The 56,503-nt window shown below is 70.3% G+C and carries 49 protein-coding genes, 2 tRNA genes and 1 CRISPR repeat array (1 of these 52 cut by a window edge); of the genes, 31 read left to right on the forward strand and 20 right to left on the reverse strand.

The features are described from left to right. Positions 1-2,043: a CRISPR direct-repeat array (repeat unit 29 nt; unit sequence GTGTTCCCCGCACCCGCGGGGCTGAACCG). A 626-nt stretch (positions 2,044-2,669) separates the two neighbouring features. Beyond that, on the reverse strand, positions 2,670-3,254 hold the full coding sequence (gene istB, locus C516_RS18570) for an IS21-like element helper ATPase IstB (RefSeq protein WP_018717191.1): 585 nt from the start codon (positions 3,252-3,254) through the stop codon (positions 2,670-2,672). Positions 3,255-3,920: 666 nt separating this feature from the next. Between istB and C516_RS0104590 the strand changes: the two genes are divergently transcribed. Then, complete coding sequence (locus C516_RS0104590) at positions 3,921-5,342, forward strand: M20 family metallopeptidase (protein WP_018717192.1); 1,422 nt, start codon at positions 3,921-3,923, stop codon at positions 5,340-5,342. A gap of 675 nt (positions 5,343-6,017) precedes the next feature. On the opposite strand, the gene C516_RS0104595 is transcribed toward C516_RS0104590, so the two are convergent. The 3 genes from C516_RS0104595 to C516_RS0104605 form a co-directional block, all read right to left on the reverse strand. Then, positions 6,018-6,272: a hypothetical protein gene (locus C516_RS0104595; protein ID WP_018717193.1), complete on the reverse strand. Its 255-nt coding sequence runs from the start codon at positions 6,270-6,272 to the stop codon at positions 6,018-6,020. Positions 6,273-6,424: 152 nt separating this feature from the next. Further along, positions 6,425-6,841, reverse strand: coding sequence for a DNA polymerase III subunit chi (locus tag C516_RS0104600; RefSeq protein ID WP_018717194.1), 417 nt, complete (start codon positions 6,839-6,841; stop codon positions 6,425-6,427). Position 6,842: 1 nt separating this feature from the next. Next, positions 6,843-8,333 (reverse strand): leucyl aminopeptidase, encoded by a 1,491-nt coding sequence (locus C516_RS0104605; protein ID WP_018717195.1) that lies wholly within the window; start codon positions 8,331-8,333, stop codon positions 6,843-6,845. A gap of 144 nt (positions 8,334-8,477) precedes the next feature. Here C516_RS0104605 and lptF point away from each other — a divergent pair, with 144 nt between their 5' ends. Then, positions 8,478-9,554 carry an LPS export ABC transporter permease LptF gene (lptF, locus tag C516_RS0104610; protein WP_026320944.1) on the forward strand — a complete coding sequence of 359 codons (1,077 nt, stop codon included), beginning with the start codon at positions 8,478-8,480 and terminating at the stop codon, positions 9,552-9,554. Continuing rightward, the gene (gene lptG / locus C516_RS0104615) at positions 9,551-10,612 is read left to right on the forward strand and encodes an LPS export ABC transporter permease LptG (protein WP_018717197.1); all 1,062 of its coding nucleotides are present in this window, start codon (positions 9,551-9,553) and stop codon (positions 10,610-10,612) included. The genes lptF and lptG overlap by 4 nt, the downstream gene beginning before the upstream one ends. A 13-nt stretch (positions 10,613-10,625) precedes the next feature. On the opposite strand, the gene C516_RS0104620 is transcribed toward lptG, so the two are convergent. Beyond that, positions 10,626-11,057: an RDD family protein gene (locus C516_RS0104620; protein WP_018717198.1), complete on the reverse strand. Its 432-nt coding sequence runs from the start codon at positions 11,055-11,057 to the stop codon at positions 10,626-10,628. 70 nt (positions 11,058-11,127) lie between these two features. Continuing rightward, a tRNA-Glu gene (locus tag C516_RS0104625) sits at positions 11,128-11,202 on the reverse strand. Positions 11,203-11,309: 107 nt separating this feature from the next. On the opposite strand from C516_RS0104625, the gene pcnB reads away from it, so the two are divergent. The 5 genes from pcnB (at position 11,310) to panD (ending at position 15,383) form a co-directional block, all read left to right on the forward strand. Continuing rightward, a complete protein-coding gene (pcnB, locus tag C516_RS0104630; protein ID WP_018717199.1) occupies positions 11,310-12,653 on the forward strand; it encodes a polynucleotide adenylyltransferase PcnB in 1,344 nt (447 codons plus the stop codon). Further along, positions 12,643-13,131, forward strand: a complete 489-nt coding sequence (gene folK, locus C516_RS0104635) for a 2-amino-4-hydroxy-6-hydroxymethyldihydropteridine diphosphokinase (RefSeq protein ID WP_026320945.1) — start codon at positions 12,643-12,645, stop codon at positions 13,129-13,131. Before pcnB ends, folK begins: the two co-directional genes overlap by 11 nt. A gap of 52 nt (positions 13,132-13,183) precedes the next feature. Next, complete coding sequence (gene panB, locus C516_RS0104640; protein ID WP_026320946.1) at positions 13,184-14,005, forward strand: 3-methyl-2-oxobutanoate hydroxymethyltransferase; 822 nt, start codon at positions 13,184-13,186, stop codon at positions 14,003-14,005. Positions 14,006-14,048: 43 nt separating this feature from the next. After that, positions 14,049-14,897, forward strand: coding sequence for a pantoate--beta-alanine ligase (gene panC / locus C516_RS0104645; RefSeq protein WP_018717202.1), 849 nt, complete (start codon positions 14,049-14,051; stop codon positions 14,895-14,897). Between the two features lie 105 nt (positions 14,898-15,002). Further along, a complete protein-coding gene (gene panD / locus C516_RS0104650) occupies positions 15,003-15,383 on the forward strand; it encodes an aspartate 1-decarboxylase (RefSeq protein WP_018717203.1) in 381 nt (126 codons plus the stop codon). Positions 15,384-15,767: 384 nt separating this feature from the next. On the opposite strand, the gene C516_RS0104655 is transcribed toward panD, so the two are convergent. The 4 genes from C516_RS0104655 to C516_RS0104670 are packed head-to-tail and all read right to left on the reverse strand — an operon-like array spanning position 15,768 to position 20,397. Continuing rightward, a complete protein-coding gene (locus tag C516_RS0104655; protein WP_018717204.1) occupies positions 15,768-16,094 on the reverse strand; it encodes an AtuA-related protein in 327 nt (108 codons plus the stop codon). Then, entirely contained in the window at positions 16,091-17,491 is a 1,401-nt protein-coding gene (locus C516_RS0104660; RefSeq protein WP_018717205.1) for an acyclic terpene utilization AtuA family protein, read from the reverse strand. The genes C516_RS0104655 and C516_RS0104660 overlap by 4 nt, the downstream gene beginning before the upstream one ends. Beyond that, positions 17,488-19,404: a TRAP transporter permease gene (locus C516_RS0104665; RefSeq protein WP_018717206.1), complete on the reverse strand. Its 1,917-nt coding sequence runs from the start codon at positions 19,402-19,404 to the stop codon at positions 17,488-17,490. Before C516_RS0104665 ends, C516_RS0104660 begins: the two co-directional genes overlap by 4 nt. 27 nt (positions 19,405-19,431) lie before the next feature. Further along, on the reverse strand, positions 19,432-20,397 hold the full coding sequence (locus C516_RS0104670; RefSeq protein ID WP_018717207.1) for a TAXI family TRAP transporter solute-binding subunit: 966 nt from the start codon (positions 20,395-20,397) through the stop codon (positions 19,432-19,434). A 171-nt stretch (positions 20,398-20,568) separates the two neighbouring features. Here C516_RS0104670 and C516_RS0104675 point away from each other — a divergent pair, with 171 nt between their 5' ends. Then, positions 20,569-21,465: a LysR family transcriptional regulator gene (locus C516_RS0104675; protein ID WP_018717208.1), complete on the forward strand. Its 897-nt coding sequence runs from the start codon at positions 20,569-20,571 to the stop codon at positions 21,463-21,465. A gap of 24 nt (positions 21,466-21,489) precedes the next feature. Here the strand turns inward: C516_RS0104675 and queG are convergent, their stop codons facing one another. After that, positions 21,490-22,569 (reverse strand): tRNA epoxyqueuosine(34) reductase QueG, encoded by a 1,080-nt coding sequence (gene queG, locus C516_RS0104680; protein WP_018717209.1) that lies wholly within the window; start codon positions 22,567-22,569, stop codon positions 21,490-21,492. A gap of 201 nt (positions 22,570-22,770) precedes the next feature. Here queG and C516_RS0104685 point away from each other — a divergent pair, with 201 nt between their 5' ends. From C516_RS0104685 to C516_RS0104740, 12 genes are all read left to right on the forward strand, one after another. Beyond that, complete coding sequence (locus tag C516_RS0104685; RefSeq protein WP_018717210.1) at positions 22,771-24,249, forward strand: bifunctional ADP-dependent NAD(P)H-hydrate dehydratase/NAD(P)H-hydrate epimerase; 1,479 nt, start codon at positions 22,771-22,773, stop codon at positions 24,247-24,249. Next, on the forward strand, positions 24,246-24,719 hold the full coding sequence (gene tsaE / locus C516_RS0104690; RefSeq protein ID WP_018717211.1) for a tRNA (adenosine(37)-N6)-threonylcarbamoyltransferase complex ATPase subunit type 1 TsaE: 474 nt from the start codon (positions 24,246-24,248) through the stop codon (positions 24,717-24,719). The genes C516_RS0104685 and tsaE overlap by 4 nt, the downstream gene beginning before the upstream one ends. A 119-nt stretch (positions 24,720-24,838) precedes the next feature. Continuing rightward, on the forward strand, positions 24,839-26,131 hold the full coding sequence (locus C516_RS0104695; protein WP_018717212.1) for an N-acetylmuramoyl-L-alanine amidase: 1,293 nt from the start codon (positions 24,839-24,841) through the stop codon (positions 26,129-26,131). A 36-nt stretch (positions 26,132-26,167) separates the two neighbouring features. Continuing rightward, entirely contained in the window at positions 26,168-28,081 is a 1,914-nt protein-coding gene (gene mutL / locus C516_RS0104700; RefSeq protein ID WP_018717213.1) for a DNA mismatch repair endonuclease MutL, read from the forward strand. A gap of 2 nt (positions 28,082-28,083) precedes the next feature. Next, positions 28,084-29,040 (forward strand): tRNA (adenosine(37)-N6)-dimethylallyltransferase MiaA, encoded by a 957-nt coding sequence (miaA, locus tag C516_RS0104705; protein ID WP_018717214.1) that lies wholly within the window; start codon positions 28,084-28,086, stop codon positions 29,038-29,040. Positions 29,041-29,147: 107 nt separating this feature from the next. Then, the gene (hfq, locus tag C516_RS0104710; RefSeq protein ID WP_018717215.1) at positions 29,148-29,399 is read left to right on the forward strand and encodes an RNA chaperone Hfq; all 252 of its coding nucleotides are present in this window, start codon (positions 29,148-29,150) and stop codon (positions 29,397-29,399) included. Further along, positions 29,377-30,702: a ribosome rescue GTPase HflX gene (gene hflX, locus C516_RS0104715; protein ID WP_169509124.1), complete on the forward strand. Its 1,326-nt coding sequence runs from the start codon at positions 29,377-29,379 to the stop codon at positions 30,700-30,702. The genes hfq and hflX overlap by 23 nt, the downstream gene beginning before the upstream one ends. 100 nt (positions 30,703-30,802) lie before the next feature. Further along, on the forward strand, positions 30,803-32,071 hold the full coding sequence (hflK, locus tag C516_RS0104720) for an FtsH protease activity modulator HflK (protein ID WP_018717217.1): 1,269 nt from the start codon (positions 30,803-30,805) through the stop codon (positions 32,069-32,071). Continuing rightward, a complete protein-coding gene (gene hflC, locus C516_RS18575; RefSeq protein WP_040409241.1) occupies positions 32,071-32,994 on the forward strand; it encodes a protease modulator HflC in 924 nt (307 codons plus the stop codon). Before hflK ends, hflC begins: the two co-directional genes overlap by 1 nt. Before the next feature lie 46 nt (positions 32,995-33,040). Then, on the forward strand, positions 33,041-33,232 hold the full coding sequence (locus C516_RS0104730) for a DUF2065 domain-containing protein (protein WP_018717219.1): 192 nt from the start codon (positions 33,041-33,043) through the stop codon (positions 33,230-33,232). Between the two features lie 16 nt (positions 33,233-33,248). Continuing rightward, complete coding sequence (locus tag C516_RS0104735) at positions 33,249-34,457, forward strand: ATP phosphoribosyltransferase regulatory subunit (RefSeq protein WP_018717220.1); 1,209 nt, start codon at positions 33,249-33,251, stop codon at positions 34,455-34,457. 14 nt (positions 34,458-34,471) lie between these two features. Beyond that, positions 34,472-35,764: an adenylosuccinate synthase gene (locus tag C516_RS0104740; protein WP_018717221.1), complete on the forward strand. Its 1,293-nt coding sequence runs from the start codon at positions 34,472-34,474 to the stop codon at positions 35,762-35,764. 319 nt (positions 35,765-36,083) lie between these two features. Here C516_RS0104740 and C516_RS0104745 read toward each other — a convergent pair. Beyond that, positions 36,084-36,171 (reverse strand) — tRNA-Leu (locus tag C516_RS0104745). Positions 36,172-36,311: 140 nt separating this feature from the next. Between C516_RS0104745 and rnr the strand changes: the two genes are divergently transcribed. From rnr to radA, 10 genes are all read left to right on the forward strand, one after another. Further along, complete coding sequence (gene rnr, locus C516_RS0104750) at positions 36,312-38,642, forward strand: ribonuclease R (RefSeq protein WP_018717222.1); 2,331 nt, start codon at positions 36,312-36,314, stop codon at positions 38,640-38,642. Further along, the gene (gene rlmB, locus C516_RS0104755; protein ID WP_018717223.1) at positions 38,639-39,382 is read left to right on the forward strand and encodes a 23S rRNA (guanosine(2251)-2'-O)-methyltransferase RlmB; all 744 of its coding nucleotides are present in this window, start codon (positions 38,639-38,641) and stop codon (positions 39,380-39,382) included. The genes rnr and rlmB overlap by 4 nt, the downstream gene beginning before the upstream one ends. A 135-nt stretch (positions 39,383-39,517) precedes the next feature. Continuing rightward, the gene (rpsF, locus tag C516_RS0104760; protein WP_018717224.1) at positions 39,518-39,886 is read left to right on the forward strand and encodes a 30S ribosomal protein S6; all 369 of its coding nucleotides are present in this window, start codon (positions 39,518-39,520) and stop codon (positions 39,884-39,886) included. 10 nt (positions 39,887-39,896) lie between these two features. Beyond that, positions 39,897-40,226 carry a primosomal replication protein N gene (priB, locus tag C516_RS0104765; RefSeq protein ID WP_018717225.1) on the forward strand — a complete coding sequence of 110 codons (330 nt, stop codon included), beginning with the start codon at positions 39,897-39,899 and terminating at the stop codon, positions 40,224-40,226. A gap of 7 nt (positions 40,227-40,233) precedes the next feature. Then, complete coding sequence (gene rpsR, locus C516_RS0104770) at positions 40,234-40,458, forward strand: 30S ribosomal protein S18 (protein WP_018717226.1); 225 nt, start codon at positions 40,234-40,236, stop codon at positions 40,456-40,458. A gap of 1 nt (position 40,459) precedes the next feature. Beyond that, positions 40,460-41,326: a hypothetical protein gene (locus C516_RS0104775; protein WP_018717227.1), complete on the forward strand. Its 867-nt coding sequence runs from the start codon at positions 40,460-40,462 to the stop codon at positions 41,324-41,326. 46 nt (positions 41,327-41,372) lie between these two features. Further along, positions 41,373-41,822: a 50S ribosomal protein L9 gene (gene rplI, locus C516_RS0104780; protein ID WP_018717228.1), complete on the forward strand. Its 450-nt coding sequence runs from the start codon at positions 41,373-41,375 to the stop codon at positions 41,820-41,822. Between the two features lie 145 nt (positions 41,823-41,967). Further along, a complete protein-coding gene (gene dnaB, locus C516_RS0104785) occupies positions 41,968-43,353 on the forward strand; it encodes a replicative DNA helicase (protein WP_018717229.1) in 1,386 nt (461 codons plus the stop codon). Continuing rightward, a complete protein-coding gene (alr, locus tag C516_RS0104790) occupies positions 43,350-44,420 on the forward strand; it encodes an alanine racemase (RefSeq protein WP_018717230.1) in 1,071 nt (356 codons plus the stop codon). The genes dnaB and alr overlap by 4 nt, the downstream gene beginning before the upstream one ends. Positions 44,421-44,423: 3 nt before the next feature. Continuing rightward, positions 44,424-45,800 carry a DNA repair protein RadA gene (gene radA / locus C516_RS0104795; protein WP_018717231.1) on the forward strand — a complete coding sequence of 459 codons (1,377 nt, stop codon included), beginning with the start codon at positions 44,424-44,426 and terminating at the stop codon, positions 45,798-45,800. A 208-nt stretch (positions 45,801-46,008) separates the two neighbouring features. Here radA and C516_RS0104800 read toward each other — a convergent pair whose 3' ends face one another. From C516_RS0104800 to thiC, 8 genes are all read right to left on the reverse strand, one after another. Further along, on the reverse strand, positions 46,009-47,133 hold the full coding sequence (locus tag C516_RS0104800; protein WP_018717232.1) for a T6SS immunity protein Tli4 family protein: 1,125 nt from the start codon (positions 47,131-47,133) through the stop codon (positions 46,009-46,011). A 22-nt stretch (positions 47,134-47,155) separates the two neighbouring features. Then, positions 47,156-48,721 (reverse strand): esterase/lipase family protein, encoded by a 1,566-nt coding sequence (locus tag C516_RS0104805; RefSeq protein WP_018717233.1) that lies wholly within the window; start codon positions 48,719-48,721, stop codon positions 47,156-47,158. Then, the gene (locus tag C516_RS0104810; protein WP_018717234.1) at positions 48,718-51,447 is read right to left on the reverse strand and encodes a type VI secretion system Vgr family protein; all 2,730 of its coding nucleotides are present in this window, start codon (positions 51,445-51,447) and stop codon (positions 48,718-48,720) included. Before C516_RS0104810 ends, C516_RS0104805 begins: the two co-directional genes overlap by 4 nt. Next, a complete protein-coding gene (locus tag C516_RS0104815) occupies positions 51,444-52,583 on the reverse strand; it encodes a hypothetical protein (RefSeq protein ID WP_018717235.1) in 1,140 nt (379 codons plus the stop codon). The genes C516_RS0104810 and C516_RS0104815 overlap by 4 nt, the downstream gene beginning before the upstream one ends. Then, entirely contained in the window at positions 52,583-52,846 is a 264-nt protein-coding gene (locus tag C516_RS0104820) for a PAAR domain-containing protein (protein ID WP_018717236.1), read from the reverse strand. Before C516_RS0104820 ends, C516_RS0104815 begins: the two co-directional genes overlap by 1 nt. A gap of 524 nt (positions 52,847-53,370) precedes the next feature. Further along, positions 53,371-53,748: a PilZ domain-containing protein gene (locus tag C516_RS0104825; protein WP_018717237.1), complete on the reverse strand. Its 378-nt coding sequence runs from the start codon at positions 53,746-53,748 to the stop codon at positions 53,371-53,373. 76 nt (positions 53,749-53,824) lie between these two features. Further along, positions 53,825-54,649 carry an IclR family transcriptional regulator gene (locus C516_RS0104830; protein WP_018717238.1) on the reverse strand — a complete coding sequence of 275 codons (825 nt, stop codon included), beginning with the start codon at positions 54,647-54,649 and terminating at the stop codon, positions 53,825-53,827. A gap of 96 nt (positions 54,650-54,745) precedes the next feature. Further along, positions 54,746-56,503 carry the 3' portion of a phosphomethylpyrimidine synthase ThiC gene (thiC, locus tag C516_RS0104835; RefSeq protein WP_018717239.1) on the reverse strand. The gene runs 123 nt beyond the window's last position, so 1,758 of the gene's 1,881 nt are visible here — the last part of the coding sequence; its start codon lies beyond the right edge, outside the window — the gene reads right to left on this strand; the stop codon is at positions 54,746-54,748.

A 56,503-nucleotide genomic window follows, 5' to 3' on the forward strand; every position in this document is an offset into this window, starting at 1 on the left:
GTGTTCCCCGCACCCGCGGGGCTGAACCGAGATCCTGCCTGGTGTGCCGGAGCAGGATATCGTGTTCCCCGCACCCGCGGGGCTGAACCGGTTTATGATTCCCAGCGCGTGCGAGTGGGGCTGTGTTCCCCGCACCCGCGGGGCTGAACCGGTAAACGTGGTTAACGCATACAGGAGATAGAGGTGTTCCCCGCACCCGCGGGGCTGAACCGCGCACCGTGCCGTCGACGCCCACGCGATACGTGTGTTCCCCGCACCCGCGGGGCTGAACCGCAGACCAACCCCCGCACCGGGCGTCCGTACAGGTGTTCCCCGCACCCGCGGGGCTGAACCGCACGGCGAGGCCGCCGCGGTCACGGTGCTCGCGGTGTTCCCCGCACCCGCGGGGCTGAACCGACATGCTGCCCATGTCCGCAATCGCCCGTTACGTGTTCCCCGCACCCGCGGGGCTGAACCGCGACCTGACCAATGCCGCACGCCAGCAGCAGCGTGTTCCCCGCACCCGCGGGGCTGAACCGCGGGCCAGCACGTCCTGGCGCTGTTCGAGAAAGTGTTCCCCGCACCCGCGGGGCTGAACCGGCGCCGTCGCCGGAATCGTCAAGCTGCACCAGGTGTTCCCCGCACCCGCGGGGCTGAACCGCGTGCGCAATCGTGAATACCGATATCTGTCGCGTGTTCCCCGCACCCGCGGGGCTGAACCGCTGTGCTCGTGGCGCCGGCGTCTTAGTCGGGCGTGTTCCCCGCACCCGCGGGGCTGAACCGTTAACGGCCCCTCACTGAGCTGGCTGAATCGCGTGTTCCCCGCACCCGCGGGGCTGAACCTGGTGGCCCTGGTGGCCGCTGTGGTGGTGGCTGGTGTTCCCCGCACCCGCGGGGCTGAACCGAGCCGAAACGGGATCAACGATTTTCTTGTCACGTGTTCCCCGCACCCGCGGGGCTGAACCGCCACCGGCGACAAACAGCACCACACCGAATGTGTGTTCCCCGCACCCGCGGGGCTGAACCGTGGTGTGCGCCGTCCGGGGTTGGCAACGTGATGTGTTCCCCGCACCCGCGGGGCTGAACCGCGGATCGGTTTCCACAGGCGTCTCCTGCTCAGGTGTTCCCCGCACCCGCGGGGCTGAACCGCGGACGTTCGCCTCCGCCCACTCGCTCGGCTTGTGTTCCCCGCACCCGCGGGGCTGAACCGCCCCAGCGTCAGGGCTACAGCTACCAGCCGATGTGTTCCCCGCACCCGCGGGGCTGAACCAGGTCAGGTCGAAACCGGATCATTTGAGGCTGCGTGTTCCCCGCACCCGCGGGGCTGAACCGCACCGCCGGCGTTTCCTCCAGGGTCCGGGCCTGTGTTCCCCGCACCCGCGGGGCTGAACCGCCGCGACGGTGCGCTACCGGGAATCGCTCGCCGTGTTCCCCGCACCCGCGGGGCTGAACCGTCCGCCAGCACCAGCTCGCGGTCAGCGAGGTAGTGTTCCCCGCACCCGCGGGGCTGAACCGTATCGCAGGGGTGTCCCGTATTTCCAGTGGGAGTGTTCCCCGCACCCGCGGGGCTGAACCGAGTCCGTGCGACAAACGTTGCGCGAGCTGGGCGTGTTCCCCGCACCCGCGGGGCTGAACCGGCCTCGTTCAAAGCGGGACAGGTTCCCGCGGTGTGTTCCCCGCACCCGCGGGGCTGAACCGTCCTCCTGCATCGACTTTGTCCCGTCGACGGCGTGTTCCCCGCACCCGCGGGGCTGAACCGATGGCCTGGCGCGTGATGCTGAACAGCCGCCCGTGTTCCCCGCACCCGCGGGGCTGAACCGGAGACGGCCAGGCGGTCGTGCTGCACGTCCACGTGTTCCCCGCACCCGCGGGGCTGAACCGGTCACGAATCCGCTCGCCATGAGCATCCAGCCGTGTTCCCCGCACCCGCGGGGCTGAACCGTCTATCGCGAACGAAAAACGGCCGCACTCAGGGTGTTCCCCGCACCCGCGGGGCTGAACCGTGCCGGGCATGAACTGCGCGATGCCGCGGGCGGTGTTCCCCGCACCCGCGGGGCTGAACCGGATTGCCAACCCGTCGGCTTTTTTTTACGCTCTAAAACTCGGTGTCGTGGTTAGGGCCGGGCCCCAGCGAGCCACGGCATCCGCCCACCCCGGCCGTGCGGGGTGAGGTCCCATCTACCGATCATTCCCGCCCGGATAAATGAGTATCCCGCGCCTCCGGTGATTGGCGTAGTTCAGGTTGGACGTCGGGATGAACGTTCACGCCCCCAGCATCCCTCCGTGCTCCTGGGCGATGACGAGCATCGCGCGGCCCTTGTCGTCCACGCGGTGTTCCCCACATCCGCGGGGCTGAACCGGCTGGTATGGAGTGACAACCTATCAGGCGGAGGAAGAAGCGCACGTCGAGACGTCCCGGCGTGGTGTGCGCCTTTTCCGGGGAGGCGAGTAATGACCGGGCCACGGCGCCGTCCCACCGTGGCCGCCCTGCGCGTGGGATTGGAGGTCCGGACGGGGACTGCCCGCACAATGAGTAATTTTATTATAAGAAAGGCCTCGTAGTGGATGCCAGCGTTCCCCTAACCCTCGGCGCTGAACCGACCTCGCCTTCAAGTCCGGCGAGGACACTGGCACGTTCCCTGTCAACGCCGGTTGAAAATCGCACACCTCCCTTGCCCCGGTGAGCGCGCTCACCGGGTATTGACCGATCTCGACGAGCGCCTCTGGCGCGTGGTGCTGGGCGCCTCGGCCTCGCTGCGCAGTGCTTGCGAGAGAGCGGTGTGCTCACGCATGCGATAGCTGTTACCGCGGATGTTGACCAGGTGGCGGTGGTGGAGCAGCCGGTCGATGAGCGCGGCGGCCATCACCTCGTCACCGAAGATCTCGCCCCACTCCTCGAAGCCCCTGTTGGAGGTCAGCACGGTGGAGGCGCGCTCGTAGCGCCGGGTCATGAGCTGGAAGAAGAGCACCGCACCGGTGTGGGTGACCGGCAGGTAGCCGATCTCATCGACCACCAGCAGTGAGGGATGGGTGAGCACGGCCAGACGGCGCTTGAGTTGCCCGGCGACCTGGGCTTCCTCCAGCGAGCTGATCAGATCCACGAGGCTGCCGTAGTACACGCGCTGCCCGTGCTTGGCGGCGATGATGGCGAGGCTGATGGCCAGGTGCGTTTTGCCCACCCCGGGCGGGCCGAGGAAGATCACGTTCTCGCGCCGTGCGACAAAGCCGAGCTCGTGCAGGCTCTCGATCTGTTCGCGCTTGATTGAGGGCCGCAAGGCGACCCTGACGGTCAGCTACAACTGGAAGTAGGATCCATCGGCCACGGATGGCCGGCCCCGCCGGGGTAGGCCCGTCGGCGGCACCCGGCGGTAGTCCCGTGCGTCACCCGTCCGTGAAGATGTTGGCTGCCGTAAGCGGTTTCACAAGACCTGCTGGCTCCGGGAGAACCCCTCTCCCCCGGCCCCTCTCCCGCAAGGGGAGAGGGGTGTGGCACGGCCGTAGGTCGTCTGCTCCTGGCAGCCGATATTCCCGGTCTCGGAGCCCGTCCGGGCAGCTATCCGCGGGTATCTGCAAAGCCTGGAACGGGGGCCGCTATCCGGCCGCGCTTTTCGAGCAAGGGCGTGCGGTATATGACGACGGGGCGCTGCGGGCTGGCTTGCTCGATATTGCCAGTGCCGTGAGCGGGGTGGAGGGCGAAGTCCGTGAGTGGTGATGAGGCCTCTCCGTGGTGGGCATCCCGGCGGTGTTCCCTGCGCCCGCGGGGCCGGAACCAGGGGGATTATCCGCCGTCGTCTTCGCCGGTGCTTGATCGCGCATGCCCTCGTGTATCAACGTTTCCGTGGTTGCCGGTGAGCGCCGCACGCCCCGTACACAGGGGCGCAGAGGTGGTTTCACGGCGTTGGTAACGGGACTGGGCCGCACGCAGCGGTGGAGGACAGGCAATGGCGTCCATGCTGGATCAGGCGAGAGCGCAGGCCCTGGTCGACGAGACCTGGGAGGCGTCCATCCTCCCGGCGCTGACGGAGTACATCCGCATTCCGGCGAAGTCGCCGCACTTCGACGGGAAGTGGGCGGCGTCGGGGCATATCGATGCGGCGGTGGCGCTCGCGGAGCGGTGGTGCCGGGAGCAGCCGGTCGAGGGCATGAGCGTGGAGGTGGTGCGCCTGGAGGGGCGCACGCCGGTACTGCTGCTGGATATCCCCGGCACCGCCGAGGGCACGGTGCTGCTCTACGGCCACCTGGACAAGCAGCCGGAAATGACCGGCTGGGACGCGGACAAGGGGCCGTGGCAGCCGGTCATGGAGGGCGACCGGCTCTACGGCCGCGGCGGCGCGGACGATGGCTATGCGGTGTTCGCCTCGCTGACGGCGGTACGCGCGCTGCAGGACCAGGATGTGGCGCATCCACGCTGCGTCGTGTTGATCGAGACCTGCGAGGAGAGCGGCAGCTTCGACCTGCCTCACTACATCGATGCCCTGGCCGGGCGCATCGGCGAGCCGGGGCTGGTGATCTGCCTGGATTCCGGCTGCGGCAACTACGACCAGCTCTGGCTGACCACGTCGCTACGCGGCATGGCGATGGGCGATCTCAGCGTGGAGATCCTCGAGGAGGGCGTGCACTCCGGGGACGCCGGCGGTGTGGTGCCGGACAGTTTCCGCCTGGCCCGGGGCCTGCTGGAGCGCCTGGAGTCGGCGGCGGACGGGGAGATCCTGCCCGAGGCGTTCCGCGCCGAGATCCCGGCGGAGCGCCTGGAGCAGGCCGAGGCCGCGGCGTCGGTGCTGGGCGAGGGCGTCTATCGCAAGTTCCCCTTCGTCGGCGGTGCCGGCCCCGACCGCGACGACCCGATGGAGCTCATCCTGGACCGCACGTGGCGGCCGGCGCTGGCGGTCACCGGCGCCGACGGTCTGCCGCCGCTGGCGAGCGCGGGCAACGTGCTGCGCCCGCGCACGGTGCTGCGGCTGTCCCTGCGCCTGCCGCCGACGGTGGACGGCGAGGCGGCGACCCGTGCTCTCAAGGACCTGCTGGAGCGGGACCCGCCCAACGGCGCGCGGGTGCACTTCGACGCGGCCTGGGCGACCACCGGCTGGCATGCACCGCCGCTGGAGTCCTGGCTGTCGGACGCGGTGAATACCGCCTCGCAGGCGTGGTTCGGCCGGCCGGCGATGGCGATGGGCGAGGGTGGCACGATCCCGTTCATGGGCATGCTCGGCGAGCGCTTTCCGCAGGCGCAGTTCCTCATCACCGGTGTGCTCGGCCCGCAGTCCAACGCCCACGGGCCCAACGAGTTCCTGCACGTGCCCACGGCGCGGCGGCTAACCGGTGCCGTGGCCTCGGTGCTGGCGGCCCACGCCGCGCAGGGCTGAGTGGCTGGCTGTGACCCTCCGGCAGGTTGTTCACCCGGGAGTTACCCGGAAGACTGGCGGTGCAAGCCGGGCCTTCCCGCCAGGAGGGCCGGGTGAGCGACCTTGTCTGTTGACCCTGCTCCTGGGTAGGGGATGGCAGTTCGGGTAGTTCAGGTAGGTCGTGCGCCGCAGGCGTGCGACATTCCGGACCGATCCCGGCCGGAGTCGCAAGCCGAGCCTTCCCGCCAGGAGGGCCGGGTGAGCGACCTTGTCTGTTGATCCCGTTCCCGGGTAGAGGATGGAAGTTCCGGGAGGTCGTGCGCCGCAGGCGTGGGACATTCCGGACCGGTACCGGAGCGTCGCACACGGCCTGCGGCCGTGCCCGACCTACGCGGGCTGAGACCTTCCGGTAGGGTGTTCCCCCGGAAGCCACCCGGACGATTGGAGGTGCGAGCCGGACCACCCCGCCAGGAGGGCCGGGTGCGCAACGTTGTCTGTCGATCCTGGTCCCGGGTAGAGGATAGGCGTTCAGGTAGGTCGTGCGCCGCAGGCGTGCGACATTCCGGACCGGTCCCGGCGGCGTCGCACACGGCCTGCGGCCGTGCACGAACTACCCGGGTGGGTGCCCGGGCGCGACGATATCGTCTGGCGCGTGCGGCCGGCCTTGTATCAGTTCGGGGTTGAGGGGGTGCGCGGCTAGCGGCGCCGTGCCGCGAACGGCGTGCCCGCGTGGTAGCGGCGGCTGGTCGGCACGGCGGTCCGTGTCGGCCGGCGCGTGAGGGCCACGGCCAGCGCGGCGCTGACGTGGCCCGCCAGCCATTCGCGCAGCGCCGGGCTCGGGCGATAGCGCAGTACGGTCGGCGCCGGCGTGCGGTGTCCCCGTTCGACGACGTCATAGAGCACCGGCGGCCGGGGCCGGCGCCCGGGGGCGGTCGCGATTCCGTGCGACATGCTTGTGATCCTTCCCGGTGGTCCCGCCGCGCGCGGCGGCGCGCGGCTTCCATACAGTACAGAGGCCTCATTATGGGTCGCCGCGCCGCGGTGTGTAGGCCTGTGCGACGGTTTCGTGCGGTAGGCCACACTCCGGCCGGGCCGGTGTACCGCTATAACGTGTGGTTGGTGGGCGTGACGCCCGCGTCGCGATAGCTACGGAACCGCGCCCGGGCCGGCCGGCGGGTCTCGTCGTCGGCGGTGACGATCTCCGCGACGCGCTCGAAGCCCTGCCAGTCCGGCGGGATGGCGTCGGTGAGGTTCACCAGCACGTCCCGCCGCGGCACGTCGCTGCCCCAGGCGATGACGACGGCGTCCGTGTCATCCGCCTCGCGGGCGAGGGCGTGGGGCACGAAGCTGCCCTGGCGGAAGCTCCAGAGCATGTCGTCGAGCTGTGCCGCGGCGGCGCTGTCGCCGGCCAGGATGGTGACGCCGAACGCCCCGCGGTAGGCCTTCTCGGCGAGCCGGCAGGCGAAGTGCGCACGCGCCTCCGCGCCGGCCTCGCCGAGAATGTAGAAATCGACCTGCACGTCAGCAGCGGTCGATCAGGTAGCGCGTGAGCAGCGGTACCGGCCGGCCGGTGGCGCCCTTGTTGTCGCCGCTGGTCCATGCGGTGCCGGCGATGTCGAGATGGGCCCAGCGCATCTTGCGGGTGAACCGCGAGAGGAAGCACGCCGCGGTGATGGTGCCCGCCGGGCGGCCGCCGACGTTGGCCATGTCCGCGAAGTTGCTCTTCAGCGCGTCCTGGTACTCCTCCCACAGCGGCAGCTCCCAGGCGCGGTCGCCGGTGTCGCGGCCGGCGGTGAGCAGCTCGTTGACCAGCGGGTGGTGGTTGCCGAGCACTGCGTGGGCCTCGTGGCCGAGGGCGATGATGCAGGCGCCGGTGAGGGTGGCCATGTCCACGACGCTGGTGGGCTCGTGGTAACGCTCGGTGTAGGTGAGCGCGTCGCAGAGCGCGAGCCGTCCCTCCGCGTCGGTGTTGAGGATCTCCACGGTCTGCCCGGACATGGTGGTGACGATGTCGCCGGGCTTGCTGGCGTTGCCGTCGGGGAGGTTCTCGGTGGCGGCGATCACCCCGACGAGGTTGAGCGGCAGCTCCAGCTCCAGCGCGGCGCGCACGGCGCCGAATACGCTCGCCGCCCCGCACATGTCGTACTTCATCTCGTCCATGGCCGCCGCGGGCTTCAGGGAGATGCCGCCGCTGTCGAAGGTCACGCCCTTGCCGACTAGGGCGTGGGGCTTGTCGCCCTTGTTGCCGCCGTCGTAGCGCATCACGATCAGCCGCGGCTCCTGGCGGCTGCCGCGGGCGACGGACAGCAGGGCGCCCATGCCGTGGGTTTCCATCTCCTTCGGCCCCAGTACCTCGACGGACAGCGCCGGGTACTCGGCGGCGAGCTGCTCGGCGCGCTCGGCGAGGTAGGTCGGCGTGCACAGGTTGCCGGGCAGGTTGCCCAGGTCGCGGGTGAGGTCCATGCCGTTGGCGATGGCCTGGCCCTCGCGCGCGGCCGCCTCGCCGGGGGCCAGGTCGCGGCGGCCGGGCACGGTGAGTACGAGCTTGCGCAGCGGCCGGCGCGGGGTATCCTTGCGGCTCTTGAGCTGGTCGAACCGGTACAGCGTGGTTGCCGTGGTCTGCACCGCCGTGCGCACCCGCCAGGGGTTGTCGCGGCCCTTCACGGGCAGGTCGGTGAGGTAGCTCACGGCCTCGACGGCGCCGCTGTCCTGCAGTGCGGAGGCCATGGCGGCGACCGCCTTGTTGTAGGCCTGGTCGCCGAACTCGCGCTCGCGGCCGCAGCCGACCAGCAGCACGCGGTCGCAGAGGGTGTCTGGTACATTGGTGAGCATCAGGGTCTGGCCGAGGCGGCCTTCCATGTCACCGCGGCGCAGCAGCTGCGTGAGAAAGCCGCCGCTCGCCTCGTCGAGCTGGCCCGCCGCGGCGGAGAGCCGGCGCGACTCGAAAACACCGACGACCACACAGGCTGAGCGCTGTTTTTCAGGGATGCCGCTCTTGACCGAGTATTCCATCGATTGCTCCTTTGCTGACTGGCGGCCCGCGCCGGCTGCGGATGGCCCGGGCGAAAACCGGATCGTAACGCAGATTGAGGCGGTTTTCGCGGTCTGGCCCGTGTTTTCCCATGCCGGCCCCCGGCGTGAGCGGTGCTGGCGGGCATGCTGAGGCGGCGGCTCGAACGCTACCTCGTGCGCGAGACCCTGCTCGCCTGGGGCGGTGTGACGCTGGTGCTGGTGGTGGTGCTGCTCACCAACCGGCTGATCAAGTTCATGGCCGCCGCCGCCCGCGGCGAGGTGCCCGCGGAGCTGATCTTCGGGCTGCTCGGGCTCAAGGCCCTGGCGAACCTGGGCATGGTGTTGCCGGCGAGCCTGTTCCTCGCCGTGATCCTGGCCCTGGGGCGGCTTTACCGCGATTCCGAGATGGCGGCGATGACGGCCTGCGGCTTCGGGCCCCGTCATATCCTGAGTGCGCTGATGACCCTGGCGGTGCCGCTGTCGATCTTCGTGGCGGTGTTCTCGATCTCCCTCGGGCCGCAGGCGGAGGCCACGGCACAGCGGCTGGTGATCGAGTCCAGCCAGCGTTCGCAGTTCCAGGGGCTGGAGGGCGGGCGCTTCCTCACCCTGGACGGCGGCGGTGCGGTGTACGCCGGCGCCGTCGCCGACGACGGCACGCTCCGCGATGTCTTCGCCCGCCTGCCCGGCGACGGCGTGGACCGCGTGATCGTCGCCGACAGCGCCTACCGCCGCACCGACCCGGATACCGGCGGGCGCTTCCTCGTGCTCGTGGACGGCTGGCGCTACGACGGCTCGCCGGGCCTGCTCGCCTGGCGGATGCTCTCGTTCAAGGAGCACGGGATCCGCCTGGACGCCCGGGCGCCGACCAAAGGTCATCTCGAGCGCGACGCCCGCAGCGTGCCCCGGCTGCTCGCCGGCGGCAGGCGTGCCGACTACGCCGAGCTGCAGTGGCGGCTCGGCATGGCGGTGAGCGTGTTCACGCTGATGCTCGCGGCGATACCGCTGGCGCGAACCGGCCCGCGGGAAGGGCGCTACGCCAAGCTGGTGGGGGCGGTGCTGCTCTATGTGGTGTACTTCAACGGCCTCAAGGTCGCGCAGGACTGGTACGAGAGCGGCCTGGCACCCCAGTGGCTTGGGCTGTGGTGGGTCCACGCCGCACTTGGCGTGTTCGCCGTGGCGATGCTGGTGCGCGAGTACGGCCTGCCACGGAGGCCGTCATGAACCGGCTGTCGCGCTACATCGGCCGTCAGGTCATCCTCGGTGCGCTCATGGCGCTGCTGGTGATCGTCGCGCTGGACGCGGTGTTCAGCTTCATCAACGAGAGCGGGGACGTGGGCCAGGGCGGCTACACCAGCCTGATGGCGCTGGTGTACGTGCTGCTGCAGGTGCCCCGCAGCGCCTACGAGATGTTCCCGGTGGCGACGCTGGTGGGGGCGCTGGTCGCCCTGGGCGGGCTCGCCGCGCGCAGCGAGCTCACGGCGATGCGCGCCGCGGGCCTGTCCATCGGCGGGATTACCCGTGCCGTGGTGATTACGGGGCTGCTGCTCGCGGTGGGCGCGGTGGCGCTGGGCGAGTGGGCCGCGCCGGCGGCCTCGCGCCTAGGCCAGGACCTGCGTGCGCGCAGCATCGGCGGGGGCAGCGCCGGGATCGGCGATGGCGGCCTGTGGCTGCGGGACGGCTCACGCTATATCCATGTCGCGCGCGTGCGCGAGCAGACCCAGGTCGAGGGTGTGCGCGTCTACCGCATCGCCAATGGCCGGCTGACCCGGATCGTCACCGCCGAGCGCGGACGCTACAAGGATGGTCGGTGGTTGCTCTCCGGTGTGGAGGTGACCCGCATCGGCGCGGACGGTGTGCGCGTAAGCCGTCCGGACGGCCGGGTGCTGGAGGCGGAGCTCAACCCGGAGCTGCTGGGGTTGGTGGCGCTGCCGCCGGAGCTGCTGCCGCTGCCGGAGCTCTACCGCTATATCGACTACCGCACCCGCAACGGCCTGGATACCGTGCGTTACCGTCTGGCCTTCTGGGTGAAGCTCGCCACGCCGCTGGCGACAATGGTGATGTTGCTGCTCGCGGTGCCGCTGGTGCTCTACGTCCGCCCGCGGGCGGGTTCGGGGCAGCAGATCGTGGTGGGCGTGCTGGTGGGTACCGCGTTCATGCTGCTCAACCGCCTGCTCAACCAGGCGGGCGTGATCTACGGGTTCCCGCCGGTGCTGAGCGCGATGGCGCCGTCGCTGATCTTCATGGTCCTCGCGGTGGCGGGGCTGCAGCGGCTGCGCTGACGGCGGCGTGGCCTCAGCGTCGCCGCGGGATGACGACGAGCTGGGTGCCCGAGAGGCGGTCGTGCCAGGCGAGGCGGTCGCGGTCCACCAGCGACCAGAGGAAGCCGAGGCCCAGGCTCGCCCAGGAGAGCAGGGCGGCGAGGTAGCGCAGCAGCGCGAGGCGCAGATCCACCGGGCCGCCGTCGTCGCGGCGCACCAGGCACAGCCGCCACGCCTGCATGCCCAGGGTGCGCCCGGCGCGCCACCAGAACCCGCAGAGGAAGACCGCGCCGATCGCGAGCAGTACGAGCTGGTAGCCGAGGTGGCCGGGCGGGATGGCCTCGCCGTGGTTGAAGGCGACGAGCACGCCGGTGGCGATCATCCACAGTGCAATCAGCAGCAGGCCGTCGTAGACCATCGCCGCGAGGCGCCGGAACAGGCCGCTGGTGCGTGGGGGCTCGCTCACTGTGCGTATTCCGTTGTACCGCCGGTCGGCCGGAACGAAAAAGGCCGCCCTGAGGCGGCCTTTGCGAAGATGGCGCTCCCACGGGGATTTGAACCCCGGTTTCCGCCTTGAGAGGGCGGCGTCCTTACCGCTAGACGATGGGAGCGTGTTGTCGCCGGGGCCCTTGAAGAGCCGCCGTCCGCGGTGCACCGCGTCTTGAGGGCTGCTATTATACGGAATCTTTATTCCCGCACAAGAGGCCGGTTCCAGTCCGTGTTTGAACAGCCAGCCCAACACGTCCAGCCCGTCATCGTCCCGCGGTCCGACCACCGGATCTCCCGATCGCAGATCAGCGATAACGCCCTCAAGGTCCTCTACCGGCTGAAAAACGGCGGCTACGAGGCCTATCTCGTCGGCGGCGGTGTGCGCGATCTCTCGCTGGGTCGTGAACCCAAGGATTTCGATATCGCCACGGACGCCACCCCGGAGCAGGTCAACGAGCTGTTCCGCAACTGCCGGCTGATCGGGCGGCGCTTCCGCCTCGCCCACGTGCACTTCGGTCGCGAGATCATCGAGGTGGCGACCTTCCGCGCCCTCAACAACGGTGGCGAGGAGGACAGCGACGGCGACCACGTCACCGAGGACGGCCTGGTGCTGCGTGACAACGTCTACGGCACCATCGAGGAGGACGCGCTGCGGCGCGACTTCACCGTCAACGCGCTCTACTACAACATCGCCGATTTCTCCATCGTCGACTATGCCGGCGGCATGGCCGACCTGGAGGCCGCGGTGATCCGGCTCATCGGCGACCCGGAGGTGCGCTTCCGCGAGGATCCGGTGCGCATGCTTCGGGCGGTGCGCTTCGCCGTGAAGCTCGGCTTCCGCATCGACCCGGACGTGGCCGAGGCGATGCCCCGGCTGGCGCCGCTGCTCGCCGACATCCCCGCGGCGCGGCTGTTCGAGGAGGTGCTGAAGCTGTTCATGGGCGGCCAGGGCGAGGGGACCTTCGAGCTGCTCCGCCGCTTCGGGCTCTACCGCTATCTCTTCCCCGCCACCGATACCCTCCTGGACGAGGCCGGCGACGACGTGGCCGTGCGCTTCATCGCGCGGGCGCTCGCGAATACCGACCTGCGCATCATGGAGGAGCGCCCGGTCACGCCGGCGTTCCTGTTCGCCGCGATGCTCTGGCCGGTGGTCGTCGAACGCGCCGCCGAGTGGCAGGACGACGTCGACAGCGACGGCCAGGCGCTGCAGCAGGCGTCTGCGGCCGTGGTCCAGGAGCAGGTGGCGGTGGTCACCATCCCCAAGCGCTTCGGCGTGCCCATGCGCGAGATCTGGTCGCTGCAGCCGCGTTTCGAGAAGCGCTCCGGCAAGCGTGCCCAGCGCCTGCTCGGTCACCCGCGCTTCCGTGCCGCCTACGATTTCCTCCTGCTCCGCGCCGAGGTCGGCGATGCCGACCCGGAGCTGGCGAACTGGTGGACGGAGTTCCAGGACGCCGACCCGGAGCGGCGGCGGGCCATGACCGGCGCCTCCGGCGGCGGGGGCAAGCGCGGCCGCCGCGGGCGGCGGGGACGGCGCGGTGACGATGGCGACAACGACGGTGACGATGAGGAGTAGCCTCCCCGCCTGGGTGGCCGTCGGCAGCAACATCGGCGGCCCGGTCACGCAGGTTCGCCAGGCCATGGCGGCGCTGGAGGCGCTGCCGGAGACCCGCCTGGAGGCGTGCTCCTCGCTGTACCGCAACCCGCCGATGGGGCCCCAGGACCAGCCGGATTTCGTCAACGCCGTGGTTCGCCTGCGCACGTCGCTGGAGCCGCTGGCGCTGCTCGATGCGCTGCAGGCTATCGAGCGCGCCCAGGGCCGCGTGCGCCACCGCCGCTGGGGCGAACGTACCCTCGATCTCGACCTCGTGCTCTATGGTGAGCAACGCATCGATCACCCGCGCCTGGTGGTGCCCCATCCGGGCATCGGCGAGCGCGCGTTCGTCCTCCGCCCGCTGCAGGAGATCGATCCCGGCCTGGATGTGCCGGGGCAGGGAGTGGTTGACGCGCTGCTCGCCCGGGTCGATGATGCCGCGCTGCAACGTGTGAACTGAATCGTGCCCCGGCGATGGTCGCCGGCGGTGCGGGCCACACGGGAGTGAGGGTATGTATTCGGGAGAACAAAAACCCCGTTCGCAGCCGGTGACCGTCGCCCGGCTGCACCGCATGAAGCGTGAAGGCACCCCCATCGCCTGCCTGACCGCTTACGACTTCACCCTGGCCAGCGCGGAGGACGCCGCGGGCGTCGACGTCATGCTGGTGGGGGATTCCCTGGGCAATGTCATGCAGGGCCGCAAGACCACCCTGCCGGTGACGGTGGACGAGATCGTCTACCACACCCGGTGCGTGACCGCCGCCTCCCCCGGCGCGCTGGTCATGGCCGACATGCCGTTCATGAGCTATCCCGACGTGCCCACGGCGCTCCACAACGCCGGCCGCCTGATGAAGGAGGGCGGTGCGCAGATGATCAAGCTCGAGGGCGCCGGTGATCAGGCCGGCGTGGTCGCTGCGCTGGCGGGTGCGGGCGTGCCGGTGTGCGGCCACCTCGGGCTGCAGCCCCAGCTGGTGCACAAGATCGGCGGCTACCGCGTGCAGGGCCGCGACAGCGAGACCGCCGAGCGCATGGTGGAGGACGCCCTGGCGCTGGAGCGTGCCGGCGCCGACATGCTGCTCGTGGAGTGTATCCCGGCGGCGCTGGCCGGGCGGCTGACCCGGGAGCTCACCATCCCGCTGATCGGTATCGGCGCGGGCCCGCACTGCGACGGCCAGATGCTCGTCCTCCAGGACATGCTCGGCGTCACCCGGGGCCGGCCGCCGAAGTTCTCCCGCGACTTCATGCCCGAGGCGGGCAGCATCCCCGCGGCGCTGGCGGCCTACGTCGCCGCGGTCCGCGAGCATCGCTTCCCCACGGACGAGCACAGCTTCTAGCGTTCGCCGGCAGGCGGGCGCCCGACGGAACACGGGGCATCCCATGCACATCATCAACAACGTCACCGAGCTTCGCGCCCAGGTCCGTGCCTGGCGGGACGCCCGCGAGGAGGTCGGCCTGGTGCCCACCATGGGCAATCTCCACGGCGGGCACATGACCCTCGTGGACGAGGCCCGCGAGCGCAGCGACCGCGTGGTGGTGAGCATCTTCGTCAATCCGACGCAGTTCGGTCCGGAGGAGGACTTCGACGCCTACCCACGCACCCTGGAGTCGGACTGCGAGCAGCTCGCCGGGGCCGGCGTGGACGTCGTCTTCGCGCCCACCGTGGAGGAGATGTACCCCGGGGGCGGCGGTCTCTCCACCGTGGTGGACGTCCCGGCGCTGTCCGGCATCCTCTGCGGCGCGACCCGGCCGGGGCATTTCCAGGGCGTCGCCACCGTGGTGGCGAAGCTGCTCAATGTGGTCGCCCCGGATATGGCGGTGTTCGGGCGCAAGGACTATCAGCAGCTCATGGTCATCCGCCGCATGGCGCGGGATCTCAACATGCCGGTGCAGATCGTCGGTGCGCCGGTGGCGCGGGAGTCCGACGGCCTCGCCATGAGCTCGCGTAACGTCTACCTAGGTGAGGACGAGCGTGCCCGCGCGCCGGCGCTCAATCGGGCGCTGCGGGATGCGGCGGCACGGCTCGCCGCCGGCGAGCGGGACTTTGCCGCGATCGAGGCCGCCGGCAGCGAGGCCATCGCCGAGGCGGGCTTCCGCCCGGACTACTTCAGGATCCGCCGGCCCGGGGATCTCGGCGACCCCACCGGCTCGGAGGAGGAGCTGATCGTCCTCGGCGCGGGCTGGCTCGGCCGGGCACGGCTCATCGACAATGTCGCCGTCCGGCTCTAGCGTCCTGACGCGGGTGTTCGCTGCGCCCCAGGTCGCCGGTTCCTGTCAGGGCCGGCCGCGGTCATCAGGCCGGATCGCATCACCCCTTACCCCGGAGGGTTTCCCATGTATCTGAGCATGCTCAAGTGCAAGCTCCACCAGGCCCGCGTGACCCATACCGAGCTGGAGTACGAGGGCTCCTGCGCGATCGACGCGGACCTCCTCGACGCCGCGGGGATCCGTGAGAACGAGGAGGTCCACGTCTACAACATCGCCAACGGCGAGCGTTTCTCGACGTACGCTATCCTCGGCGAACGCGGCTCGCGGATCATCTCGCTCAACGGTGCCGCCGCCCACAAGGCGAACGTCGGCGACCGCGTGATCATCTGCGCCTACGCCCTCATGGACGACGCCGAAGCCGCGGAGCACGCGCCCACCCTCGTTTACTGCGACGCGGACAACCGTATCGCCGGCACGCGCAACGCGGTCCCCGCCCAGGTCGCCTGAGCCGCCGGCAGAACGCGCGCGCCGGCGTCATCAGGCCGGCTGCGCCCGGCAGTCGACGTTGCCGGCGCCGCGGGACGGGATGTTGGCTGCCGGGAGCAGCCAACCTACACGGCAGTGCATCCGGCACAGCGATTCCACAAGACCCGCCGTCCCTGGAAGAACCCTCTTCCCCGACCCGTCCACCGCGAGGGGAGAGGGGTATGACGTGGCGGTAGGTCGGCTGCTCGAAGGCAGCCGACGTCCCCGGTGCCACGGTGCGGGATGTTGGCTGCCGGGAGCAGCCAACCTGCAACGCCGGTTCCCGTCACGGGTATGCCGCGGCGCGATCCGACCGCGGTTTATGACCTGCCTGGCGGTCGGGGCTGAACCCGGCGGGGCGACCGTTCAACCGGGCAGTGTCACCGCCAGCGCCAGCAGCCGGAAGGACAGGGACTTGCCGTGGCCGTCGAGGTTGAGCGCGCCGTTGACGCCGCCCTGGAGGACCGCGTCGATGACGAGGTTCATCCCCGCGAGCTGCGGGAGGAGGTGGCGGCGTACCCGCGTGGCGCCGCGATGGGCGAACGTCTCGAGCACGCGCTGCTCGGTGACCTGTGCGACCACGGCGTCGTAGTCCGCGGGGTCGTAGACGAACAGCGCCAGGTTGAGCCGGTTGCCCTTGTCCCCGGCGCGGGCGTGGGCGATCTCGTGGAGCGTGACGCGGCGCGCCGTCATCGGCCTGTCTCCGTATCCGTGGCCGCCTCCCCGGCGGCGTCGAGGGTGTGTACGCGGGTCGGCACCTGGGCACGGGGGACGAGGAATGACACCGTCGCCACCCGCCGGCGGTGATGGCGGCGCACGCCGCCGCCGCCGGCCGGGCCGGTGCAGTAGAGCGCGAGCAGCTCCTGGGTGGCCGTCTCCACCGCGGCGCGCCCGGTGTGGGCGACGGCGAGGCGAAGGCGTACCTCCGCCGGCGCGGTCGGCGGCGCTTCGGACTGCAGGGTGCCGTCGTCGTCGCCGAACACGCTCACGTGGCCGATGTAGTCGAACCGGCAGCGCAGGTCCGCCGGCAGGCGGCGCGCGAAACGCTCGCGCAGGGTCTCTGCCGCGAGCCGTGCGCGGGGGAGGGCGTTGGGCCCGGCGTAGGTGATCCCGGCCTCGCCCTGCCAGCCGGCGTCGTAGCACACCGTGGTCTTGAGGCGTTCCGGGGCGGGGCGGCCGCGCACGCCGGTGACCGCGACCCGGTCCGGTCCCTGCTGGTTTACCTCGACGCCGGAGAGGTCGATCACCACGTCCGGTGTGACGTAGCCGGCGGGGTCATGGATCTCGTAGAGCAGCTGCTCGCGCACGGTCTGCGTCGTCACCAGGCCGCCGCTGTCGCGGGGCTTGGTGACGACGATGCCGCCGTCGCGATCGACCTCGACGATGGGGTAGCCCAGCACCGCCAGGCCCGGGACGTCCTTGTAGCCGGGGTCGGCGAAGTAGCCGCCGGTGACCTGTGCGCCGCACTCCACCAGGTGGCCGGCGAGGGCCCCGGCGGCGAGGCGGTCCCAGTCGTCCCAGGGCCAGCCGAAGTGGTTCACCAGCGGTGCCAGCGCCAGCGCCGGATCCGCGACTCGGCCGGTCACGACCACGTCGCCTCCCCGTGCCAGGGCCTCGGCCAGCGGCGGTGCGCCCAGATAGGCGTTCGCCGCGATGATGGCGTCGCGCGCCGGCAGCGATTCGTGCTCGGCGTCCCAGGGGGCGAGGTCGAGCGTGGCCAGACGCTCGCGGAGGTCGTCACCCTCGACCCGGGCCATGCGGCCCTGCGGGTGGTCCGCGGCGCGCATCAGCGCGGCGATGCGCTCGCATGCCGCGCGGGGGTTGGCGGCGCCGAAGTTGCCGAGCACCGGGATGCCGTGATCGAGGCAACGGTCCAGCACCGGCGACAGGTAATCGGCCAGCAGCGGTTCGTAGCCCGCACCGGGATCGGCGTCCATGGCACGCTGGGCGGCGGCCAGGGTCCGCTCCCCCAGGGTCTCGAATATCAGCGCACAAGGCTCGCCGCGGCGGACGAGCTCGTCCACCACCGCCTCGGCGGCGTCGGTGCGGTCGCCGGAGAAGCCGGCGCCGCAGCCCACGAGAAACGTCATCGGCCGTCTCCTGAGTTGGTGATTTCCGCCATGTCCCCCGGGTGTGCCGGGGTGTTGTCCGGGGTGTCGCGCCGGCGCCGCGCAATTACGAGCAGCGCCGCGAGCAGGGCCAGTGCGGCGAGGGTGCTCGGCCATCCCGGTGCGAGGGCGAGTGCCACGGCGGCGAGCAGCACTGCCGTGCCCGCGGCCCGGCCCAGAGCCGGGCGGATCCCGGAGAGCAGGGTCGCGAAGGCGAGCACGAAGGCCAGGCCCTGGCAGGCGGCCAGGACGACGTCACCGGCGTTGCCGAAGCCGGCCAGCGCCGGGTAGGCAAGCATCACGAACGGGATGACATACGTAGCCGCGCCGAGGCGCACAGCCTGGCCCGCCGCGGGCAGCCAGTTCGTCCCGGCGATGCCGGAGGCGACGAATACCGCCACGCACACCGGCGGCGTGATCACGGAAATCGTGGCGAAGTAGAACACGAACAGATGGGCGACCAGCGGCTGGAACCCGAGCTCGGTGAGCGCCGGGGCGAGCACCGAGGAGACCAGCACGTAGGCCGCTGTCGTGGGGATGCCCATCCCCATGATCAGGCAGATGGCGGCGACGATGGCCGCCACCAGCAGCCCGGAGTGACCGGCCAGGTCGACGATCAGCCCGGCCAGGGTGACGCCGATCCCGGTCATGTTGATCATCGCCACCAGGATCTGGGCGCCGGCGAGCAGCACGCCGATGATCACCATGCCGCGGCCGGCGTCGGCGATGCCGCTGGTCAGCCGTGCGGCGATGGTCCGCACCGGCATGCCCGCGTGCACCGAGAAGCCCACGAAGGTCGCCACCACCGCGACCACGCCGAAGAATGCCGAGGTCTGGATGGAGTGGCCGGTGAGCACGCCGTAGAACAGCCCGCCCAGTGCCGCGGCGATGGGCATGAGTCGCCCGGGGCGCAGGATGGCTGGCCAGGCGGGCATGTCCGCCTCCGGCACCACCGGCAGGCCGCGGCGCAGCGCCAGCAGGTGGACGGTGAGGAATACCGCGACGTAGAACAGCACCGCAGGCAGTATCGAGGCGAGCACGATGCGTACGTAGCTCTCGCCGAGCACCTCCGCCATCACGAATGCCGCCGCCCCGAGGATCGGCGGCGCGATCTGGCCGCCGGTGGAGGCGACGGCCTCGACCGCCGCGGCCAGGGCCGGCGGGTAGCGCAGCCGCTTCATCAGCGGAATGGTGAAATTGCCCGTCGTCGCCACATTGGCCACGGCGCTGCCGCTGACCATCGCGAACAGGCTCGACGCCACCGTCGCGACCTTGGCCGCGCCGCCGGGGCTGCGCCCGCCGAGGCGCACGGAGGCGTCGATGAAGGTCTGGCCGCCGCCGGTATGCAGCAGGAGGCTGCCGAAGAGCACGAACGCGGCGATGGTGGTCGCGGCGACGCCCACGAGCAGCCCCCACACGCCCAGGTCGCCCAGGAACAGCGTCTCGGTGACGAACGCTGGCCCGAAGCCCCGGTGCGCCAGAGCCCCGGGGAGCAGGTTGCCGAAGAACGCGTATGCCAGGCCGACCACCACCAGCGACGGGAACAGCCAGCCGATGGCGCGCCGGGAGACCTCCAGGATCGCGGCGACCAGCCCGGCCGTCATCACCATGTCCGTGGGCGTCGCCCAGGGCAGCTCGGTGAGGATGCGCTCGTGGTTGAGCGCCACGTACCCGCAGCCGGCGACCGCCACCGCGCCCAGCAGCACGTCGACGGCGAGCGTCGCCGGGCGCAGGCGCGGGCCCGCCGGCAGCGGGTAGACGGCCAGGCCGAGCAGGAGGACCAGGGCCAGGAACACCGGCCGCTGCACCAGGCTCGGGAACTGGCCGAACGCCGAGGTGTAGAGGATGAAGCCGCCCAGCACGAGGGCCAGGGCGGTCGTGAGTCGCTCGCGCATGGTCGTGCTCCCGGCGTGCGGCCGCGGTCAGCGGGGCTGGAGCTGGTCGGGGATGTCCATGCCCTGCTCGCGGTAGTAGCGTGCCGCGCCGGGGTGCAGGGGGACGGTGCCGTAGTCCATCGTCATCGCCCCGAGGTCGGCGCCCTCCAGCGACTTGAACGCGTTGGCCTGCGGCCCCTGGTGCTCCATCACGGCCTTGACGATGCGGTAGGCGGCCTCGTCGCTCAGCCCCGGACGGGCGTGCACGGCGACGCCGAAGGCCCAGGTGGCGTAGGCGGGGATGCCTTCCGCGGCCCCGGCGGGGACGTCCACCACGCCGATGTCCGGCATCTCCTCGCGCAGGGTGCGTTTCTGCGCGCCGGTCAGCGAGAGCACGCGGATGGGGGTGAAGGTGGCGATGTCCAGTGACGAGCCGTCGAGGCGGTCACCCACCCCGGACTTGACGTAGCCATTGAGGCGGTTGTCCTTGATCGCGCTGACGATGTCGCTGGTGGAGCCGCGCACGTAGTCCGGCGAGATGCCCAGGGTCCGCATCACCGCCTCGGTGGTCTTCTCGGTGGCCGAGCCGGTGATGCCCGGATTCAGCCGGCGGCCGTCGAGGCCGGCGAGTGTCTCGATGCCGGCGTCCTTGCGCACGACGACATTCTGCGGCGCGACCGTATAGACCCAGAGTAGCCGGCTGTCGACGGCGTGCCCGTCGAAGGCACCGGTGCCCTTGTAGGCGTGATAGCCCACATTGGTGGTGACCAGGCCGAGGTCGACCTGCCCGCGGGAGAGCCGCCGGAGGTTGTCCACCGTGGCGCCGGTCTCCACCACCGAGGCGTTGACGCCCTCGGCGTAGTCGTTGATGACCTGATTGACGGCGACGAAATAGCTGTAGTGGCTGGATGACGTGGACGTCGAGCCGATGAGTATCTCGTCGGCGCCCAGCGCGCCCTGGCTCAGGGTGAGCGCGGCCATTGCGGCCGCCGCGGCAGCGGTCAGCTTGCGCATGATCTCCTCCTCCGCCGGCGCCGTGCGTGTGCGGTGCCGGCCGTTATGGCGTTGGCGGTGTGCCGGTGTGCGGCACGGAGGTATCGTTGCGGCGGGCCGCTATATTTGTCTAATTTATTATTTCTGAATAATGTTTTGTAAAATAAAACAATAAGGCGCGGGGGCGAGGAGATGACACCGACCGTCAAGCAGCTGCGGGCCTTCGTGGTCTCCGCCCAGTCGGACAGCTTCGCCGAGGCGAGCGAACGGCTGCACCTCTCGCAGCCGGCGCTGAGCCTTGCCATCCGCAAGCTGGAGAGCGGCGTGGGCGGTGCGCTGTTCGCGCGCTCGGGGCGTCACATGACGCTGACGCCGGAGGGGCAGGCCTTTCTGCCGGTGGCCGTGCGGCTGCTCAACGACTGGACCGAGGCGTTCGCGGACCTCACCGAGCTGTTCTCCAAGCAACGGGGCAAGGTCACCGTCGCGGCGCTGCCGACGCTTGCGGCGGGCCTGCTGCCGCCGGTGATCTCGACGTTCGGGGAGCGCCACCCACGGGTCAATCTCAGCGTGCACGACGTCCTCGCCGACGAGGTGGGGCAGCGCGTGCGTGAAGGGCGGGCGGACATCGGGGTGTCGGTGCCGCCGCTGGACTCGGACGATCTCGCCTTTGAGCCGCTGCTGCTCGACCGCTACGTGGCCGTTTGCCCGGAAGGCCATCCGCTGCTGGTGGGGGAGACGGTGGCGTGGGCGGCGCTGGCGGGGGTTCCGTTCATCGGCATCAACCGGTTGTCGAGTGCGCGCCAGGCGATCGACCGCGTCATGGCCGAGGTCGGCGGCACGCTGGATATCCGGTGCGAGGTCAACCAGATCGCCACGGTGGGCCGGATGGTCGCCGCCGGCATGGGGATCAGCGTCCTGCCGGCGCTCAGTTTCCGGCAGATCGCCGCCGCCGGCCTTGGTCACCGGCCCCTGGTCGAGCCGGTCATCGAACGCCGGCTCGGTATCATTACCCGGCGGCGCCAGCCCCTGTCCGCCGCGGCATCGGCGCTGCATGCGCTGCTGCGCGAACGCGCCGCCGAGGCCCCATGAGCGGTGGTCCGCGCCGGGGAACGGCTACGTCTGCGCCCCCAGCCGTTCCAGCGCCCACTGCACGTGCTCGCGCACCAGTTCCGAGGGGTGGGCGGTGCGCTCGCGCAGGGCGGCGAGCGCCTCATCCGAGGCCGGACCGTTGCCCAGGGCGACGGCGATGTTGCGCAGCCAGCGCTCGTGGCCGAGGCGGCGGATGGCCGAGCCCTCCGTGCGCTTGAGGAAGGTGGCCTCGTCCCAGCGGAACAGGCTGACCAGCGAGGCGTGGTCCAGCCCGTGGCGGGGGTGGAAGTCGGCCTCGTCGGTGGGCTGCGCGTAGCGGTTCCACGGACAGATGCTCTGGCAGTCGTCGCAGCCGAAGATGCGGTTGCCGATGGCCGGGCGCAGCGCTTCCGGGATGGTGCCGTGGTGCTCGATGGTGAGATACGAGATGCAGCGCCGGGCGTCGAGCTGGTAGGGCGCCGTGATCGCCCCCGTCGGGCATGCCGTCAGACAGGCCCGGCAGCTGCCGCAGTGCGCCGTGGGCGGCTCGTCCGCCGGCAGCGGCAGGTCCGTGAACAGCTCCCCGAGGAAGAAGTACGACCCCGCCTCGCGCGAGAGCACCAGGGTGTTCTTGCCGATCCAGCCGAGCCCGGCGTTGCGCGCGAGCGCCTTCTCCAGCACCGGTGCGGAGTCCACGAAGGCCCGGTAGCCGAACGTGCCGGCGGCGGCCTCGATGCGCCGGGCGAGCTGCTGCAGGCGCCGGCGCATGAGCTTGTGGTAGTCCCGGCCGAGGGCGTAGCGGGCGACGAAGGCGCGCGCGCCGTCGGCGAGCACCCGGGCGTCGTCCTCGACGTCGTCGGGGCGGTAGTCCAGGCGGACGCTGATCACGCGCACCGTCCCCGGGTGGAGCACCGACGGACGGGCGCGCTTGACGCCGTGCCGGCCCATGTAGTGCATCCCGCCCTGGCGGCCCTCCCGGAGCCAGCGCAGCAGGTGCGCTTCGTCCTGGCTGAGGTCCGGGGCGGCGATGCCGGCGTCGCTGAAGCCGAGCTCCCGTGCCCAGCGCCGGATGTCTCCGGCGAGATCGGTCATGGACGGGGCGGTGTCGGTCGCGGCGTCGCTCATACGCCTATTTTACTCGTCTTTCCGGCGGGATTGTCGTGTCTCTGGGCACCGGAACGGCTCGCGGGCAACGCGTCCGCGCGGCGCTACGGCCCGGCCGACCCAGGAGGGTGCCACGTCGGCCGGGCGGTCCCGCGTGAGTGTCCCCGCCCCGGCCCGGTATACTGCGGGGCTGTCCTGTGCGGCTGGAGCGCGGAGCGAGCCATGGAAGCGTTACCGACACGACTCTACACCCCCGAGCAGGTCCGGGAGCTCGACCGCCGGGCCATCGAGGACCACGGCATTCCCGGCGAGCGGCTGATGGAGCAGGCCGGGCGTGCCGCCTACCGGCTGCTGCGCCGCCACTGGCCGGGGGCGCGGCGGGTCACGGTGCTCTGCGGCGGCGGCAACAACGGCGGTGACGGCTACGTGATCGCCCGGCTGGCCGCCGCGGCGGGGCTGGAGGTGCGCGTGGTCGCCGTCTCCGACCCGGCCCGCCTGCGCGGTGCCGCGGCGGAGGCGATGGGCCGCTGCCGCGAACTCGTCGCCCCGGAGCCGTGGGATGCCGGGGCGCTGGACGGCGCGGACGTCGTCGTCGACGCGCTGCTCGGCACCGGCCTGGATCGCGAGGTCGCCGGGGACTATGCCGAGGCCATCGGGGCTGCCAATGTGCGCCCCGTCGGCCGGCTCGCCGTGGACGTGCCCTCGGGCATCAGTGCCGCCACCGGCGCCTGTCTCGGTGTCGCCTTCCGCGCGGACGTCACCCCGACCTTCATAGGCCTCAAGCAGGGGCTGTTCACCGGTGCCGCGCCGGACTATACCGGCACGGTCTGCTACGACGATCTCGACGTGCCCCCCGCGGTGTTCGAGGGCATGCCGCCCGCCGCCCGGCGGGTGGACGCCGGGGCGGTGGCCGGATGGCTGGCGCCGCGTTCGCCCACGAGTCATAAGGGCCATTTCGGCCACGTGCTGGTGATCGGCGGCGACCACGGCTTCGGCGGTGCCGTTCGCCTCGCCGCGGAGGCCGCGGCACGCACGGGGGCCGGGCTCGTGAGCGTGGCGACCCGCAAGCGCCATATCGCGCCGCTCCTCGCCGCGTGCCCCGAGGCCATGGCCCATGCGGTGGACAGCCCCGCCGCCCTGGAGCCGCTGCTCGAGCGCGCGAGTGTGGTGGCCATCGGCCCGGGGCTTGGACAGTCGGACTGGGGCCGCGGGATGCTTGCTGCCGTTGGCGGGTTTGACGGGCCGCTGGTCGCCGACGCCGATGCCCTCAACCTCCTCGCGACGGAGGGGCCGGTGGCGAACCCGCGCCGGGTGATCACCCCGCACCCGGGGGAGGCGGCACGGCTGCTGCGCCGCGACACCGCCGAGGTGCAGCGCGACCGGTTCGCGGCGGTGGACGAGCTGCTTAGCCGTTTTGGCGGGGCCGCGCTGCTCAAGGGCGCCGGCACGCTGGTCGGTGCCGGCGAGGAACGCTGGCTGTGCACCGCCGGCAACCCGGGCATGGCGAGCGGCGGCATGGGGGATGTCCTTACCGGCGTGGTCGCCGGGCTGCTGGCCCAGGGGCTCGGCGTGGGCGAGGCAGCGGCGGTGGCCGCGGCGGTCCACGGCGGCGCCGCCGACCGCGCAGCGGTGCGTACCGGCCCCCGGGCACTGCTCGCCCGGGACGTGATCGAGGCACTGTCCGAGGTCCTGCCGGCATGAGCGGGCTCACCCGTACCCTCCCGGATGCCGCGGCCACCGAGGCGGTGGGCATGGCGCTCGCCGCCTGCCTGCCGGAGGCGCTGACGGTGACCCTCGCCGGCGACCTCGGTGCAGGCAAGACCACCCTCGCGCGCGCCGTGCTCCGTGGGCTCGGGCACACGGGGGCGGTGCGCAGCCCGACCTATACCCTCATCGAGCCCTATGAATGCGGCGGCCGGCGGGTGTTCCACCTGGACCTCTATCGCCTTGCCGATCCGGAGGAGCTGGAATTCCTCGGCCTGCGCGATCTCTTCGAGCGGCCTGCGGTGGTGCTCGTGGAGTGGCCGGAGCGCGGGGCGGGCGTGCTTCCGGCGCCCGACCTGAGGCTTGCCCTCGACGCCGGCGGGACGGGGCGGACACTGACCGTCGAGGCCTGCAGCGAGGCGGGCGAGACAGCGCTCTCCGCGTTGCGGGCGCACCTTCCGGATTGAAGTGATAATCCAGAAACCGCGTCTATCTCTCTGCTCAGTAAGAGAAAAGTGTTGAAATACCCCAGTGTTTGTGCCTAACTGGCACCTACAGCGTCCCGGAGAAGAACAGGAATCCCTTCATGCGCCTTGTGCTCGCGCTAGTGCTCAGCCTGATCGTCGGCGTGGCGCACGCGGCCCGTACGCAGGTCACGGACGTGCGCACGTGGTCGGGTCCGGAGCATACCCGCGTGGTGCTCGATCTCTCCGGCGCTTCGGATTACAAGATGTTCACGCTGGACAATCCCAGGCGCGTGGTCGTCGATCTGCCGGAGGCAGGGATCGCGGATACGGCGGTGCGGAGCGACGAGGTCACCGGCGTGCTCAAGGACATCCGCACCGGTGTGCGCCACGGCCGGGACCTGCGGGTGGTGCTGGATCTGGACGGCGCCGCCAAGGCGAAGGCGTTCACCGTCTCCCCCAACGACACCTACGGCCATCGCCTGGTGGTCGACCTGGAGAGCCCCAGCAAGCAGGCGGCCAACCGCAAGGCGGAGCGCGAGGTGCGGCGGCAGTCCGAGCGCCAGGGCGACCTGGTGATCGCCATCGATGCGGGCCACGGCGGTGAGGACCCGGGTGCCACGGGGGCGCACGGTACCCACGAGAAGGACGTCGTGCTCAAGGTCGCCCGCAAGCTCGCCGCGATCCTCGAGAAGACGCCGGGGTTCCGTCCCGTGCTCACCCGCAAGGGCGACTACTACATCGGCCTGCGTGAGCGGACCCGCAAGGCCCGGGCGGTGGGGGCGGACATGTTCGTCTCCATTCATGCCGACGCCGTGCGCCAGCGCAGCGTGCGCGGCGGCTCCGTCTACATCCTCTCCCGCCGCGGTGCCTCCGGCGAGGTCGCGCGCATGCTCGCGCGCAACGAGAACGCCGCCGACCGTATCGGCGGTGTGTCCCTGGACGACAAGGACGACATGGTCGCCTCCGTGCTCCTCGACCTCTCCCGCGCGGCGACCATCGAGGCCAGCACTGGTTTGGCCAACACGCTGATCGGCGAGATGGACAACGTCGGGCGGATGCACAGCCGGGACGTGGGCAAGGCCGCGTTCGTGGTGCTCAAGTCCCTGGACATGCCCTCGGTGCTGGTGGAGCTGGCGTTCATCTCCAACCCGCAGGAGGAGCGGCTGCTGCGATCCGCCAGTCACCAGCAGGAGCTGGCCTCGGCGCTGGCCGAGGGTATTACCCGGTATGCCAACGCCCACCGGCCGCGGCTGCGCATGGCGGGCTCGACGTCGCAGGAGTACGTGGTCAAACGGGGCGACACCCTGAGCGAGATCGCCTCGAATCATGGCGTGAGCGTCAGCCGCCTGCGCCGCGCCAACGAGATCAACGGTGACACCATCGTCGCCGGGACGCGCCTGCGTATCCCGTGAACCGGGCCATGGCCCTGGCCCGGGTGAGCCCCCATAATGGGCGGTATGGGCACCCCCGAGACCGAACCCCGAATACGTGAGCTGCCGCCCCTGCTGGTCGATCAGATCGCCGCGGGGGAGATCATCGAGCGCCCCGCCTCCGTGGTGAAGGAGCTGCTCGAGAACGCCATCGACGCCGGCGCCCGGCGCATCGACATGGCGGTGGAGGCCGGCGGCAAGGGCCTCATCCGGGTGCGTGACGACGGTCAGGGCATGAGCCCGGCGGACCTCCGCCTGTCCGTCGGCCGCCATGCCACCAGCAAGATCCGTGAGCTCGACGACCTGGAGCACATCGCCAGCCTCGGCTTCCGCGGTGAGGCGCTGCCGAGCATCGCCTCGGTATCGCGGCTGTGCATCACCTCCCGTGCCGACGGCGAGGAGCACGCCTGGCGGCTGGAGGTGCACGACGGCGAGGCCGGTGAGCCGGCGCCCGCGCCGCACCCGGCGGGCACCACCGTCGAGGTCCGCGAGCTCTTCCACCGCACGCCGGCGCGGCGCAAGTTCCTGCGCGCCGAGCGCACCGAGTTCCGCCACGTCCAGGAGCTCGTGCGGCGCATGGCGATGAGCCATCCCGGCGTGGCCGTGAACCTCGAGCACAACGGCCGCACCGCGATGCAGCTCCCGGCGGCGGGCAACCGCGCGGCGTGGAGCCAGCGCCTCGCCGAGCTCACCGGCCGGGCCTTCGTGGACCAGTCGCTGTTCCTGGAGACCGAGGCCGCCGGGATGCGCCTGTGGGGATGGCTGGGCCTGCCCACGGCCTCCCGCGGCCAGGCGGATCTGCAGTACGTCTATCTCAACGGGCGCATGATCCGGGACCGGCTGATCAGCCATGCCCTGCGCCGGGCCTATGCCGACCTCCTGTTCAAGGGCCGGCACCCCGCCTATGTCCTCTACCTGGAGATCGACCCCGGGCAGGTGGACGTCAACGTGCACCCGACCAAGCACGAGGTCCGCTTTCGCGACAGCCGCCTCGTCTACGACTTCCTCCTGCGCCAGGTCCACCATGCCCTGGAGCATTCCGGCGATGCGGATGCCCCCGAGCCGGTGGCGCCCGCCGCGGAGCCGGTCGGGGCGGAAAGCACGGGGCATGCAGCACCCGCCGGCGGCGCGGGCGTACCGCCGCGACCGCCGCAGCAGGCCTCCATGGGCCTGCCGGTGGCGGAGGCCCGGGCACTGTATGGGCCGGAGGAGGGCGGTGCGCCGGCGGCCGGGGCGGAAGAGCGCCCGGTCACGGACAACGGCCCGCCGGACGGGCGTGCCGACCGGCCCGTGCCGCCGTCGGCCCACGCGCCGTCCGCCGTGCAGCCGCGGGAGGTCGCCGGCGAGGTGCCGCCCCTGGGCTTTGCGCTGGCCCAGCTCCACGGCGTGTACGTGCTTGCGCAGGACGACGACGGCCTGATCCTGGTGGACATGCACGCCGCCCACGAGCGCATCGTCTACGAACGCCTCAAGGACCAGGTGGCGGAGCAGGGCGTGGCCTCGCAGCCGTTGCTGGTGCCGGTGCGGGTGTCGGTCACGCCGCGGCAGGCGGACATCGCCGAGGAGTATGCCGAGGTCTTCACCCGCCTGGGCTTCGAGGTGGACCGAGGCGGCCCGGATGTCGTCCATCTCCGCCGCCTGCCGGCGCTGCTGCGCACCGCCGACCCCGAGACGCTGGTCCGCGACGTCCTCGCCGACCTCCAGGCGGAGGGACGCAGCGGCCGGGTGGAGGCCGCGGTGAACCACGTGCTCGCCACCATGGGCTGTCACGGTTCCGTGCGCGCCAACCGCCGTCTGAGCCTGGATGAGATGAACGCCCTGCTCCGGGAAATGGAGCGCACGCGCAATATCGGCCAGTGCAACCACGGCCGGCCGACCTGGACACGGCTGACCATGGCCGACCTGGACCGGCTGTTCCTGCGGGGTCAGTAGCCATGGGCGCGCCGTTGCCGGTGATCCTCCTCATGGGGCCGACGGCCTCGGGCAAGACCGCCGCCGCCATCGACCTGGTGGAGCGCTTCCCGGTGGACATCGTCAGCGTGGACTCGGCCCTGGTCTACCGGGGCATGGATATCGGTACCGCCAAGCCGGGGGGCGACGAGCTGGCCCGTGCCCCCCACCGCCTGATCGATATCCTCGATCCCTCGGAGCGTTACTCGGCGGCGGGCTTCCGCGCGGATGCGCTGGCGGAGATCGCCGCCATCCACCGCGCGGGCCGCATCCCGCTGCTCGTGGGCGGGACCATGCTCTACTACCGGGCCCTCACCGAGGGCCTGGCGGACCTGCCGGAGGCGGACGCCGAGCTGCGCGCCGAGCTCGAGGCGCAGGCGCGGCGCGAGGGCTGGCCGGCGCTGCACCGCCAGCTCGCCGGCGTCGACCCGGCGACCGCGGCGCGGCTGCACCCCAACGACGCCCAGCGCGTGCAGCGGGCGCTGGAGGTCTACCTGCTCAGCGGGCGCACGCTCACGGAGCTGACCCGTGCGGCGCGCTCGGAACCCCTGCCGTTCAGTGTGGTCAAGTGGGCAGTGGCCCCTGCCGAGCGGCGCATCCTCCACGAGCGCATCGCCCGGCGTTTCGACGCCATGCTCGAGCAGGGGTTCATCGACGAGGTCGCCGGCCTGAAGGCCCGGGGGGATCTGCATGCGGAGCTGCCGTCGATGCGTGCGGTGGGCTACCGCCAGGTCTGGGCCTACCTGGACGGTGACTGTGATCGCGAGACCCTGCGCGAGCGGGGTGTCGCTGCGACCCGGCAGTTCGCCAAGCGCCAGCTCACATGGCTGCGCCGCGAGCCGGATCTGAGGCACTTCGAGGCCACCGATCCGGCGCTGCGGCAACGCCTTAGGGAAGCCATGACGGGCGTGTTAGACTCATGCCAAGCGGTTGGGCCCTAGGGCTTTCGGGCGGCGAGGGAGGCCGCCCGACCGTCGATGAGCAGGCGCGGGTATGGAGGCTGCCGGCGCATAACAACAAGGGCCGAAGGCACGAAGGAGCATTTGGAATGGCCAAAGGGCAATCACTTCAGGAACCGTTTCTCAACGCCCTGCGCAAGGAAAAGGTACCGGTCTCCATCTATCTGGTGAATGGCATCAAGCTGCAGGGGCAGATCGAGTCCTTCGACCAGTTCGTGGTGCTGTTGCGCAACAGTGTCAGCCAGATGGTGTACAAGCACGCTATCTCCACGATCGTGCCCTCGCGCGCGGTCAGAGCCCACCAGCTAGAGGGGTCGGGTGCAGAGGAAAGCGACCAGTAAGCCGGTGACGGAGACCGCGCCGGCCCAGCTATTCGATCGTCCCGAGGGCGGCGAACGCGCCGTGCTGGTGCAGCTCGACGACGGTGGGGCCTCGCTGGACGAGACCCTGGAGGAATTCTCCGCGCTGGCGGTCTCCGCCGGCGCGGAGATCGTCGACCGGGTCGTGAACCGGCGGGACCGCCCCGACCCCCGTTACTTCCTCGGTCGCGGCAAGGTCGCCGAACTCGGCGAGCGCATCGCCGCGGCCGGTGCGGATCTGGTGCTGGTGAATCACATGCTGTCGCCGGCCCAGGAGCGCAACCTCGAGCGCGAGCTCGGCTGCCGGGTGCTCGACCGTACCGGGCTGATCCTCGACATCTTCGCCCAGCGTGCCCGGACCCACGAGGGTAAGCTCCAGGTGGAGCTCGCCCAGCTCCGCCACATCGCCAGCCGGCTTGTGCGGGGCTGGAGCCATCTGGAGCGGCAGAAGGGCGGCATCGGCCAGCGCGGCCCGGGCGAGACCCAGCTGGAGATGGACCGGCGGATGCTCGGTCATCGCATCAAGCAGCTGGAGAAGCGCCTGGAGCGGGTGCGCCGCCAGCGCAGCCAGGGCCGGCAGGCGCGGCGCAAGCGCGACCTGCCGGCGGTCTCGCTGGTGGGTTATACCAACGCGGGCAAGTCCACGCTGTTCAACCGGCTCGCCGAGTCCACCGTGTTCACCGCCGATCAGCTGTTCGCGACGCTGGACACGACCCTCCGGCGGGTGCCGCTCCCGGGTGGCGAATCCGCGGTGTTCGCGGATACCGTCGGCTTCATCAGCGATCTCCCCCACCAGCTCGTGGCCGCCTTCCGCTCCACCCTGGAGGAGGTCATCGAGGCCGATCTGCTGCTGCACGTCGTCGACGCGAGCGCCGCGGATCGCGGCGACCAGGTCACCGAGGTCGAGGGCGTGCTCGGTGAGATCGGGGCCGGCGAGGTGCCGGTGCTCACCGTCTACAACAAGATCGACCGGCTCGGCCAGCCCGCGCGGGTGGACCGCGACGAGCACGGCACGCCCGTGGCCCTGTGGGTCTCGGCGAAGACCGGCGAGGGGCTGGACCTGCTGCCCGGGGTGGTGGCCGAGCGCGTCGGCGAGCGCCGTGCCCGCGGGCGGCTGCGCCTGCCGCCCAGCGAGGGGCGGCTGCGGGCACTGGTCTATCAGTCCGGCGAGGTGCTCGAGGAGCGCATGCTCGACAACGGCGACTGCCTGCTGGAGGTGAGCCTGCCCCAGCGGGAGATGGAGCGTCTTCGCCGTCACGAGGGATTGCCGACCTTTATCGACTGAGGCGCGTCCGCCTTGCGGCGGGCGCGCGGGCGTCATTAGAATCCGCCGCTGTGCCTGTGATCGGCCCCGGCGGGCCTGTCCAACTGGGAGTACTTCAATCATGGCCTGGAATGAGCCCGGCGGAGACAACCGGGACCCCTGGAGCGGCGGTGGCGGCAACCAGGGACCACCGGATCTCGACGAGGCGCTGCGCCGCGCGAAGCAGCGGCTGAGTGCCCTGTTCGGCGGCAAGTCCGGCGGTAACGGCGGCGGCTCCGGCCCGGACGGGGGTGGCGGACTGTCCATCGGCCCGACCGGCATCGGTGTAATCATCGTCGTGATCGTGCTCGGGTGGCTGGCGTCCGGCATCTACATCGTCGACGCCGGCTGGCGCGGCGTGGAGCTGCGCTTCGGCCAGCACGTGGCCACCACCGGCCCCGGTCCGCACTGGCACCTGCCCTATCCCGTGGGCGAGGTGGAGAAGGTGCGCACCTCCGAGCGCCGGCGCATCACCGTGGGCTACGAGGCGACCACCGCCAACAACACCCGCACGGTGCCTTCCGAGGCGCTGATGCTCACCAAGGACGAGAACATCGTTAACGTCCACCTCGCGGTGCAGTACGACATCTCGGACCCCGCGAAGTACCTGTTCAATTTCCTCGAGCCGCAGCAGACGCTGAAGTCGGTTACCGAGTCCGCCCTGCGCGAGACCGTGGGCAAGAACGAGCTGGACTTCATCCTCACCGAGGGGCGCGCCGAGGTCGCGATGCAGACCCGCCAGCGCATCGAGGAGACCCTCAAGGCCTACGACTCCGGGATCAACCTCGTCGAGGTCGTGATTCAGGATGTCCAGCCGCCGGAGCAGGTGCAGGACGCCTTCGCCGATGCGATCAAGGCCCGCGAGGACCGCCTGCGCCTGATCAACCAGGCGCAGGCGTACCAGAACGAGATCATCCCGCGGGCCCAGGGTCAGGCCGCCCGTATCAGCGAGGAGGCCGAGGCCTATCGCGAGCAGGTGGTCGCCCAGGCCAATGGCGAGACCGACCGCTTCGCCGCCGTGGCCAAGGAGTACAACATGGCGCCGCAGGTCACGCGGGAGCGGTTGTACATCGAGTCCGTGGAGGACGTGCTCTCGGCCACCGGCAACATCCTGATCGACTCCGGCAAGGGTAACGGCAGCCAGTCTCTGCTCTACCTGCCGGTCGAGAAGCTTATGGAGCAGAGCCAGCGCGCCCGCGCCGGTGCCGATAACGGTGATACCGGCAGCATGTCCGGTGCCGGCGGTGGCAGCTCGTCGAGCAGTGCCGGCAGCTCCGCGAGCTCCGGCAGCCAGAGCAGCTCCGGGGGCAACTGGAGCGAGAGCCGTCTGAGAACCCGGGAGAGCCGCTGATGAAACGAGGATTGCCCATCGTCGCCGTCATCGTCGTCGTGGCGCTGGTGATCGGCTCCATGTCGGTCTACACGGTCCGCGAGACCGAGAAGGCGATCAAGTTCCGTCTCGGTGAGATCGTGGACGCCAAGGTCGCCCCCGGACTGCACTTCAAGACGCCGTTCGTGAACAACGTGCGCTACTTTGATGCGCGCGTGCAGACCCTGGACCAGGACCCCCAGCGGTTCCTGACCCAGGAGAAGAAGAACCTCATCGTCGATGCCTTCGTGAAGTGGCGCATCGGTGATGTGCGTGCCTTCTACACCACCGTGCAGGGCTCGGTGCAGGCGGCGAACACCCGGCTCTCGGAGATCATCCAGGAGGGGCTGCGCAACGAGTTCGGCTCGCGCACCATCCGCGAGATCATTTCCGGCGACCGCGTGCAGATCACCCGCATCCTGCAGAAACGCGCCTCCGAGGCGGCCAAGAGCCTGGGCGTCGACGTCGTGGACGTGCGCCTCAAGCGCGTGGATCTGCCGGACAGCGTGAGCGAGTCCGTTTACCAGCGCATGGCCGCGGAGCGCGAGCGCGTGGCGCGGGAGTTCCGTGCCGAGGGTGCCGAGGCGGCGGAACGTATCCGCGCGTCCGCGGACCGCCAGCGCACCGTCATCCTCGCCAAGGCGCGGCGCGACGCCGACCGCATCCGCGGTGCCGGCGACGCCGAGGCGGCACGGATCTACGCGGGGACGTACTCCGACAATCCGGAGTTCTACGCCTTCTACCGCAGCCTGCAGTCCTACAAGCGCAGCCTTGACGGTCAGGGCGACGTGGTCGTGCTCTCGCCGGATTCCGAGTACTTCCGCTACTTCCGCCAGCCCGGCGGCGGCGTCCAGTCCAGCGGTGATGCACAGTCCGGCGGCGCGGCTGGCGGTGGCGACGGCTGAGCGCCGTCGCCACCCACGCCGCCCGACCCCGGAGGCCTGACATCCCATGATGCTGGAGGACCTGCTGAGCGCGCTCGCGCTGATCCTGGTGATCGAGGGCATCATGCCCTTCCTCAGCCCGCGCACCATGCGCCGCGTGCTCTTCCAGATCGTCCAGCACAATGACCGGACGTTGCGCTGGACCGGTCTGGCGACCATGATCGCCGGCGTCATCCTGCTCTACCTGGTGCGCCATTGACGGTGCGGAGGCACTCATGACCGAGTCTATCCCGACCCGCGGCGAGCGCTGGATGCTCCCCGACGCGGTGGACGAGCTGCTGCCGCCCCGGGCCATGGCCCTGGAGCGGCTGCGCCAGCGCGTGCTCGGCTGCTACGAGCGCTGGGGCTACGAGCTGGTGATGCCCCCGGCGATCGAGTATCTCGACTCCCTGCTCACCGGCGCGGCCCATGACCTGGACCTGCAGACGTTCAAGCTCACCGATCAGCTCTCCGGGCGTATGATGGGTGTACGTGCCGACATCACGCCGCAGGCGGCGCGTATCGATGCCCACCAGCTCCGCCGGGAGTGCCCGGTGCGGCTGTGTTACTCGGGCACGGTGCTGCAGACGCGCCCGGACGGGCTCACCGGTTCGCGCAACCCGTTGCAGGTGGGCGCCGAACTCTATGGTCACGCCGGCGTGGAGAGCGACATCGAGGTCATCGCCCTGATGGTCGAGACCCTGCGCACAGCGGGGGTCGCAAGCGTCCACGTGGACCTCGGGCACGTCGGCATCTTTCGCGGCCTGGCGCGCCAGGCCGGGCTCGACGAGGCGGCCGAGACCGCACTGTGGGACGCCCTCCAGCGCAAGGCCGTGGCGGACGTGGACGCGCTGTTGCGCGAGTACAGCGTCCCGGCGCCGGTTGCGGGCATGCTCGCGGCCCTGCCGGAGCTCACCGGCGGCGTGGAGGTGCTGGATCACGCCAACGAGCGTCTGGCGGAGGCGAGCGAGACGGTCCACGACGCCCTGCGTCGGCTGTGGTCCATTGCCGGCGCGCTGGAGCGCTGGCTGCCGAGCGTGGCGCTGCATTTCGACCTCGGCGAGCTGCGAGGCTATCGCTACCATACCGGCGTGGTCTTCGCGGCGCTGGTGCCCGGTTTCAGCCAGGAGGTCGCCCGCGGTGGACGCTATGACGAGATCGGCGCGGTGTTCGGACGGCCCCGGCCGGCGACCGGTTTCAGCGCCGATCTGCGCAACGTGCTCGCCCTTGCCGACGAGGCGGGCGCCACTGGCGTCGTGCCGGCGGCGATCGGTGCCCCGTGGACCGACTCCACGGCGCTGTTCGAGCGCATCGACGCCCTGCGTGCCGCCGGGGAACGCGTCGTCTGGCTGCTGCCCGGCCACGAGCACGAGGCGGCAGAGATGGGCTGCGACCGGGTGCTCGTGCACAAGGGCGATGGCTGGGTCGTGGAATCGCTTGATTGAACGGAAGGAATTCAATGGGTAAGAGCGTCGTGGTCGTCGGCTCCCAGTGGGGCGACGAGGGCAAGGGCAAGGTGGTGGATCTCCTCACCGAGGGGGTATCCGCCGTGGCACGTTTCCAGGGCGGTCACAACGCCGGTCACACCCTCGTGATCGACGGCGAGAAGACCGTGCTGCACCTCATCCCGTCCGGGATCCTGCGCCAGGACGTGCTCTGCCTGATCGGCAACGGCGTGGTGGTCTCGCCGGCGGCGCTGCTCGAGGAGGTCGAGACGCTGGAGGCGCGGGGCGTGCCCGCCCGCGAGCGCCTGCGCGTGAGTCCGGCCTGCCCGGTGATCCTGCCTTCGCACCAGGCCCTGGACCAGGCGCGCGAGCGCGCCCGCGGCCAGGCCGCCATCGGGACCACCGGTCGCGGCATTGGCCCGGCCTACGAGGACAAGGTCGCCCGGCGCGGGCTGCGGATCGGGGATCTCTTCCACCGTGAGCGCCTTGCGGCGAAGCTCGGTGAGCTGCTGGACTTCCACAATTTCGTGCTCCAGCACTACTTCGGTGAGCAGCCGCTGGACTTCCAGCGCATCCAGGAGGCCTGCCTGGCCCATGCCGAGGCGCTGCGGCCGATGACCGCGGACGTCGCCGCGCTGCTCCATGACCGGCGCGACGCCGGTGAAAACCTGCTCTTCGAGGGCGCCCAGGGCACGCTGCTGGACATCGACCACGGCACCTACCCCTACGTGACGTCCTCGAACACCACCGCCGGCGCCGCCGCCGCCGGCACGGGGGTCGGGCCGCGGCACATCGACCACGTGCTCGGCATCACCAAGGCCTACACCACCCGCGTGGGCGCGGGGCCGTTCCCGACCGAGCTGTTCGACGAGCTCGGCGAGCATCTCGCCCGCCGGGGCGACGAGTTCGGCGCGACTACCGGACGGCCGCGGCGCTGCGGCTGGTTCGATGCCGTGGCCATGCGCCGCTCGGCGCAGATCAACAGCCTCTCCGGGCTGTGCATCACCAAGCTCGACGTCCTCGACGAGCTCGATACCCTGCGTATCTGTGTGGGTTACCGCAGCGACGACCGCGCCAGCGCGGTGCTGCCGGCGGGGGCCGAGGCCGTCGCCGAGTGCGAGCCGGAATACGTGGAGCTGCCGGGCTGGCGGTGCTCGACGGTAGGCGTGCGCCGCTACGAGGACCTGCCGCAGGCGGCGCGGACCTATCTCAGCCGCATCGAGGAGCTGGTGGGTGTGCCCATCGACATGATCTCCACCGGTGCGGACCGGCGCGACACCATCGTGCTCAACAACCCCTTCGATTGAGCAGGCGTGGGCGGGGCGTCATCACCCCGCCCGGCTGACCCCTGACGGATCGCCGGCGCCCGTCCCGGGCCGCCGGTCGTGCTGGCACCGATCACCGACGTTGTCGGTACCCCCCCTGGCCGCCGCGGATAGCACCGAAGGCATTGCGGTATTCGGCGTTGCCTGCTGTCGCCGGTGTCACTTCGGCATCAGTCGCACCGGGGAGGCACCGCGGGTGCCGGGGCGGTCGTGTGACGCGTGGGTGGGGAGCGGCGGTGGCGACCTTCCTGTGGCCGCGCATAAAAAAAGGCGAGCCGTCAGGCCCGCCTTTTCCGTTGTCTGGTGCCGAGGAGAGGACTTGAACCTCCACGGGGATTACCCCCACTAGCACCTGAAGCTAGCGCGTCTACCAATTCCGCCACCTCGGCTTTCCCGTCGACTCGATTGCCTCTCGTCGACAAGCGGCGCAGAGATTAACCGGGGTGCGCGGGCCTGTCAATGCCCGGGTGCGATCGCGTATGCTGATTTGATTGACTACAAGCGCCAAGCAACGAGGACTACCTGCCGAATGGCGAAAAAACGCAGCGTCGATCCGGACACGGATCCGCATCTTGCCCGTGAGAAGGAAAAATACGGTAACCCGGTTCCCAGCCGCGAGTTCATCCTGGAACAGCTGGAGGCCGCGGCCCGGCCGCTCTCCCGCCGGGAGCTCGCCGAGCTCTTCGAGCTCGCGGAGGAGGACGACCTCGAAGGCCTGCGCCGCCGCCTGCGCGCGATGGAGCGCGACGGCCAGCTCGTGCGCAACCGCCGCAACGGGTACGTCGTGGTGGACAACGAGGAGCTCGTCCGCGGCCGGGTACGATCCGGCCCGGAGGGCTGGGGCATGTTGCACCCCGACCTGCCCGGCGATGATGTACTCCTCTCGCCGCGGGAGATGCGCAACCTCCTGCATGGCGATCGCGCGGTGGCACGCATCACCGGCGTCGACCGCCAGGGCCGGACCGAGGGCGAGATCGTGGAGGTGCTCGAGCGCGCCAACCGCTCCATCGCCGGGCGCTATTTCGAAGAGAGCGGCGTGGGCTTCCTGGTGCCGGACAACAAGCGTCTCCATCAGGACGTGATCATCCCCGCGGATAACCGCGGCGAGGCCCAGAACGGCGACCTCGTGGTGGTCGAGGTGCTCAGCCAGCCCACCAAGCGCCGCCAGCCCATCGGCCGGGTCACGGAGGTCGTGGGCCGTCATATCCCCGCCGGCAGCGAGATCGATGTCGCCGCGAGGGTTCACGGCATCCCGGTGGAATGGCCGGCCGAGGTTACCCGCGACGCCGAGGCCTTCGGCGACGAGGTGCCGGGGCCGGCGAAGCAGGGACGCACGGACCTGCGACAGCTGCCGCTGGTGACCATCGACGGCCCGGACGCCCGGGACTACGACGACGCGGTCTACTGTGAGCCCACGGACAGCGGCTGGAAGCTGCTTGTCGCGATCGCGGACGTGGCCCATTACGTCGAGCCCGGCTCAGCCTTGGACCGCGAGGCGGCGGAGCGGGGCAACTCCGTGTACTTCCCGCGCAGCGTCGTGCCGATGCTGCCGGAGGTTCTCTCCAACGGCCTGTGCTCGCTCAACCCGAAGGTGGACCGCCTGTGCATGGTCTGCGAGATGCAGATCAGCCGCGAGGGCAAGCTCCGGCGCTCGCGTTTCTACGAGGGCGTGATGCGCTCCAGCGCCCGGCTGACCTACGACGAGGTCAAGGCCATCCACATCGACCGCGACCCGGATGTGCGCCGGCGTTTCCGCGGCGTGCTCAAGCACGTCGACAACCTCTTCTCCGTCTACCGCGCCCTGCGCAAGGATCGCGATCGCCGCGGGGCGATCGACTTCGAGACCACCGAGACGGAGATGAGCTTCGACGACCAGGGCCAGATCGCGGGTATCCACCCGACCGAGCGCCACGACGCGCACAAGCTCATCGAGGAGTGCATGGTGCGCGCCAACGTGGCCGCGGCGCGCTTTCTGCTGCGCCGCCGGATACCCGCGCTGTACCGTGTCCATGAGCGCCCGGCGGAGGAGCGGCTGACTAACCTGCGCCAGTTCCTCAGCCAGACCGGGTTGCGCCTGGAGGGCGGCGATGCGCCTGAGCCCAAGGATTACGCCCGTCTGATGCAGCGCGTGCGCAGCCGGCCGGACCGTCACCTCATCGAGACGGTGCTGCTGCGCTCGATGATGGCCGCCGAGTACCGTCCGGACAACGTCGGCCATTTCGGCCTGGCGCTGGACGCGTACGCGCACTTCACCTCGCCGATCCGGCGCTACCCGGACCTGGTCGTCCACCGTGCGATCAAGCACGCCATCAACGGCGGCAAGCCGGCGGACTTCGGCTACCGTCACGACTACCTGGTGACTCTCGGCGAGCACTGCTCCATGACCGACCGGCGCGCCGAGGAGGCGAGCCGCGATGCGGAGATGACGCTCAAGTGCCGGTACATGTCCCAGCACGTGGGCACCGAGTTCAACGGCGTGATCAGCGGGGTGACGAGCTTCGGGTTGTTCGTGGAGCTCGACGGCGTCTACGTCGACGGGCTGATCCATATCACCAACCTGGAAAGCGACTTCTTCCACTTCGACCCCATCGGTCACCGGCTGACGGGGCAGCGCACGGGCAAGGAGTACCGTCTCACCGACCGTATCCGGGTGCTCGTCGCCCGCGTAGACATCGACGAGCGCAAAATCGACTTCCAGCCCGTCGCCCATCCCCTCGGGCCGGACGGCGAGCCGCTGGAGGAATCCGCCGTGCGCCGGCGCGGTGGTGGCCAGAAGAAGCAGAAGTCCCGCTCCGGCCGTCGCCGCGGTGGCCGCCGCCGCAGTAGTGGCGGCAGTGGCAGCGGGGGCGGCGGTAGTTGAGCGGCAACCTCCAGGTCCTCTTCGGCCAGCACGCGGTACGGGCCGCGCTGCGCTACGATCCCACCCGCGTGGTCGAGGCCTGGGTGGACGCGCGCCGCGGCGACGCCCGCGGCCGCCGGCTGCGCGAACAGCTCGAGGGGGTGGGGTGCCCCGTCCATACCGCCGACCGCCGGACCCTGGACCGCCTCGCCGAGGGCGGCGCCCACCAGGGCGTGGTGATCCACTACCGCGGCGAGCGCCCCCGGGGCGAGGACGACCTGGCGCAGATGCTGGACGGCCTCGACGAGGCGCCCCTGCTGCTGGTGCTCGACCAGGTCCAGGACCCGCACAACCTCGGTGCCTGTCTGCGTACCGCGGACGCCGCCGGCGTGCACGGCGTGATCGCGCCCCGGGACCGGGCCGCCGGACTCACACCGGTGGTGCACAAGGTCGCTGCCGGTGCCGCGGCACGGGTGCCGTTCTTCCAGGTCACCAATCTCGCGCGCACGCTCCGCGGGCTGCGTGAGCGCGGTGTCTGGCTGGTGGGGGCGGCGGACGGCGCCGACGCCGCGCTCTACGACGCCGACCTCACCGGGCCGCTGGCGCTGGTGCTCGGCGCCGAAGAGTCCGGAATGCGCCGGCTGACGCGCGAGGCCTGCGATACGCTGGTGCGCATCCCCATGGCCGGTGCGGTGGAGAGCCTCAACGTCTCCGTGGCCACCGGCGTGGTGCTCTTCGAGGCCGTTCGTCAGCGGCGCTGACACGCGGTTTTGCGCCCGCCGCGTGTCGGGGTTATCATCCCGCGTTCGCCTGCTTTCGGGCGTCTCCTTGCCGTTCGCATTCGCGGGCGGCTTTCGTGACCCGGCCCATCGGTCAGTCAACCGCAAGGAGTGACAATGCGACACTACGAAATCGTATTCTTGGTCCACCCGGACCAGAGCGATCAGGTACCCGCCATGATCGAGCGTTACCGCAGCCTTATCGAGGGCAACAACGGTGCGATCCACCGCCTCGAGGACTGGGGGCGCCGTCAGCTCGCCTACCCGATCAACAAGCTGATCAAGGCGCACTACGTGCTCATGAACGTCGAGTGCACCTCCGAGGACCTGGACGAGCTCGTCTCGCTGTTCCGGTTCAACGACGCGGTGATCCGCCACATGACGCTGAGCCGTCAGGAGGCCGTCACCGAGCCGTCCCCGCTGGCCAAGAACCAGGAGGAGCGGCGCGAGGAGGAGCGCGGCGAGCGGGAGTCCGCCGACGCCTGAGCCGCGGCCCATGGCCGACAACCGTGTGTGCATCACCGGCCGCCTGGTCGATGCCGTCCAGCTGCGGTATTCGCCCGCCGGCGTCCCCATCGCGCGACTGCTCATCGAGCACGAATCGCGTCAGGTGGAGGCCGGGGTGGAGCGCCCGATCCGATTCCGGGTCGGCGTGCGCGCCGCCGGCGCGGTCCTGGCCCCGGAGGCCGGGGACTGGCCGCCGGGCACCGCGGTCACGGTGGAGGGATTCCTCGCCCGGGCGCGTCAGCGTGATGGCGACAGCCGTTTAATCATCAGCGCCGAGCGGATCAGCATTGCCGCCGGCGACGCAAACCATCGGGAGTGACGACGACATGGCACGTTTTTTCCGCCGCAGGAAGTACTGCCGCTTTACCGCCGAGGGCGTGAAGGAGATCGACTACAAGGATCTCAACACGCTGCGCAACTACATCACCGAGACCGGCAAGATCGTGCCGAGCCGCATCACCGGCACCAGCGCGCGTTACCAGCGCCAGCTCGCGCGGGCGATCAAGCGCGCCCGTTACCTCGCGCTGCTGCCGTACACCGACCGGCACTGACATGCGCTCACTGGCAGCGCTGGTCATGCGCGGCCGCATAGCGGCCATCGCCGTGACGGCGCTGACCGCCGTGGTGCCGCTGCTGCTGTGGATCAGCTCGGCAGTGGTGGCGCTGGTGACCCTGCGCCGCGGTGCCGGTGAGGGTGTTCTCACCGTTGCTGGTGCCACCGCGGTGCTGGCGGTACTCGCTCAGGCGAGTGTGGGCAGCCCGCTGCCGGCCCTGCAGCTGCCGCTGCAGGTCTGGCTGCCGATGGTGGCAGTGGCCGCCTGCCTCCGGGTGACGGTCTCACTGCCGCGGGCGCTGGAGGCGGCCGCGGCCCTGGCGGGCGTCGCGGTGATCCTCTTCCACCTGGTGGTGGGGGACGCCGGCGCCTACTGGCAGGGGATGCTGGAGCAGGCGGCAGGCCTGTTTGCGGACCCGGCCACCCGCGAGGCGCTGAACGCACAGGCGGGCCGGCTCGCGACGATGATGACGTCGCTGTGGTTCGGTAACCTGCTGCTGGTGGGTATTGCCAGCCTGCTGCTGGCGCGCTGGTGGCAGGCGCTGCTGTACAATCCCGGGGGGTTCGGCGCGGAGTTTCACGCCCTGCGTTTCTCCCGCGGGTTCACCTTCGCCTGCCTGGGCGTGCTCGTCGTCGGCTCTGTCGTCGGGGGCGGCGCGCTCTACGACGTGGCGCTGGTGGTGAGCACGGTGTTCGTCTTCCAGGCCCTGGCGGTTGCCCACGCGCTGGTCGGCGCGAAGGGGCTGAGCCGGGCCTGGCTGGTCGTGGTCTATGTGAGCCTCGCCCCGTTCGCGCGCATCTATGCCATCGCCGGCATGATGGACGTGTTCGTGGACGTGCGGCGCCGGGTCACGGAGTCCGCCTGAGACGGCGGGCGTGGATCGATTACTGGACTGGTTCTGGGGATTAGCAATGGAAGTCATTCTGCTTGAGAAGGTCGACAATCTCGGGGGGCTCGGCGACCGCGTTAAGGTGCGCGCGGGCTACGGGCGTAACTACCTGCTGCCGCAGGGCAAGGCGCGCATGGCCACCGAGGAGAACATCCGCTATTTCGAGGAGCGCCGCGCCGAGCTCGAGCGCCAGGCGGCGGAGCAGCTCGCCGCCGCGCAGCGCCGCGCGGAGCAGCTCGCGGGGCTGACGGTGACCATCACCGCCAAGGCCGGCGACGAGGGCAAGCTCTTCGGCTCCGTGGGCACCGCCGATATCGCCGATGCGGTGACCGCCGCCGGTGTCGAGGTGGAGCGCCAGGAGGTGCGTCTGCCCGAGGGGCCGCTGCGTGTGACCGGCGACTACGAGATCGAGCTGCACCTGCACTCGGACGTGGACGCCACCGTGACGGTCTCGGTCACCGCCGAGGAGTGACCGCACCGGCATGCCCGCCGGCCGGCGGGCATGCATCGCGGCCCCGCCCGGGGCCGTGCGGATGGGCAGCGGTGACCGTGGCGCCCTGCGGTGCCGCGGCCACCGGCAGTGAGCCGGCGCCCGGAGGCGGGCGCGGAGGTTGGAGATGGCCGACGCGCGTGCTGCGCTAACCGAGACGGAGGCGCTGAAGGTCCCGCCTCACTCCATCGAGGCCGAGCAGGCGGTGCTCGGCGGGCTGATGGTGGACAACGGTGCCTGGGACCAGGTCGCCGACCGGGTGTCCGAGGCGGATTTCTATCGCCGCGACCACCGGCTGATTTTCCGGGCCATGGAGACCCTGGCCGAGGGCGGCCAGCCCATGGACGCGGTGACCCTGTCCGAGTGGCTGAAGTCCAACGGCCAGCTCGAGGACGCCGGCGGCCTGCCGTATCTCGGTGCTCTCGCCAAGGATACCCCGAGCTCCGCGAACATCCGCGCCTACGCGGACATCGTCCGCGAGAAGTCCGTGCTGCGCCAGCTCATCGAGGCGGGCACGGAGGTCGCGAGTGCCGGCTACACGCCGGACGGCCGTGGCAGCGAGGAGCTGCTCGACTTCGCCGAGCGCACCATCTTCGAGATCGCCGAGCAGTCGCGCCGCGGTGGCCGCGGGTTCATCGGCGTGCGCGACATCCTGCCCAGCGTCGTCGACCGCATCGACACGCTCTTCCACCAGGACGGCGACGTCACCGGTCTGCCCACCGGCTTCAGCGACTTCGATCGAATGACCTCCGGGATGGAGGGCGGCGACATGGTGATCGTCGCGGCCCGCCCGTCCATGGGCAAGACCACCTTCGCCATGAACATCGCCGAGAACGTCGCCATGCACGACGGCACGCCGGTGGCGGTGTTCAGCATGGAGATGCCCGCGGACGCCCTGGCCATGCGCATGCTCTCCTCGCTCGGCCGGGTGGAGCTGCAGAAGATCCGCTCCGGGCGGCTGGAGGAGGACGACTGGCCGCGGCTGACCAGCACCATGAACCTGCTCTCGCAGGCGAAGCTGTTCATCGACGATACCCCCGGGCTCACGCCCACCGAGATGCGTGCCCGCGCACGCCGGCTCAAGCGTGAGCACGGCCTCGGGCTGATCCTCATCGACTACCTCCAGCTCATGCAGCTGCCGGGCTTCAAGGAGAACCGCGCCCAGGAGGTCTCGGAGATCTCGCGTTCGCTCAAGGCCATGGCGAAGGAGCTGGACGTGCCCGTGATCGCGCTCTCCCAGCTTAACCGCAGCCTGGAGCAGCGCCCGAACAAGCGCCCGGTGATGTCGGACCTGCGCGAATCCGGGGCGATCGAGCAGGACGCCGACGTGATCGTGTTCATCTACCGCGACGAGGTCTACAACGACGACAGCCCCGACAAGGGCACCGCGGAGATCATCATCGGCAAGCAGCGTAACGGCCCGGTGGGCACCATGCGCCTGACGTTCCTCGGGCAGTTCACGCGCTTCGAGAACTACATCGACGACGTTTACGGGAGCGAGGGCTGGACGTGAGCCGCGTGGCCCGGGCGACCATCCACACCGATGCGCTCGTGCACAACCTGGGCGTGGTGCGCGAGCGCGCGCCGGGGGCGCGGGCGATCGCCGTGCTCAAGGCGGATGCCTACGGCCACGGCCTGCGCCGCGCCGCCGCCGCGCTGGCAGGAGCGGACGCCTTCGCGGTGAGCTGCCTCGCCGAGGCGCTGCCCCTGCGCGAGGCCGGGCATGACCACCGCATCGTGCTGCTGGAGGGCTTCTTCGACGCCGACGAGATCGAAGACTTCGCCCACCAGCGGCTGGATGCGGTGATTCACGCCCCGTGGCAGGTCGAGTGCCTGGAGCGGGCCGCGCCGTCCCGGCCGCTGGATGTCTGGATCAAGGTGGACAGCGGCATGCACCGCCTGGGCTTCCGACCGGAGGAAACGGCGGCGGTTTACCGTCGCCTGCGCGACTGCCCCGCGGTGGGGGAGATCCGCTGGCTCACCCATCTCGCCTGTGCCGACGACCGCCGCGACGACACCACGCCGCGCCAGCTCGAGGCCTTTGCGCGGGCCCGCGAGGCGGGGCGGGGAGAGGCGTCCATCGCCAATTCCGCGGCGACCCTGGCCTGGCCGTCCGCCCATGCGGACTGGGTGCGTCCGGGCATCTGCCTGTACGGGGCGTCGCCGTTCATCGATGGCGGCGAGCGCCCGCCGCTGGTCCCGGCGATGACCCTGGAGGCGCGGCTGATCGCCGTGCACCGCCACCATCGCGGTGACCGGGTGGGCTATGGCGGGACCTTCACCTGCCCGGAGGACATGCCCGTGGGCGTGGTCTCCATCGGTTACGGCGACGGCTATCCGCGCCACGCGCCCAACGGTACCCCGGTGCTGGTGGACGGCCGCCGCGCGGCCCTGGCGGGGCGGGTGTCCATGGACATGCTCTGCGTGGACCTGCGCGGGCATCCCGGCGCCGCCGTCGGCGCGCCGGTGACCCTGTGGGGGCGGGGGCTGCCCGCGGAGGAGGTCGCCGGGCGTTGCGGCACCATCGCCTACGAGCTGTTCTGCCGGCTGACCCCGCGCGTGACCTTCCGGGAGGAGTGACTGATGGCCAGGACGGCGAAGCCCCGGCGTCTGTACGTGTGCAGCGACTGCGGCGGTTCCTCGCCCAAGTGGGCGGGCCAGTGTCCCGAGTGCGGGGCCTGGAACACCCTGGAGGAGCAGATCGTCGAGGCCACGCCGGCCGCCGGCGGGCGGCCCCGGGGCCAGTACGCCGGCGACCGGGGGGTGCGCAGCCTTGCGGACGTGCCCTCCGACGAGGAGACCCGCTTCAGCGCCGGCATCGGCGAGCTGGACCGTGTCCTCGGCGGCGGACTGGTCCGCGGCGGGGTGGTGCTCCTCGGCGGTGATCCGGGCATCGGCAAGTCCACCCTGCTGCTGGAGATGGTGGCCCGGCTGCCCGCCGCGCACAGCGCGCTGTACGTCACCGGTGAGGAATCGCTGCGCCAGGTGGGCCTGCGCGCCAGCCGGCTGAACGTCGCCGCGGAGGGCCTGCGGCTGCTCGCCGAGACCTCGGTGGAGGCGGTGCTCGACGCCGCCGCCGCGGAACGTCCCGCCGTGATGGTCATCGACTCGATCCAGACCCTGCATACCGAGGGGCTGAGCTCGGCGCCGGGCTCGGTGGCCCAGGTGCGCGAGTGCACCGCCCAGCTCGTGCGCTACGCCAAGCAGACCGGCACGGCGCTGTTCCTGGTCGGCCACGTCACCAAGGACGGCCAGCTCGCCGGCCCGCGGGTGATGGAGCACATGGTCGACACGGTGCTGTATTTCGAGAGCGACGCCGGCAGCCGCTACCGCCTGCTGCGCGCGGTGAAGAACCGCTTCGGCGCCGCCAACGAGCTCGGGGTCTTCGCCATGCTCGACACCGGGCTGCACGAGGTGAAGAACCCCTCCGCGATCTTCCTCTCGCGCCACGAGCAGCCGGTGCCGGGCAGCGTGATCATGGTCACCCGCGAGGGCACGCGGCCGCTGCTGGTGGAGGTCCAGGCGCTCGTTTCAGAGAGTCCGCTGGCGAATCCGCGCCGCGTGGCCCTCGGGCTGGACGGCAACCGCCTGGCCATGCTGCTGGCGGTGCTGCACCGCCACGGCGGCATCAGTACCGCGGGGGAGGACGTCTTCTTCAATGTGGTGGGCGGAGTGCGCGTCACCGAGACCGCCAGCGACCTGCCCAGCCTCGTGGCCGTGCTCTCCAGCCTGCGCGACCGCGCCGTGGGCCAGGAATGGGTGATGTTCGGCGAGGTCGGCCTGGCCGGCGAGATCCGGCCGGTCCCCAACGGCCCGGAGCGCCTCGGCGAGGCCGCCAAGCACGGCTTCCGGCGCGCGCTGGTGCCGGCCAAGAACCTGCCCCCCAAGGGCCAGCGCCCCGAGGGCCTGGAGATCATCCCCGTCAGCCGTCTCGACGAGGCGCTGGAAGCGGTTTTCTAGCTGAACCCCCCGATTCATAAGGCCCCGGGGCGTGGCCGCAGGCTGCCCAGGGTGGAATGCCACAGCCGGTTGGCTGAGTCCCCGGGCACGTCGCCGCCTTCCATGCGAATCAGAATGAATGGGTGGCCGGGGTCCGATACCTGTCCCTGTGCGACGAAGTTGTAGTCCCGCCCTGATGAAAACCGTGTGTTCGTTCATCCGGCACGAATCAGAAGGCGTTGGGGCGGGGCTGGAACGTGCGGGTGACGGCATCCCAGAGGCCCGCGGCCTCGGCGTCTGTCAGTGAAGCCTGGTCGATTCGCGGGTGCGTCCCGTCAGTGACGAACTCCCCCGTGCGAAGGGTGATGTCGACGTAAGGGGTTTCGGGGGAGCCGATCCTGCTGTTGGCCTCGATGTTGAAATAATGTCCGCGAACGTCCTCGTCGGTGGTGCCGGTTGTCAGGACCTCCTCGGCCTGCTTTATGCCCTCGAGATCGACCTTACCGTCGCGGAGCATCGAGTGGTTCGGGTCTCTGGACAGGAGCGCTATTACCCCCGGTTTGCGCTCCAGCAGCGTGGTCTCTGCCGCGATCGTGGTGTTGGTATAGATGTTGAGATAGATGTCTTCATGGACGTTATCGACGAAGGTCATCCCGATGGATTCCTCCCGATACGGTAGGGCGGCGCCGGGGATCGTCTCGTCCGCGCCGCCGGCGAGGAATCCGTGGCCGAAGCACAGGCCGGGGCGTTCGGGTATCTCGTCGCTCTCGCGCGGGTGCAGGCGCTGCAGCAGGTGCTGCACCTGCTTGAGGCGCTCGGACTTGTTGGTTGTCAGGTACGCGCGGTCCGCCTTGTAGCGCTCGTCGGTCAGGTCCGTTGCCTTGAGCTCGACGGAGAACATCGTGAACCCCTCGAATTTGTATCCCTCCAGGGTTCTCGATGAGTCATAGGCGCTACGGCTTTCGTTTCTGTCGAAGATGACGAGTCCGGAGTCAGTCTTGATCACGTTCTTGAGATAAGGGGCATCGTCCTTGTTGACGGTCTCTTGGTTCTCGAACGTGTTTCTCCGTTTCTCGATGAACCGGTCATACATCTGCCGGCTCATCGGCCGGGCGCTGATTTGCGCCTCGTTCACCGTCAGGCTGCTCGAGCTCAAAGGCATGCGCTCGGGCATCTGTAGCTGAAAGCGCCCCACGCACACGGGGCGCATGGTCTGGGTGTAGCCCTCGAGCGTGTGTCGTTCCTGCTCGTTCATCGTCGGTACGCCTCGTTCGTATGCCCCGTAGCCCAATACCAGCAGCGCTATGGCCACGCCGATACCGGCCCGGATCCAGAGTTGTCGGGTCCTCTTCATGGTGTCGTCCTGTGGCGATGAGCTACTGCCACTGTTGCGCCATCTCCAGGATGGCGCCGAGCACGAACCAGCGGGCCTCGGCGTTGTCGTAGGCGGACTGGTGCTCGGTGGCAACGGCCAGGGTACGCCGGGCATGCTCGGCACCGGCGCGGCCCGAGCGGCTCGGCACCGTCCCGTCGCCGGGGTCCTCGGGCTCGCCGATCTCGTAGCGGTAAACGCGCTCGTGACCGTGACGGTCGGTTTCCATGGCCAGGCGATACTGGTTGTAGTGGGGGCGCGACTGTGCCGCCTTCCAGAGATGACGGCTATATTCCGATTCCCTTCCCTGCCATATCACGGCGCCATAACTCATGTGATCCGGGCTGTCGGAGTAGAAGAGATAGGTATTGGGATTGAATCGGTTGGCCATGTTTTTGTGAAAACTCTTCACTTTGTCTTTCATTGTCTTTACGTATTTATCCCATTCCCTCTGGATTTTCTTCTCCCTGTCAGGGGCATGACTCCCTGTCAGCTCCGGATTGGCCAGCGCCGGCTCCAGCATGCCCCACCACTGTTCGCGTTCCAGGTAGATCGCCGTGTAGGGGTCGTCCCCTTCGGGCAGCGACCGGATCGCCCGGCCGTTGCGGCGGATCTGCAGCCAGTGCCGGCCATAGGCCGGGGTGGGGACCAGCTGCAGCGGGCCCGGGGCGCTACCGAGCACGGCCGTGGTCTCGCGCGCCGTCGCGCCCATGATGTGACTGGTGAAGAAACCGCCCTCGGTGCCGCACTTCATGCGCCGGTAGAAGACCGGCGCCCCGTTGGTGGGCATCACCCCGTGCACCACGCCCAGCATGCTGGCGTTGCCGCCGTCGACTTCCGAGTAGTAACGGGCGACCAGTCCGCCCATGGAGTGGGTGAGCAGGATGACCCTGTCGCAGCCCATCCCGGCCCGGCGGTAGCCGTCGATAATGGCGTCCACCCGCTGTGCCAGTGCATCGGCCGAGTCGGCGTTGGATTGCAGCCAGTTGTAGCCGCAGGCGTGCACCGGGAAGTGGTAACGCGTGAGTGTCTTCAGCCATCCGTTGACTGTCGCGTCGAAGTCTTCCGGCAGCGAGACGTCGTCTCTGACCAGCCCCACCAGCTGGGTGATGGGGATCGAGTCGGCCGCCGATATGTCATCGGGCAGGTTTAACCAGTTCTCCAGCCAGACGAGGAACTCCCCGTAGACCATGCTGCCGAGCTCGCCCCAGCCGCGCGCCTTCATCAGCGCTTCGTTCGGGATCGTCTCGCCCTCGGCGGTTTTCCAGCTGCGATTCAGCCCGTGAGGGATAGCCCCCTCGGGGTCGACCTCGGTTTCGTCCGGGTTCAGGATCTCCTGGCGTGCTTCGGGGCTTTTCCAAAGCCACCCCAACAGGCTCCAAACACTATCTACGCGCCACTTTTCCTTGTTCGACGTATTCTTCAGATTGCTCCCCATCACCCCCGGCACGAAGACGACGGGGAGCACCCAGTCGCGGCAGCGCACGCGCGTGACGTGCTTTTCTTCGCTGGGGTGGTGGCAGCTGTGTGCCGTGTCGAAGATGTCGTAGATGTCGTACTCGTCGCTCATCCCTGTCCCCGTCGGAGCCGTATGCTCATGCCGTCGATGAATTCGCTTTTCCGGATGCCGGTGTACCCCTCGGCGTCGGTAATGCCCGTGGTGATGATTTCCTTCCCCTGGCGCAGTTCGAAGTACCGATGGGCGATCGGTGTGCCATCCGTGTCGACGGCCTGATACGTCTCGCTGAAGCTCGATTCGGGGAACTGGTTGAAGCGGTGGGTCATGCTCACGGGGCCGCCGAACTGCTTCTTCGCGCCCTTGACGTTGACGGCCTTGGGGGCGTGGATCTCGATGTTGCCGTCGGCGAGGCGGATGTAGGCGTCACCGCTGGTGAGCAGGATCTCCTTCTTGCCGGCGAGGATGACCGCATCGTCCGTGGACGACAGCCGCATCGCCCGGCGTGACTGCAGCTCCATCTCGTCGTCCTGGGCCTGGATGTCGACACGCCCGCCGGCGGCGATGAGCTTCATGCCGGCGCGATGCACGAACAGCGAGAGCCTGTCGGCGATGCTGGCGAGAAGGCTGCGGCCGGCGGCAATGTTGACGTCCTCGCCGGTGGAGACGGTGAGGTGTTCGCCGCTGTGCAGGTGGGTGCTCTCGGGCGTGGCCGTGGCGATGCCGTCGGGGGCCGCCATGAGGATGAGCGCGTCCTCGAGGCCGGGGACCTCGCCCTGTCCGCCGTTGCGGATCGCGTGGTCGGTGTCGCCGCCGCCGTCCGCGAACCGGCGTGCGCCGGTGCCGTCGATGGTGGTGGCGTTGCCGTAGGTGTGCTCGCTGTTGCGGTTGAAGCGCTCGAGCGGCTCGACCCCGCCCAAGGCCTCGGCGCGGTGGCGCTTGGCGGTCTGTGAGAGCGTGCGGCTGAGCTCGTGGCCCTCACGGAGCTGGCGCCACGCCTCGCCGGCGTCGAGCTGGCTGCCGGTGCCGCCGGGGCGGCCCCAGCTGGAGAGGTAGAGCCCATTGCGGGCGCGGATCGCGCCGTAGGCGTCGGTGCGCAGCTCGAAGCCGGTTCCCCGCCGGGCGCCGCGGGTGTTGCCCTGCTGGTCGATGAGATAGCCGAGGTTGAGTTCGGTGGTGGACTCGCTGCTGGCGAGCTGGGTGCGGAGCTGGCCAGTGGCGTCGTCCATCACCAGCTGGTTATGGCCGCGCCCGCCGATCTCCTTGCTCCTGAGCCCGCTCATCAGTCCGGTGGAGTGCCACTGGGGGTAGTGGCCGCCGTAGAGCTGGCCGAGAACGACGGGGCGGTCCACGTGGTTGTCCATGAAGCCCACCAGCACCTCTTCGCCCGCCCGCGGGACGTTGACCGTGCCCCAGTCCGGGCCGCTGCTGTTGTGCATGACGCGCAGCCAGCACGAGCTCAGCCGCTCGTCGCTGGCGAGGCGGTCCCAGTTGAAGCGGACGTGGATGCGGTTGAGGCGGTCGGTGTAGACCTCGTGTCCGGGCGGGGTGACGACCACCGCGGTCTGCATGCCGACCTCCGGGCGGCGGTGCTGCTCGGGGCTGCGATAGGGCAGGTCGCGGCGCTGGCATTCAAGGCGGTTGAGGAAGAAGCCGTAGGTGCGCGAGCGCTCGCGCTCATCGGCGGCCTCCGCCGGGGCATCCATGACACGGTCGCGGAAGGCGCGGATCAGCGGGCCGAGGCTGCCGGGGCGGTCGCGGCGCTCGAAGGCGATCGGCAGGTTGCTCTCGGCGAATAGCTCGACATCGATGACGATGAACTGCCGTGCGTTCTCGCCCCGGCGCTCGACGAGGGGATGGTCGCGGAGCTCGAACCACTCGCCGGCCTTGAGGCGGCGTACGCCGCTGACGGCGTGGATGCGCCGGGCTGCGGACTCCTGCGCCTCCATGCGCCCGCGCAGCAGCCGTGCGCCGTCGCCTGTCGTGTTCCAGGCGTACTGGCCGCGCCAGGCGTAGCGTTCGAGTCCGTCCAGGGTGGTGGCGTCCGGCGTCGTGGGTACGCCGGCCTCGAGCGGGCGGGTATGCGCGCGGTAATCGCGGCTGACGTAGTGCGTGCGCTGGCTGTGCAGTGTGTGATTCGGGCGCCATTGCAGGACGCTGTCTTCGTGCTGGGTGGCCGCCTGGGTGTGGAAACGGATGGCCGTCGGTTCGCTCGCCGGCAGGGTGTCGACGTCATCGGTGAACACGATCGTGTGCCGGTCGGGCTCGTGCAGCGTGTACCAGTACAGCCCTTCCTGTTCGAGCCAGCGCTGAACGAAGTTGCTGTCCGGCTCGTTGATCTGGACGACGTAGCTCAGCGCCGGGTAGTCGCGGCGCAGATCGAAGCGGTAGCGCCCGGCGGCCTCGGGATAGTGGCTGAACACGTCGGTAAGGACGTCGATGATGCTGCGATCCATCCAGATGCGGCAGTCCTCGCGATAGGCCAGCAGCGCGAACCAGGGGACGAAGACCAGCTGCCAGTCGTGCAGACCGCCGTCGGCGCCGAGGTAGGTCAGTGATTCCACCAGGCCGTGGCGACAGGTTTCGCTGCCGTCCTCCAGGCGGATGGCGAGCGTGACGGGCTTGCCGATCAGCGCCTGGGGGTCGATGTCGGCATCGAGGCTGATCGTGTCGACGCGCCAGGCGGGGATGCGGCCGAGTCGCTCGTGGCCATGAAAGCGGTGGGCGAGCAGGCGGTCCTTGCCCAGGGGGGTGGTCAGGCGCAGCAGACGCTCCCGCTGGGTCATCTCGGCCCAGTCGCGGAGCGGGTCGAGCAGGCGCTCGCCGGTGTCGTCGCTCATGAGGGGGCTCCCGTCGTCCGTGTGCTGGGAGGTAAAGACCTGCCGCCGCGCTCCGGCGGCGGGTTGGTGGCGGTTTCCGCACAGGCCAGGTGCATGGCCACAGTGGTGTCGTCGCCGCGGCAGTCCAGGACCAGAGTGTTCCCCGCCCGCTGCTCCGCCAGCCTCAGGGCGACGGCGAACTGATAGGGGGTGGTATCGGTGTCCATCGATCCGCACAGGCCCTGTAGGGACCACACGTCGGTATCCCAGTGCAGATGGGGGAAATCGCGCTGCAGCAGTGCCGTGAGCTGATCGAGCCGGTTGCCGCCGGTGACGCCGGCCCAGACCAGTGCGCCGATGGCCTGTCGGGCGTCGTCCTGCGGGAGGGCCGTGGCGACGGCGCGTTCAAGCAGGGCGGGGTCGTCCCGCCGTGTCAGGTGTCTTGGGGGGTGTTCGTGGCGCCCGGGCAGGGAGAGCCGGCAGTGCGCGGTATGCGGTGTGTTCGCGCCGGGAGCGTGCTCCTTCGTCGGCCGCCTCAGCCACAGTGACGCGAGGGCTTCGCCGTTCGGGTGGCCCGTCCGGATGGGGCGGAGTCCGAGCGGTGTGACGGCGATGAACTGATAGCACTCGATCGTTCCCTCGGAGGCGGCGAGGGTCTCACGCAACCACTGATCGAAGGTCAGGGCGGTGACGTGCATCCCGTGCCTGGGCTGCAGTCGGGCCGGCCAGAGCGCGAGCACGGTATCCAGCCATGCCTGCGGATCGGTGCCGGCGGGGTGCTGCAGCACGATCTGGCCTTCCCCCCATGCCTGACGGTCCCCCCGCGCGAGGAGTCCGGGCAGGGCGTATTCGAGGAGCTGCCGGGCCCTTGCGCCGGGGGCGAGCTCGGCCGGACGGCCGGTCCCGATTCGGTACACGCCCATGAACTCGTCGGCGGCGTTGCGCACGCGCTCGTCGAACGTGTAGTCACAGCCGGCCGGGGCCGGCATCCCGGGCACCAGTTCATCGGTATCGCCAAAACCGCCCAGCAGCCAGGCGTGTGCCACGGCCATGGACTGGGTGTCGAAGTGCCGCGGTGCCGGCGGCGCCTTGTCCTGCCGGGCCGCCGTTCTCTTCTGCAGGCGGTCGTAGATGGAGGGGCGCCGGTGCCCGGACATCAGAGCGTCCCCGTGTCTGCGACGGAGGCGATGAGCGTCGCGCCGCAGGCGCACTTGTCGCCCTCTCTGGCGAGGGGGCGGCCGTCGACGAGGGCCGTGGGGTCGCCGGTCACGATCACCGACGGGGTGTGGCCGTCCCTGGGGCAGCTCACGCGGTCGCCGACCCGCGCGACCCGACGTTCCCGAACGAAAGTGCTGTCCGCGCCCTCCAGCACGATGCCGCCGTGGGAGGTGCGGTCTCCCATCAGGATGACCGGCCTCATCGGTGCCGTTCCCCGCGACGTGCGCGTGCTGTCGGCGTGTCCGCGGCCGGGGGCGATGACGGCCGGCCGGAGGGAGCGGTCGCACGACCGGCGATGGCGGAGGCAGTGGACGGGGAGGTCCCCGGTGAGGACGTGCCGGCCTGTACGCGTAGGGGGGACGCGCGGTACGGCGATGCAAAGGCGATGCCTGTCATGAGCACCTTCCGTGGTCTCCAGGTCAATGACAGAGGGTTTTTGCCCGCCTCCCTGGCGGGCATGCGGCCGGTGGGTATCTCCGACCGGCGTTCGCCGCTATCTAGGCCTAAAAGATAAGGGATGTCAACGGCGGGCGGCGGTCACTGAGACGTCGGTCGCGGTCGAGCGTGGGAAGCGTGGTGGCTGACTTCAGCGGGTGGTGACACGGCGGAATCGGGGCCTTGCGGCGGTGCGTGATATCCCCCGGGTACGCCGTTCGTGCAGCGCTCCCATCGTGGTCTCGGGGGCCGTGTCGTGCGGCGTGCTGTGAGGGCCGGATGACGGCAGGCTCAGTCCGTGCGGTCGCCGAGCCCGGCGAGGGCCTCCAGCTCGCGCTCCAGCAGCTCGGGGTCGCCGAGGTTGAGCTCCACCAGGCGGCGGAGGTGGCCGGCGCTCTCTACCGGCAGGTCGTCGCAGCGCAGGCCGACGAAGCCCGCCTCACGGTGCATGGGCGTGACGTGCATGCGGATGACCGCCTCGTCGCCGAGGGGGATCGTGAGGGTGGCGGGGGTATCCGCGATGGCCGCCTCGGCCTCGGGTCGGACCAGGGCGCCGTGCAGGCTGATGTCGATCACCCGCACGGGGATGCCGGCGCCGTCCGCCTCGAGCCGGGCCGGCTGATCCATGTCGATGCGGCTGAAGCGCCGGCGCTCGTCGCTGTCGCTCATGCTCCCCTCTCCGTGTTCCGGCTGCCTGCCGCCAGCGTAGTCCTTCCCGGACGTCGCGCACAGTCCCGGCGGCGGTTCACGGGCCGTCCGGGGCATGGCCGCCCAGGCGGGCGGTGATCTCACGGGCGGTGCGCGAGACCGCCGCGCCGAGCTCGTGCATGAGGCTGTCGGTGATCCGCGCCCTCGGGCCGGAGACCGAGATTGCCGCGAGTGCCGCGCCGGTCTCGTCGTGCAGGGTCGCGGCGACGCAGCGCAGGCCGATGGCGTGTTCCTCGTAGTCGCAGGCGTAGCCGCGCTCGCGGATCTCGGCGAGGTTGGCGTGCAGCCGCGCCGGGGTGTCCAGGGTGTTCTCGGTGACCCGCGAGAGCCCCCGGCGCTGGAGGATGCGCTCGACCTCCGCCTCGGTCATGCCGGCGAGCAGCGCCTTGCCCACGCCGGAGGCATGCAGCGGTGCGCGGCTGCCGAGCCTGACGATCATGCGCATCATCTCCTGGGACTCCACTTGGGCGAGGAACACGGCGTAGCCCTCGTCCTGCACGGCGAGGTTGGCGGTCTCGCCGGTCTCCTCCATGAGCCGGTGGAGGTACGGGCGGGCGACGGCGACGTAGTCGCGGGCGCTGATGAAGCCGTTGCCGACGATGAAGGCGCGCACGCCCACGTGCCACAGCCCGAGCTCCTCGTCCTGCTGGACGAACTGCATCTGCTCCAGGGTGTGGAGCAGGCGATGGGTGGTGGAGGGCGCCAGCCCGGCCATCTGCGAGACCTCGGAGAGCGTCAGCCCGTGGCCGGCGCCGGAGAGGGCTTCGAGGATGCTCAGGCCGCGGGTCAGGGACTGGCTCTGTGCGGCGCTTCGCCCGCTGGTGCGTGGCCGGCCGGTGGATCGTGTCTGTCGTTCCGCCAACGTCGTTCCCCGTGGAAGGATTTTCCACAATTGTATGCCATCGGGATGGCGGTGTGGGAGGCGGCGGCCGCCCCGGCGGGGGCGGCCGCACAGCGGTCAGCGGCGATGGTAGATCGCGCCGCCCTGTTCGCGGAAGGTCTGCGCCTTCTCGGCGAGCCCCGTCTCCAGGGCGCTGTCGGCGTCCAGGCCGCGCTCGCGGGCGAACGCCTGGACCTCCTGGGAGATGGCCATGGAGCAGAACTTCGGCCCGCACATGGAGCAGAAGTGGGCGACCTTGTGCGCCTGCTTGGGCAGGGTGGCGTCATGGAACTCCCGGGCGCGCTCCGGATCCAGCCCGAGGTTGAACTGGTCGTCCCAGCGGAACTCGAACCGTGCCTTGGACAGGGCGTTGTCGCGGATCTGTGCCGCCGGATGGCCCTTGGCGAGGTCCGCGGCATGGGCGGCGATGCGGTAGGTGACGATGCCCTCGCGGACGTCGTGCTTGTCCGGCAGCCCCAGGTGCTCCTTGGGGGTGACGTAGCAGAGCATCGCGGTGCCTTCCCAGGCGATGTTGGCCGCCCCGAGCGCGGAGGTGATGTGGTCGTAGCCGGGGGCAATGTCCGTGGCCAGCGGCCCCAGGGTGTAGAACGGCGCCTCGTGGCAGTGGCGCAGCTGCTCGCCCATGTTCTCGCGGATGCGGTGCAGCGGCACGTGACCCGGACCCTCGATCATCACCTGGACATCGTGGCGCCAGGCGACGTCGGTGAGCTCGCCCAGGGTGCGCAGCTCCGCCATCTGGGCGTCGTCGTTGGCGTCGGCGATGGAGCCGGGGCGCAGGCCGTCGCCCAGTGAGAAGGCCACGTCGTAGGCCTTCATGATCTCGCAGATCTCCTCGAAGCGTTCGTAGAGGAAGGACTCCCGGTGGTGGGCCAGGCACCACTTGGCCATGATCGAGCCGCCGCGGGAGACGATGCCCGTGAGCCGGTCCACGGTCAGGGGGACGAAGGGCAGGCGCACGCCGGCGTGGATGGTGAAGTAGTCCACGCCCTGCTCGGCCTGCTCGATGAGGGTGTCCCGGAAGATCTCCCAGGTCAGGGCCTCGGCCTCGCCGTCGACCTTCTCCAGGGCCTGGTAGATGGGTACCGTGCCGACAGGCACCGGCGAGTTGCGGATCACCCACTCCCGCGTCTCGTGGATGTCCCGGCCGGTGGACAGGTCCATGATCGTGTCCGCCCCCCAGCGGGTGGCCCAGACCATCTTCTCCACCTCCTCGCCGATGGAGGAGGTCACCGCCGAGTTGCCCATGTTGGCGTTGACCTTCACCCGGAAGTTGCGGCCGATGATCATGGGCTCGCTCTCCGGGTGGTTGATGTTCGCCGGGATGATGGCCCGGCCCCGGGCCACCTCGTCGCGCACGAACTCCGGCGTGATGGTCTCCGGCAGGCTCGCGCCCCGGGGCTCGCCCGGGTGGCGGCGGCCCAGGGCGGGATCGTCGCGACTGGCCTCCAGGCGCTGGTTCTCGCGCACGGCGACGAACTCCATCTCCGGGGTGACGATGCCCCGCCGGGCGTAGTGCATCTGGGTGACGTTGGCGCCGTCGCGGGCGCGCCGCGGAGTGCGTTCCGCGGGGAAGCGCCAGGTCGTCGTGCCGGTGTCGGCACGCCGCTCGCGGCCGTAGCGCGAGCTCAGATCGTCGAGGCGCTCGCTGTCGCCGCGCTCGGCGATCCAGTCCGCGCGTAGCGGTGCCAGACCCGCGCACAGGTCGATGGCGGCGGCCGGGTCGGTGTACGGGCCGGAGGTGTCGTAGACCGCCAGCGGCGGGTTGGGTTCGGGCCCGTTGCGGGTGGGCGTGTCCGCCTGCACGATCTCGCGCAT

This window comes from Arhodomonas aquaeolei DSM 8974 (assembly GCF_000374645.1).
GTDB lineage: Bacteria > Pseudomonadota > Gammaproteobacteria > Nitrococcales > Nitrococcaceae > Arhodomonas > Arhodomonas aquaeolei.

What these genes read in the sequence shown, in the direction of transcription:
- C516_RS0104730 (WP_018717219.1), top strand. Translation starts at nt 33,041, where the DNA reads ATGATGCTGGAGGACCTGCTGAGCGCGCTCGCGCTGATCCTGGTGATC.
- rpsR (WP_018717226.1), top strand. Translation starts at nt 40,234, where the DNA reads ATGGCACGTTTTTTCCGCCGCAGGAAGTACTGCCGCTTTACCGCCGAG.
- C516_RS0104595 (WP_018717193.1), bottom strand. Translation starts at nt 6,272, where the DNA reads ATGTCGCACGGAATCGCGACCGCCCCCGGGCGCCGGCCCCGGCCGCCG.
- tsaE (WP_018717211.1), top strand. Translation starts at nt 24,246, where the DNA reads ATGAGCGGGCTCACCCGTACCCTCCCGGATGCCGCGGCCACCGAGGCG.
- dnaB (WP_018717229.1), top strand. Translation starts at nt 41,968, where the DNA reads ATGGCCGACGCGCGTGCTGCGCTAACCGAGACGGAGGCGCTGAAGGTC.
- folK (WP_026320945.1), top strand. Translation starts at nt 12,643, where the DNA reads ATGAGGAGTAGCCTCCCCGCCTGGGTGGCCGTCGGCAGCAACATCGGC.
- hflK (WP_018717217.1), top strand. Translation starts at nt 30,803, where the DNA reads ATGGCCTGGAATGAGCCCGGCGGAGACAACCGGGACCCCTGGAGCGGC.
- hflC (WP_040409241.1), top strand. Translation starts at nt 32,071, where the DNA reads ATGAAACGAGGATTGCCCATCGTCGCCGTCATCGTCGTCGTGGCGCTG.
- C516_RS0104605 (WP_018717195.1), bottom strand. Translation starts at nt 8,333, where the DNA reads ATGGAATACTCGGTCAAGAGCGGCATCCCTGAAAAACAGCGCTCAGCC.
- C516_RS0104670 (WP_018717207.1), bottom strand. Translation starts at nt 20,397, where the DNA reads ATGCGCAAGCTGACCGCTGCCGCGGCGGCCGCAATGGCCGCGCTCACC.
- rpsF (WP_018717224.1), top strand. Translation starts at nt 39,518, where the DNA reads ATGCGACACTACGAAATCGTATTCTTGGTCCACCCGGACCAGAGCGAT.
- priB (WP_018717225.1), top strand. Translation starts at nt 39,897, where the DNA reads ATGGCCGACAACCGTGTGTGCATCACCGGCCGCCTGGTCGATGCCGTC.
- C516_RS0104740 (WP_018717221.1), top strand. Translation starts at nt 34,472, where the DNA reads ATGGGTAAGAGCGTCGTGGTCGTCGGCTCCCAGTGGGGCGACGAGGGC.
- C516_RS0104775 (WP_018717227.1), top strand. Translation starts at nt 40,460, where the DNA reads ATGCGCTCACTGGCAGCGCTGGTCATGCGCGGCCGCATAGCGGCCATC.
- mutL (WP_018717213.1), top strand. Translation starts at nt 26,168, where the DNA reads ATGGGCGGTATGGGCACCCCCGAGACCGAACCCCGAATACGTGAGCTG.
- C516_RS0104655 (WP_018717204.1), bottom strand. Translation starts at nt 16,094, where the DNA reads ATGACGGCGCGCCGCGTCACGCTCCACGAGATCGCCCACGCCCGCGCC.
- C516_RS0104590 (WP_018717192.1), top strand. Translation starts at nt 3,921, where the DNA reads ATGGCGTCCATGCTGGATCAGGCGAGAGCGCAGGCCCTGGTCGACGAG.
- C516_RS0104660 (WP_018717205.1), bottom strand. Translation starts at nt 17,491, where the DNA reads ATGACGTTTCTCGTGGGCTGCGGCGCCGGCTTCTCCGGCGACCGCACC.
- radA (WP_018717231.1), top strand. Translation starts at nt 44,424, where the DNA reads ATGGCCAGGACGGCGAAGCCCCGGCGTCTGTACGTGTGCAGCGACTGC.
- panC (WP_018717202.1), top strand. Translation starts at nt 14,049, where the DNA reads ATGCACATCATCAACAACGTCACCGAGCTTCGCGCCCAGGTCCGTGCC.
- C516_RS0104810 (WP_018717234.1), bottom strand. Translation starts at nt 51,447, where the DNA reads ATGAGCGACGACACCGGCGAGCGCCTGCTCGACCCGCTCCGCGACTGG.
- miaA (WP_018717214.1), top strand. Translation starts at nt 28,084, where the DNA reads ATGGGCGCGCCGTTGCCGGTGATCCTCCTCATGGGGCCGACGGCCTCG.
- C516_RS0104675 (WP_018717208.1), top strand. Translation starts at nt 20,569, where the DNA reads ATGACACCGACCGTCAAGCAGCTGCGGGCCTTCGTGGTCTCCGCCCAG.
- C516_RS0104825 (WP_018717237.1), bottom strand. Translation starts at nt 53,748, where the DNA reads ATGAGCGACAGCGACGAGCGCCGGCGCTTCAGCCGCATCGACATGGAT.
- lptG (WP_018717197.1), top strand. Translation starts at nt 9,551, where the DNA reads ATGAACCGGCTGTCGCGCTACATCGGCCGTCAGGTCATCCTCGGTGCG.
- queG (WP_018717209.1), bottom strand. Translation starts at nt 22,569, where the DNA reads ATGAGCGACGCCGCGACCGACACCGCCCCGTCCATGACCGATCTCGCC.
- rnr (WP_018717222.1), top strand. Translation starts at nt 36,312, where the DNA reads ATGGCGAAAAAACGCAGCGTCGATCCGGACACGGATCCGCATCTTGCC.
- lptF (WP_026320944.1), top strand. Translation starts at nt 8,478, where the DNA reads ATGCTGAGGCGGCGGCTCGAACGCTACCTCGTGCGCGAGACCCTGCTC.
- C516_RS0104695 (WP_018717212.1), top strand. Translation starts at nt 24,839, where the DNA reads ATGCGCCTTGTGCTCGCGCTAGTGCTCAGCCTGATCGTCGGCGTGGCG.
- hfq (WP_018717215.1), top strand. Translation starts at nt 29,148, where the DNA reads ATGGCCAAAGGGCAATCACTTCAGGAACCGTTTCTCAACGCCCTGCGC.
- rplI (WP_018717228.1), top strand. Translation starts at nt 41,373, where the DNA reads ATGGAAGTCATTCTGCTTGAGAAGGTCGACAATCTCGGGGGGCTCGGC.
- panD (WP_018717203.1), top strand. Translation starts at nt 15,003, where the DNA reads ATGTATCTGAGCATGCTCAAGTGCAAGCTCCACCAGGCCCGCGTGACC.
- C516_RS0104820 (WP_018717236.1), bottom strand. Translation starts at nt 52,846, where the DNA reads ATGAGGCCGGTCATCCTGATGGGAGACCGCACCTCCCACGGCGGCATC.
- panB (WP_026320946.1), top strand. Translation starts at nt 13,184, where the DNA reads ATGTATTCGGGAGAACAAAAACCCCGTTCGCAGCCGGTGACCGTCGCC.
- C516_RS0104665 (WP_018717206.1), bottom strand. Translation starts at nt 19,404, where the DNA reads ATGCGCGAGCGACTCACGACCGCCCTGGCCCTCGTGCTGGGCGGCTTC.
- C516_RS0104685 (WP_018717210.1), top strand. Translation starts at nt 22,771, where the DNA reads ATGGAAGCGTTACCGACACGACTCTACACCCCCGAGCAGGTCCGGGAG.
- C516_RS0104735 (WP_018717220.1), top strand. Translation starts at nt 33,249, where the DNA reads ATGACCGAGTCTATCCCGACCCGCGGCGAGCGCTGGATGCTCCCCGAC.
- C516_RS0104805 (WP_018717233.1), bottom strand. Translation starts at nt 48,721, where the DNA reads ATGAGCGACGAGTACGACATCTACGACATCTTCGACACGGCACACAGC.
- C516_RS0104815 (WP_018717235.1), bottom strand. Translation starts at nt 52,583, where the DNA reads ATGTCCGGGCACCGGCGCCCCTCCATCTACGACCGCCTGCAGAAGAGA.
- C516_RS0104800 (WP_018717232.1), bottom strand. Translation starts at nt 47,133, where the DNA reads ATGAAGAGGACCCGACAACTCTGGATCCGGGCCGGTATCGGCGTGGCC.